This is a genomic window from Streptomyces sp. NPDC031121 (assembly GCF_055570615.1).
In genome coordinates this window covers 1-42,020 of the sequence record NZ_JBVIGV010000016.1, presented here as the reverse complement: position 1 = coordinate 42,020, position 42,020 = coordinate 1, and the positions used below count along the sequence as shown (strand labels likewise).

37 protein-coding genes, 5 tRNA genes and 2 pseudogenes are annotated in these 42,020 nt (G+C 73.2%); 12 read left to right on the top strand and 32 right to left on the bottom strand.

Going from position 1 to position 42,020, the window contains the following annotated elements; translation table 11 throughout:
- Positions 1-92: 92 nt before the first annotated feature.
- Positions 93-1,310 (bottom strand): signal recognition particle-docking protein FtsY, encoded by a 1,218-nt coding sequence (gene ftsY, locus ACZ462_RS27070; protein WP_467807643.1) that lies wholly within the window; start codon positions 1,308-1,310, stop codon positions 93-95.
- A 131-nt stretch (positions 1,311-1,441) separates the two neighbouring features.
- Between ftsY and ACZ462_RS27065 the strand changes: the two genes are divergently transcribed.
- On the top strand, positions 1,442-2,905 hold the full coding sequence (locus tag ACZ462_RS27065) for a cytosine permease (RefSeq protein ID WP_467807644.1): 1,464 nt from the start codon (positions 1,442-1,444) through the stop codon (positions 2,903-2,905).
- Positions 2,906-3,139: 234 nt separating this feature from the next.
- Here ACZ462_RS27065 and ACZ462_RS27060 read toward each other — a convergent pair whose 3' ends face one another.
- From ACZ462_RS27060 to ACZ462_RS27045, 4 genes are all read right to left on the bottom strand, one after another.
- Positions 3,140-4,573 carry a sugar porter family MFS transporter gene (locus ACZ462_RS27060; RefSeq protein WP_467807646.1) on the bottom strand — a complete coding sequence of 478 codons (1,434 nt, stop codon included), beginning with the start codon at positions 4,571-4,573 and terminating at the stop codon, positions 3,140-3,142.
- A 267-nt stretch (positions 4,574-4,840) separates the two neighbouring features.
- Positions 4,841-9,208: a chromosome segregation SMC family protein gene (locus tag ACZ462_RS27055; protein ID WP_467807647.1), complete on the bottom strand. Its 4,368-nt coding sequence runs from the start codon at positions 9,206-9,208 to the stop codon at positions 4,841-4,843.
- 173 nt (positions 9,209-9,381) lie between these two features.
- Positions 9,382-9,597, bottom strand: coding sequence for a hypothetical protein (locus ACZ462_RS27050; protein WP_030162422.1), 216 nt, complete (start codon positions 9,595-9,597; stop codon positions 9,382-9,384).
- Positions 9,598-9,945: 348 nt separating this feature from the next.
- Positions 9,946-10,227, bottom strand: a complete 282-nt coding sequence (locus ACZ462_RS27045) for an acylphosphatase (protein ID WP_467807649.1) — start codon at positions 10,225-10,227, stop codon at positions 9,946-9,948.
- Between the two features lie 135 nt (positions 10,228-10,362).
- Between ACZ462_RS27045 and ACZ462_RS27040 the strand changes: the two genes are divergently transcribed.
- Both ACZ462_RS27040 and ACZ462_RS27035 read left to right on the top strand, forming a co-directional pair.
- On the top strand, positions 10,363-11,253 hold the full coding sequence (locus ACZ462_RS27040) for a CAP domain-containing protein (protein ID WP_467807650.1): 891 nt from the start codon (positions 10,363-10,365) through the stop codon (positions 11,251-11,253).
- 77 nt (positions 11,254-11,330) lie between these two features.
- Entirely contained in the window at positions 11,331-11,714 is a 384-nt protein-coding gene (locus ACZ462_RS27035) for a winged helix-turn-helix transcriptional regulator (RefSeq protein WP_467807651.1), read from the top strand.
- Here the strand turns inward: ACZ462_RS27035 and mutM are convergent.
- From mutM to ACZ462_RS26990, 9 genes are all read right to left on the bottom strand, one after another.
- A complete protein-coding gene (mutM, locus tag ACZ462_RS27030; protein ID WP_467807653.1) occupies positions 11,687-12,547 on the bottom strand; it encodes a bifunctional DNA-formamidopyrimidine glycosylase/DNA-(apurinic or apyrimidinic site) lyase in 861 nt (286 codons plus the stop codon). The genes ACZ462_RS27035 and mutM overlap by 28 nt on opposite strands.
- Positions 12,548-12,697: 150 nt before the next feature.
- Positions 12,698-13,504 (bottom strand): ribonuclease III, encoded by an 807-nt coding sequence (gene rnc / locus ACZ462_RS27025; RefSeq protein WP_467807654.1) that lies wholly within the window; start codon positions 13,502-13,504, stop codon positions 12,698-12,700.
- Positions 13,505-13,523: 19 nt separating this feature from the next.
- Positions 13,524-13,697 (bottom strand): 50S ribosomal protein L32, encoded by a 174-nt coding sequence (rpmF, locus tag ACZ462_RS27020; protein WP_026165248.1) that lies wholly within the window; start codon positions 13,695-13,697, stop codon positions 13,524-13,526.
- A gap of 2 nt (positions 13,698-13,699) precedes the next feature.
- Complete coding sequence (locus ACZ462_RS27015; RefSeq protein ID WP_467807682.1) at positions 13,700-14,350, bottom strand: YceD family protein; 651 nt, start codon at positions 14,348-14,350, stop codon at positions 13,700-13,702.
- 128 nt (positions 14,351-14,478) lie between these two features.
- Positions 14,479-15,534, bottom strand: a complete 1,056-nt coding sequence (locus ACZ462_RS27010; protein WP_467807656.1) for a cell division initiation protein — start codon at positions 15,532-15,534, stop codon at positions 14,479-14,481.
- A 105-nt stretch (positions 15,535-15,639) separates the two neighbouring features.
- A complete protein-coding gene (gene coaD, locus ACZ462_RS27005; RefSeq protein ID WP_467807683.1) occupies positions 15,640-16,119 on the bottom strand; it encodes a pantetheine-phosphate adenylyltransferase in 480 nt (159 codons plus the stop codon).
- Positions 16,120-16,148: 29 nt separating this feature from the next.
- Positions 16,149-16,727, bottom strand: a complete 579-nt coding sequence (rsmD, locus tag ACZ462_RS27000) for a 16S rRNA (guanine(966)-N(2))-methyltransferase RsmD (RefSeq protein WP_467807657.1) — start codon at positions 16,725-16,727, stop codon at positions 16,149-16,151.
- Between the two features lie 152 nt (positions 16,728-16,879).
- Positions 16,880-19,090 carry an ATP-dependent DNA helicase RecG gene (gene recG / locus ACZ462_RS26995; protein ID WP_467807658.1) on the bottom strand — a complete coding sequence of 737 codons (2,211 nt, stop codon included), beginning with the start codon at positions 19,088-19,090 and terminating at the stop codon, positions 16,880-16,882.
- 16 nt (positions 19,091-19,106) lie between these two features.
- Entirely contained in the window at positions 19,107-20,744 is a 1,638-nt protein-coding gene (locus ACZ462_RS26990) for a DAK2 domain-containing protein (RefSeq protein ID WP_467807660.1), read from the bottom strand.
- Between the two features lie 239 nt (positions 20,745-20,983).
- On the opposite strand from ACZ462_RS26990, the gene rpmB reads away from it, so the two are divergent.
- Positions 20,984-21,169 (top strand): 50S ribosomal protein L28, encoded by a 186-nt coding sequence (gene rpmB, locus ACZ462_RS26985; RefSeq protein ID WP_064070327.1) that lies wholly within the window; start codon positions 20,984-20,986, stop codon positions 21,167-21,169.
- A gap of 157 nt (positions 21,170-21,326) precedes the next feature.
- On the opposite strand, the gene thiD is transcribed toward rpmB, so the two are convergent.
- Positions 21,327-22,130 (bottom strand): bifunctional hydroxymethylpyrimidine kinase/phosphomethylpyrimidine kinase, encoded by an 804-nt coding sequence (thiD, locus tag ACZ462_RS26980; protein ID WP_467807661.1) that lies wholly within the window; start codon positions 22,128-22,130, stop codon positions 21,327-21,329.
- The gene (locus ACZ462_RS26975; protein ID WP_467807662.1) at positions 22,127-23,110 is read right to left on the bottom strand and encodes a thiamine-phosphate kinase; all 984 of its coding nucleotides are present in this window, start codon (positions 23,108-23,110) and stop codon (positions 22,127-22,129) included. Before ACZ462_RS26975 ends, thiD begins: the two co-directional genes overlap by 4 nt.
- A gap of 245 nt (positions 23,111-23,355) precedes the next feature.
- Here ACZ462_RS26975 and ACZ462_RS26970 point away from each other — a divergent pair, with 245 nt between their 5' ends.
- Together ACZ462_RS26970 and ACZ462_RS26965 are read left to right on the top strand one after the other, a co-directional pair.
- A complete protein-coding gene (locus ACZ462_RS26970) occupies positions 23,356-23,589 on the top strand; it encodes an Lrp/AsnC family transcriptional regulator (protein WP_114054348.1) in 234 nt (77 codons plus the stop codon).
- A 50-nt stretch (positions 23,590-23,639) separates the two neighbouring features.
- Positions 23,640-24,098 carry a DUF3515 family protein gene (locus ACZ462_RS26965; RefSeq protein ID WP_467807664.1) on the top strand — a complete coding sequence of 153 codons (459 nt, stop codon included), beginning with the start codon at positions 23,640-23,642 and terminating at the stop codon, positions 24,096-24,098.
- Positions 24,099-24,183: 85 nt separating this feature from the next.
- On the opposite strand, the gene ACZ462_RS26960 is transcribed toward ACZ462_RS26965, so the two are convergent.
- From ACZ462_RS26960 to ACZ462_RS26950, 3 genes are read right to left on the bottom strand one after another with little or no spacing between them, the layout of a single operon-like run.
- A complete protein-coding gene (locus ACZ462_RS26960; protein WP_467807666.1) occupies positions 24,184-25,341 on the bottom strand; it encodes a D-alanine--D-alanine ligase family protein in 1,158 nt (385 codons plus the stop codon).
- Positions 25,342-25,380: 39 nt separating this feature from the next.
- Complete coding sequence (locus ACZ462_RS26955; RefSeq protein ID WP_467807667.1) at positions 25,381-26,391, bottom strand: NAD(P)H-dependent glycerol-3-phosphate dehydrogenase; 1,011 nt, start codon at positions 26,389-26,391, stop codon at positions 25,381-25,383.
- Positions 26,388-27,140, bottom strand: a complete 753-nt coding sequence (locus ACZ462_RS26950; RefSeq protein WP_467807668.1) for a lysophospholipid acyltransferase family protein — start codon at positions 27,138-27,140, stop codon at positions 26,388-26,390. The genes ACZ462_RS26955 and ACZ462_RS26950 overlap by 4 nt, the downstream gene beginning before the upstream one ends.
- A 141-nt stretch (positions 27,141-27,281) precedes the next feature.
- On the opposite strand from ACZ462_RS26950, the pseudogene cofC reads away from it, so the two are divergent.
- Positions 27,282-27,986: pseudogene (gene cofC / locus ACZ462_RS26945) on the top strand (2-phospho-L-lactate guanylyltransferase); the annotation flags it as partial.
- A gap of 348 nt (positions 27,987-28,334) precedes the next feature.
- On the opposite strand, the gene ACZ462_RS26940 reads toward cofC, so the two are convergent.
- The 4 genes from ACZ462_RS26940 to leuC form a co-directional block, all read right to left on the bottom strand.
- Positions 28,335-29,024 (bottom strand): HU family DNA-binding protein, encoded by a 690-nt coding sequence (locus ACZ462_RS26940; protein WP_467807670.1) that lies wholly within the window; start codon positions 29,022-29,024, stop codon positions 28,335-28,337.
- Positions 29,025-29,168: 144 nt separating this feature from the next.
- Entirely contained in the window at positions 29,169-29,396 is a 228-nt protein-coding gene (locus ACZ462_RS26935) for an SCO5555 family protein (protein ID WP_467807672.1), read from the bottom strand.
- Positions 29,397-29,533: 137 nt separating this feature from the next.
- Positions 29,534-30,127: a 3-isopropylmalate dehydratase small subunit gene (gene leuD, locus ACZ462_RS26930; RefSeq protein ID WP_467807673.1), complete on the bottom strand. Its 594-nt coding sequence runs from the start codon at positions 30,125-30,127 to the stop codon at positions 29,534-29,536.
- Positions 30,128-30,130: 3 nt separating this feature from the next.
- A complete protein-coding gene (gene leuC / locus ACZ462_RS26925; RefSeq protein WP_467807674.1) occupies positions 30,131-31,555 on the bottom strand; it encodes a 3-isopropylmalate dehydratase large subunit in 1,425 nt (474 codons plus the stop codon).
- Between the two features lie 185 nt (positions 31,556-31,740).
- Here leuC and ndgR point away from each other — a divergent pair, with 185 nt between their 5' ends.
- Positions 31,741-32,457 (top strand): IclR family transcriptional regulator NdgR, encoded by a 717-nt coding sequence (ndgR, locus tag ACZ462_RS26920; RefSeq protein WP_114054338.1) that lies wholly within the window; start codon positions 31,741-31,743, stop codon positions 32,455-32,457.
- A gap of 164 nt (positions 32,458-32,621) precedes the next feature.
- Here ndgR and ACZ462_RS26915 read toward each other — a convergent pair.
- The 9 genes from ACZ462_RS26915 to ACZ462_RS26875 all read right to left on the bottom strand — a co-directional run bounded on the left by ACZ462_RS26915 (position 32,622) and on the right by ACZ462_RS26875 (position 36,697).
- Positions 32,622-32,694 (bottom strand) — tRNA-Glu (locus ACZ462_RS26915).
- Positions 32,695-32,721: 27 nt separating this feature from the next.
- Positions 32,722-32,793, bottom strand: a tRNA-Gln gene (locus tag ACZ462_RS26910).
- Positions 32,794-32,816: 23 nt separating this feature from the next.
- Positions 32,817-32,889, bottom strand: a tRNA-Glu gene (locus ACZ462_RS26905).
- Positions 32,890-32,950: 61 nt separating this feature from the next.
- Positions 32,951-33,023, bottom strand: a tRNA-Glu gene (locus ACZ462_RS26900).
- A gap of 27 nt (positions 33,024-33,050) precedes the next feature.
- Positions 33,051-33,122: transfer RNA gene (locus ACZ462_RS26895), tRNA-Gln, on the bottom strand.
- Between the two features lie 87 nt (positions 33,123-33,209).
- Positions 33,210-33,938: an HAD family hydrolase gene (locus ACZ462_RS26890; protein ID WP_467807675.1), complete on the bottom strand. Its 729-nt coding sequence runs from the start codon at positions 33,936-33,938 to the stop codon at positions 33,210-33,212.
- Between the two features lie 149 nt (positions 33,939-34,087).
- Entirely contained in the window at positions 34,088-35,575 is a 1,488-nt protein-coding gene (gltX, locus tag ACZ462_RS26885; RefSeq protein ID WP_467807676.1) for a glutamate--tRNA ligase, read from the bottom strand.
- On the bottom strand, positions 35,568-36,368 hold the full coding sequence (locus ACZ462_RS26880) for a fumarylacetoacetate hydrolase family protein (protein WP_467807677.1): 801 nt from the start codon (positions 36,366-36,368) through the stop codon (positions 35,568-35,570). Before ACZ462_RS26880 ends, gltX begins: the two co-directional genes overlap by 8 nt.
- Positions 36,369-36,508: 140 nt before the next feature.
- Positions 36,509-36,697 (bottom strand): hypothetical protein, encoded by a 189-nt coding sequence (locus tag ACZ462_RS26875; RefSeq protein ID WP_125541138.1) that lies wholly within the window; start codon positions 36,695-36,697, stop codon positions 36,509-36,511.
- Positions 36,698-37,264: 567 nt separating this feature from the next.
- Between ACZ462_RS26875 and ACZ462_RS26870 the strand changes: the two genes are divergently transcribed.
- From ACZ462_RS26870 to ACZ462_RS26855, 4 genes and pseudogenes are all read left to right on the top strand, one after another.
- Complete coding sequence (locus ACZ462_RS26870; protein WP_467807679.1) at positions 37,265-40,999, top strand: sensor histidine kinase; 3,735 nt, start codon at positions 37,265-37,267, stop codon at positions 40,997-40,999.
- A gap of 9 nt (positions 41,000-41,008) precedes the next feature.
- Complete coding sequence (locus tag ACZ462_RS26865; protein WP_468144253.1) at positions 41,009-41,422, top strand: roadblock/LC7 domain-containing protein; 414 nt, start codon at positions 41,009-41,011, stop codon at positions 41,420-41,422.
- Between the two features lie 152 nt (positions 41,423-41,574).
- Entirely contained in the window at positions 41,575-41,970 is a 396-nt protein-coding gene (locus ACZ462_RS26860) for a DUF742 domain-containing protein (RefSeq protein ID WP_125541140.1), read from the top strand.
- Positions 41,951-42,020 (top strand): annotated as a pseudogene (locus ACZ462_RS26855) (ATP-binding protein); the annotation flags it as partial. The gene ACZ462_RS26860 and the pseudogene ACZ462_RS26855, both read left to right, overlap by 20 nt.

Genomic DNA, 42,020 nt, shown 5'->3' with positions numbered 1-42,020 from the left:
CCGACACCCACACCCCCCCCTCCCCCCCGTCTATCTGTTCTCCCCTCTCCTCCCCCCCCCCCCCCCCCCCACCGCCGTATGCAGGGGGCCGGTCAGTCGCCGATCAGGGCGTCGACGAAGGCCTCCGGCTCGAACGGCGCGAGGTCGTCGGGGCCCTCCCCGAGGCCGATGAGCTTGACCGGCACACCGAGTTCGCGCTGCACCGCGACGACGATGCCGCCCTTGGCGGTGCCGTCGAGCTTGGTCAGCACGATGCCCGTGATCTCGACGACCTCCGCGAAGACGCGGGCCTGCGTGAGGCCGTTCTGCCCGGTGGTGGCGTCCAGCACGAGCAGGACCTCGTCCAGCGGGCCGTGCTTCTCCACGACGCGCTTGACCTTGCCGAGCTCGTCCATGAGACCGGTCTTGGTGTGCAGGCGGCCGGCGGTGTCGATGAGCACGACGTCGGCGCCCTCGGCGATGCCCTCCTTGACCGCGTCGAAGGCGATCGAGGCGGGGTCGCCGCCCTCGGGCCCGCGCACGGTGCGGGCGCCGACGCGCTCGCCCCAGGTCTGGAGCTGGTCGGCCGCGGCGGCGCGGAAGGTGTCGGCCGCGCCCAGGACGACGCTGCGGCCGTCGGCGACGAGGACGCGGGCCAGCTTGCCGGTGGTGGTGGTCTTGCCGACGCCGTTGACGCCGACGACCATGACGACGCCGGGGGTTTCGGTGCCGCTCTCCGTCCTCACGGACCGGTCGAGGTCGGCCCCGACCAGGGCGACGAGCTCCTCCTTCAGCAGGGCGCGCAGCTCGGCGGGGGTGCGGGTGCCCAGCACCCTGACCCGCTCGCGGAGCCGGTCGACGAGCTCCTGCGTCGGCACGACGCCGACGTCGGCGATGAGGAGGGTCTCCTCGATCTCCTCCCACGTGTCCTCGTCGAGGTGCTCGCGGGACAGGAGCGTCAGCAGCCCCTTGCCGAGGGAGTTCTGCGAACGGGCGAGGCGCGCGCGCAGCCGGACCAGGCGGCCGGCGGTGGGCTCGGGCACCTCGATCTCGGGGGCGGCCGGGGCCTCGGCCTCGGCGACGGGCGCCTCGGGGGCGGCGGCCTCCGCCTCGGGGAGGACGACCTCCTCGATCGTGCGGCGCTGCTCCTCCGCCGTCGTGGCGGCGTCCTCCCCCACCTGGGGTTCGGCGGGCGGGGCGGTGATGGTCGGCGTGCTCGGCGGCGCCGGCGGCGGCAGCTGCTTCTTCTTGCGGCTGCTGACCACGAGCCCGCTGACCGCGCCGACCGCGACCAGGGCGATGAGTACTACGGCAAGGATGAGGATGTCCATAACCGCTTCAGTATGCGCGAACCTCCGCCGGCACCGGGGCCGCGCACCGGGACCTTCCCCGCCGTTCGTGCGTTTGCGGCGGAAACTACGATGAGGGGCGAATTCCCGAAAATCACCTCATCGGAGCACGTATGCCTGCCGAGACTCCCGACGGCGCGATAGAGACCCGGGGGCTGGAACCCGTCCCCGACGCGGAGCGCACCGGCCGCGTCCGCGAACTCGTCCCCACCTGGGTCGCTGCCAACATCAGCGTGCTGCTGCTGACCATGGGCGCCGGCCTGGTGATCTCCAACGGGCTGAACATCTGGCAGGTGCTCGTCGTCGCCGTGGCCGGCCCGGTCGTCTCGTACGGGCTCGTCGGGCTGATCTCGCTGGCGGGCAAGCGCGGCGGCTCGCCCGGCATGGCGCTGTCGCGGGCCGTCTTCGGTCAGCGCGGCAACCTCTTCCCCGGCGCGCTGATCTGGATCGCCCGCTGGGGCTGGGAGACCATCAACGCGGTCAGCGGCGCGTTCGCCCTGCTGACGGTGGTGGACCTGCTCTTCGGGGTGGAGAAGAACACCGCCCTGATCGTGGTCGCTCTGCTGCTCTTCGTGGGCTGCACGTTCCTGGTCTCGGGCCTCGGCATCAGCGCGCTGCGCGCCTGCTCGACCTGGTCGACGTACCTGTTCGGCGCGTTCAGCGTGCTCGTCCTCGGCTACCTGGTCGCCGAGACGGACTGGCAGGCCGTGTTCGACCGGCCGGCCGGCTCCACCGCGATGATGGTGGCCGGCATCGGCACGATCGCCGCGGGCGGCATCAGCTGGGTGCCGTCGGGCCCGGACTTCACCCGCTACCTGCCGCGCACGGCCTCGGCCCGGAGCGTGGTCGGCGCGACGGTCGGCGGCGCGGCCGTCGTCGTGATCCCGATGGTGCTGATGGGCGCCGTCATGGCCGTGGGCACGCCGGACCTGGCGTCGGCGCAGGACCCGGTCTCCTTCATCGGGGAGCTGCTGCCCGCCTGGATCGCGGTCCCCTACCTGCTGACCGCCCTCGTCGGCATGCTGCTGATCAACTCGATGTCCATGTACTCGGCCGGGTTCACCGCGCAGACCCTGGGCATCAACGTGCCGCGCGCGGCCGCGGTCTCCGTCAACGCCGCCATCAGCCTGGTCTTCGGCTTCCTGCTGATGGTCGTCGCGACGAGCTTCTTCGGCTCTTTCATCTCCTTCCTGACGCTGCTGGCCGTGGCCTTCTCCGCGTGGATCGGCGTGTTCGGCGCCGACATGCTGCGCCGCACCTCGTACGACGGGCGGGCGCTGATGGACACGACGCGGACCAGCGCCTACTGGTACCGCGGCGGCTACGCCTGGCAGGCGATGGCGGCGTGGGGCGCGGCACTCGCCGCGGGCCTGCTGTTCACCCGGGTCGACTGGTTCGCCGGCCCCCTCGCCGACACCTGGATCGGGGCCAACGGGCTGGGCTGGGCCGTCGGCATCGTCACCTCGGGCGTGCTGTACGCCGTCCTCCCGCGCCCGGCGGCGCGGCCGGGCGGGCCGCCGGGCGGGGCCGGCGCCCCGCGGGCGGAGGCGAAGCCCGCCGCGCCCCTGTCCATCTGACACCCCCTCAACTACCGTCCCCCTTCGCCCGCGCACCGCATCCGGCGAAGGGGGACTTCGGCCTGCCCGTCACCGTGGCCCGGTTCGACCTGGTCGACCCGCACGGCACCGGGATGCCGGCGGACGAGGGCTGGCGGAGCCTGCGCCTGCTGGGCGAACGGGTGCTGCCCCGGCTCGGGAAGTGAGCCGGGGCAGCACCGCTTGCGTGAGGAGTGGGGTGGTGGCGGGGGATGGTTACCCCATCTCCTCCAACGCCTTGCCCTTGGTCTCCGGCACCCACTTGAGGATGAACGGGATCGAGAGCACGGCGAAGACGGTGTAGATCACGTAGGCGCCGGACAGGTTCCAGTCCGCGAGCGACGGGAACGTGACGGTGATGAGCCAGTTGGCGACCCACTGGGCCGCGGCGGCGACGCCGAGTGCGGCGGCGCGGATGCGGTTGGGGAACATCTCGCCGAGGAGGACCCACACCACGACGCCCCAGGAGAGCGCGAAGAAGAGCACGAAGGAGTGGGCGGCGACGAGCGCGACGCCGGCCTGGAGGTCGGGCATGGTGATGTCGTCGCCCGTGCCGGTCGTGTACGAGAACGCCCAGGCGGCGGTGGCGAGCGAGAGGGCCATGCCCGTGGACCCGATGAGGGCGAGCGGCTTGCGGCCCAGCCGGTCCACGAAGATCATCGCGATCACGGTGCCGACGATGTTGATGATCGACGTGGTGAACGAGTAGAGGAAGGAGCTCGTCGGGTCGATGCCGACGGACTGCCACAGCGAGGAGCTGTAGTAGAAGATCACGTTGATGCCGACGAGCTGCTGGAAGAGCGACAGGCCGATGCCGACCCAGACGATCGGCAGCAGGCCGAAGCGGCCGCCGAGGAGGTCCTTGAAGGTGGACTTGTGCTCGGAGCGCATCGCGTGCTCGATCTCGGCGACGCGGGCGTCGAGGTCGGTGCCGGAGCCCTCGACCTCGGCGAGGACCTTGCGGGCCTGCTCGGTGCGGCCGGCCGAGATCAGGAAGCGGGGGGACTCGGGGATGACGAAGGACAGCAGGCCGTAGAGCACGGCCGGGACGACCATGACGCCGAGCATCCACTGCCAGGCCTCCAGGCCGGCGAGTTCGCCCCGCTGGTTGCCGTCGGCGAGGTTGAGGATGGCCCAGTTGACCAGCTGGGAGACGGCGATGCCGATGACGATCGCGGCCTGCTGGAAGGAGGCCAGGCGGCCGCGGTAGGCGGGCGGGGAGACCTCCGCGATGTAGGCGGGGCCGATGACGGAGGCCATGCCGATGCCGAAGCCGCCGACGACGCGCCAGGCGGCCAGGTCCCACAGGGCGAACGGCAGGGCGGAGCCGATGGCGCTCGCGGTGAAGAGGACGGAGGCGATCTGCATGCAGCGGATTCGGCCGATCCGGTCGGCGATGCGGCCGGCGGTGGCGGCGCCGAGCGCGCAGCCGATCAGAGCGGCCGCGATGACCTGGGCGAGGGTCTCGGGCCCGACGTCGAAGCGGTCGCGGATGGCGACGACGGCGCCGTTGATGACCGAGCTGTCGTAGCCGAAGAGGAAGCCGCCCATCGCGGCCGCGGCGGTGATGAAGATGACGTGCCCGAGGTGGTCGGACCGGGCGGCGCGCCCTCCGTCCGGAGCCGGCGCCTTCTCTGTGCTGCTGCTCAAGGTGTGCTCCTGTGCCCTGCTGCGTCGGCGGGCGGGTGGGGTGTTTTTTCCTTCCAGTGGGGCACAGGTCGAAAACCGGCACCACTCGAAGGGAAGAGGCGGCGCAGCGAGCTTATGTGTTCATTTCTTGAAGTCAATAGCCGAGGGTGAACTCGGGCGGCGAGAGGTGTGCCCGGAACGCTGCGACCTGCCCGGACTGCTCCGTGGCAGGGGCTTCACTTATTGAAGGGCCGGGGCGGGGAGCGGACTCTCGAAGCCCCGGACGGCTCAGCGGAGTCGCTGGCTGATGACCTTCGAGACGCCGTCGCCCTGCATGGAGACGCCGTAGAGCGCGTCCGCGACCTCCATCGTGCGCTTCTGGTGCGTGATGACGATCAGCTGCGAGCTCTCCTGGAGCTCCTCCATGATCCGGATGAGCCGCTGGAGGTTGGTGTCGTCCAGCGCCGCCTCGACCTCGTCCATCACGTAGAACGGACTCGGCCGGGCCTTGAAGATCGACACCAGGAGTGCGACGGCGGTCAGCGACCGCTCCCCGCCCGACAGCAGCGACAGCCGCTTGACCTTCTTGCCCGGCGGGCGGGCCTCGACGTCGACCCCGGTGGCGAGCATGTCGTCCGGGTCGGTGAGGACCAGCCGGCCCTCGCCGCCGGGGAAGAGCCGCGAGAAGACTCCCTCGAACTCGCGCGCCGTGTCGCGGTAGGCCTCGGTGAAGACCTCCTCGACCCGCCGGTCGACCTCCTTGACGACCTGGAGGAGGTCGGTGCGGGTCCGGCGGAGGTCCTCCAGCTGCTCGCTGAGGAACTGGTGCCGCTCCTCCAGCGCCGCGAACTCCTCCAGCGCCAGCGGGTTGACCTTGCCGAGCTGCTGGTAAGCGCGTTCGGCGGCCTTCAGCCGCTTCTCCTGCTCGGCGCGCACGAAGCGGCCCGGCCGGTTGCGGGGGTGCTCCGGGTCCTCGGGGAGCACCTCCCCCTCGGCGGGCGGCCTCGGCGGGACCGGCTGGTCCGGCCCGTACTCGGCGACGAGGGAGCCGGCGTCCATGCCGAACTCCTCCAGGGCCCGGCCCTCCACCTGCTCGATCCGCAGCCGCTTCTCGGCCCCGAGCACCTCCCCGCGGTGCACGGAGTCGGTGAGCTTGTCCAGCTCGGCCTTCAGGTCGCGGCCGCGGCTGCGGGCCTCGCCGAGTTCGCGCTCGCGCAGGGCCTTGGCCGCCTCGGCGGCCGTACGCTCCTCCCGGGCGCGGCCCAGCGAGACCTCGATGTGGGCGAGCAGCTGGCGGGCGCCGTCCGCGACGGCGCGGGCGACCCCCGCCTCCCGGCGCAGCCGCTCGCGGCGGGCCGCGGCCCGGGCCCGCGCCTCGCGTTCGGCGCGGGCGCCCCGGTCGAGGGCGTCGGCCCGCCCGGCCAGGGCCTTGACCCGCTCCTCGTGCGTACGCAGCTGCAGGCGCGCCTCCATCTCGGTCTGGCGGGCGTTGGCCCCGTCGGCGGCGAGCCGGTCGCGTACGGCGGTGTCGGGCTCCTCCTCGCCCTCGCCGAACGGGTGGCTCTCCTCGGCGGCGGCCAGCCGTTCCGCGCACTCCTCCGCCTCGGCCAACGCCTCCTCCAGCGCGGCGCGCGCCTTCTCCGCGGCGGCGGCGCTGCGCTCGGCCTCGCCGGCGGCGCCCTTCGCCTGGCCGGCGAGGCGGCCGAGCTGCTGGGCCGTGCCGGCACGGGCCTGCTCGGCGGCCCGGCGCCGCTCCCCCAGCTCCTCGACGCGGGCGGCGCAGACCCGGCGGTGCTCGCGCGCGGCGTCCTGGGCGGCGGCCAGCTCCCGGCACTGCCCGTCCAGGCGGTCGAGCTCCGCCGCGGCCTCGTCGACGGCGGCCTGCACCTCGATCAGGCTGGGCGCACCGGCGGACCCGCCGTGGGCGAGGTGCGCCGCGAGCACGTCGCCGTCCCGGGTGACGGCCACCGCGTCGGGCCGCGCGGCGACGAGCGCCTCGGCCTCACCGAGGTCCGCGACGACGTAGTGCTCCCGCACCACCCGCGCAACGGCCCGCACCAGCTCGGCGTCCCCGCGCACGAGCCCCCCGACGGGCGTCCCGAACAGCCCGCCCTCCCGCCCGGGCTCGCCTTCGGCGGCATCCAGGCCGGCAGGAACACCCGGCGAGACCACAGGGCGGGGATCGGCAGAGGCCTCGGCGAGAGGGCCGTCGGGGACGGCAGCGCTGACGTGACGGCCGCCCGCAGCGGCTGTGGCCGCCAGTGCACCCGCGGCTTCGTGGACGGCCGGGGCGGGACCGCCCTCGGGGAACGCAGGGTCGCCGGCTGCTTGGCGGCCGGTAGCGTCCGCGGGGATGGCCAGTGACTCCGAGGCGGCTGGTGCGGCAGCTGCGTTCGAGGCGTTTGCGCAGGTGGCAGTGGCGTCGGCGGGGCCACCGCCCGAGACGGTCGGGCTCGGCGGGCGGGCCGAAGATCCGGGGGTGCCCGGCACGGCCGCGGTGCCCTCGGAGGCGGCACAGGCGCCGGCCTGAGGGCCGGCCGGCACCATCGGGGCCGCCCCGGCGGCCGGAGATCCGGGCACGACCCGTGCGGCCGGGGCGCCCTCGAAGGCGGCGGGGGCGCCGGCCTCGCGGTCGAGCGGCACCGTCGGATCTGCCCCGGCGGCCGGAGATCCGGGCACGACCCGTGCGGCCGGGGCGCCCTCGAAGGCGGCACAGGCGTCGGCCTCGCGGTCGAGCGGCACCGTCGGATCTGCCCCGGCGGCCGGAGATCCGGGGGCGGCAGGGGCGGCCGGGGCGCCCTCGGAGGCGGCACACGCGTCGGACTCCCGGCTGGTCGGCACGGTGGGAGTGGCCGCGGCTACGGCTGCGGCCGGGGGGTTGTGAGGCGGGAGCCGGTCGCCGGTGGGGGACGGGAGCACGAGTCGGCGGGGTGCGGGCGGGGTCGTGATCAGGAAGGCGGCGCGGCCCGCGTCAGCGGCGCGCAGGTGGCGGATGGCGCGGGCGGCCGCTGCCGGGGAGTCCGCCGCCAGGGCGTCGGCCGCGGCTCCGAGCGCTGCGGCCACCGCGGCCTCGCAGCCCGGGACGACGGTCAGCCGTTCCGCCGCCGGGCCGAGCAGTCCGGCCAGCCGGTCCCGGGCGGCGAGGGCCGCACCCGTGCCGTCCTTGCGGCGCAGCCCGAGCGCGAGGGCGTCCCGCCGCGCCGTGACAGCGGCCCGGGAGCGCTCCGCGGCCGTCGCCGCGTCCCGGGCCGCGGCGAGCGCCGCCCCGGCCTCCGCGAGTTCCGCCTTGGCGGCCTCGTACTCCGCGTCGGCCGCAGGCTCCTCCAGCCCGCCGACCTCCTCGGCCAGCGCCTCGTACTCCCGCCGCGCGGCCTCCGCCCGCTCGCCTGCCGCCTCGCGCGCGGCTGCCAGCCGGTCGGCCTCCGCCTGGGCGGCCCCGGCGCGCGAGCGGGCCGCGCCCAGCCGCCCGGCCAGCCGGGCCAGGCCCTCGCGCCGGTCCGCGATGGCCCGCGCCGCGTCGCGCAGCCGCCGCTCCTCCACGGCGAGGGCCCGCTCCAGCTCGGCGCGGTGCGCGGAGGTGTCCTCCAGGGCGCGGGAGGCCGCCTCCAGTGCCGTCGCCAGCTCCGCCTCCTGCTCTCGGATCCGCGCGGCCTCCCGCTCCAGGTCCTCCGGGTCGCGGCCCCGCCGCTCCTCCTCCTCCTCCTGCGGCGCGGAGGCGGACCGGACGCGGGCGTCGGCCAGGGAGGCGGTCCCGCGGACCCGCTCGGCCAGCTGCGACAGCTCGTACCAGGTCTGCTGGGCCAGCTGCAGCCGCGGGGCGAGTCCGCGCACGGCCTCCTCCAGCTCCGCCTCCCGGCGGACGGCCTCTGCGAGCTGTGCCTCGGCGGCGTCCTTGCGCTCCTTCAGCGCGGCCTCATCTGCGAGCTCGGCCTCCAGCGCGGCCCGCAGGGCCACCAGGTCGTCGGCGAGGAGCCGGAGCCGGGCGTCGCGCAGGTCGGCCTGGATGACGGCGGCGCGGCGGGCGACGGCGGCCTGCCGCCCCAGCGGCTTGAGCTGCCGGCGCAGCTCCTCGGTGAGGTCCTGGACGCGTGAGAGGTTGGCCTGCATCGCGTCGAGCTTCCGCAGCGCCTTCTCCTTGCGCTTGCGGTGCTTGAGGACGCCGGCCGCCTCCTCGATGAACGCGCGGCGCCCCGTCGGGTCGGCGTGCAGGACGGAGTCGAGCTGGCCCTGGCCGACGATGACGTGCATCTCGCGGCCGATGCCGGAGTCGGAGAGCAGTTCCTGGATGTCGAGCAGCCGGCAGGTGTCGCCGTTGATCTGGTACTCGCTGCTGCCGCCGCGGAACATGATCCGCGTGATGGTGACCTCGGCGTACTCGATGGGCAGGGCGCCGTCGGAGTTGTCGATGGTCAGCGAGACCTCGGCCCGCCCGAGCGGCGGGCGGCCGGTGGTCCCGGCGAAGATGACGTCCTCCATCTTGCCGCCGCGCAGCGACTTGGCGCCCTGCTCTCCCATGACCCAGGACAGCGCGTCCACCACGTTCGACTTCCCGGACCCGTTGGGCCCCACCACGCAGGTGATGCCGGGCTCGAAGCGCAGGGTGGTGGCGGACGCGAACGACTTGAAGCCGCGCAGGGTCAGGGACTTGAGGTGCACGCCGCCGGACTCTACCTTTCGGGTTCGGTTTCACCCGTGAAGGTGCAGGGCAGAAGTCTGGCCAAGCCCCGGCAGGCTCCTCGGCGAGGAGAGGGCGGGGAAAGGAAAGAAGGGACGCCGGAGCGTCCCTTGCAGTTTCGTGCAGGCTGGAATCGAGCGACGATGAGCGCGGATCAGGTGAGCGCAGGCTCCGCCTGGGGTACGTCGATGTCGATGCGGTCCAGAAGCGAGTCTCCGTGCTGAGCGGCGGCCGCGTTCAGCGCGTCGTTTTCGGACTGAATCCGTACGAGCTCGGACTCGAGGTCCTGGACGCGCTGCTGAAGCCGTCGCATCTCGGCGAGGAGTCGCGGGTCGGAGCCGCCGACGTAACCGAGAAGCGCCTTTGCCATGATGGATGGTCCTCCACACTGAGTGACCGACCGAAGCGGTGTGGGTCGTGAGGGTTTGCACCCGCGGATGTCCGACAGCAACTGTCAGTCACTGCGCTTAACTCTGCCAGCACTGCCAAACAGCTAGGGTGCGCGGGGCTTCCAGCGTCTCACCAAAAAGTTTGACGGTCAACACGATCACGCCCCGTATCGGCGGGCAGGCCCGTCCGCGCAGAGGACGCGGAGATCGTCCGCTCTTCCGAGCCTTCCACGCCTGCGCGCCCGCGGCAACGCATGGGGGGCGAACGCGCAGATCCGGAGCCGTGCGCGCCGCTTCCGCATGCGATCAGTACATGGTCATCCGGTATGTCAGCGGATCGCGAAGCCTTCGTAGCCGCCGCGCGGCGCCCCCCAGATTTCCGTCACCCCGTCGACCCTCCCGGGCGTGTCGCCGGAGCGGAGCCAGTCCAGCAGCCGGTGGCAATTCTCACGTTGACCTTCGGCCACGACCTGCACCCGCCCGTCGTCCAGGTTGAGGGCGAACCCGGTGACCCCGCCGATCTCCAGCGCATTGGCCCTGGTGAACCAGCGGAAGCCCACTCCCTGTACACGGCCGCGCACCCAGGCGGTCAGGCGGACATCTTCGCTCATGCGCGAACGCTATCCGCCCGGGCCCCTTCCGACCGCACCGGCCCCGGGACGCCTTGGCGTACAGTCACGCCTCAATGAACTCACCCATTTGGGCGAGTTAAGGACGATCTTCGAACCGCGAGGAAGGTACGCCGGATGGGACGCCACCGACTCCACGCCGCGCCGCGCCGCGGCGGCGCGCGCCGCACCGCCGTCCGCACCGGCCTGCTCGGCGCCTCGGCGGCCGTCGTCCTCGGCACCGCCGCCGTGACCACCGGCACCGTGCCCGTCGGCGACTCCTTCCCGTACGTCGGCGTCTCCTCCGACCGCGACGGCCGCGGCGGGCAGGCGAAGCCGGCGGCCGCGCCGCGCCCCGCGCCCGCCGAGCAGCAGGGCGGCCTGGCCAACCTGTCGGGCCGCGCCTCCAGCGCCCCGGAGACCGCCTCCCCCTCCCCGTCGGCCACACCTTCCCCCTCCGCCTCGCCGACCCCTTCCGCCTCCCCCTCGTCCACGGCCTCCCCCAGCCCGACCGCCCAGGCCCCGGAGCCGGAGCCGGAGCCGGAGCCCAAGCCGGAGAAGAGCACGCCCAAGCCGCCCGCGCCCAAGCCGCCCGCTCCGAAGCCGCCCGCGCCGAAGCCGCCCGTCCCGCCGGCCGAGCCGTCCGACGGCCACTCCGCCGAGGAGGCGGCCGTGCTGGCCCTGGTCAACCAGGAGCGCGCGCAGGCGGGCTGCGGCCCGGTCCGCGCCAACCCGCCGCTCGCCGCACTGGCCGGGGCGTTCAGCAAGGACATGGCCGCCCGCGGCTTCTTCTCCCACACCGACCCCGACGGCCGGAGCCCCTGGGACCGCGCCGCGGCCGCCGGCATATCCGGCCTCGGCGGCGAGAACATCGCCCGCGGGCAGGGTGACGCCGAGGCCGTCATGAAGGCGTGGATGAACAGCCCCGGCCACCGCGCCAACATCGTGAACTGCGAGTTCCGCACCCTCGGCGTGGGCGCTCACTTCGCGGCCGGCGGCCCGTGGTGGACGCAGAACTTCGGCTTCTGACCCAGCGCCCGGACGGAGCGCTGCCCGCCGGAAAGCGCACCCCGCGGGGCAGCGCTGTGCGGCGTTAAGCTGGCCGCATGGAGACGACGACAGGACTCCCGTTCGACGCGTTCGCCCGCGCCTGCCCCTCGCGGGAGACGCTGGAGCACGTCACCGGCCGCTGGGGCAGCCTCACCGTCGGCGCCCTGCGCGACGGCTCCTGCCGCTTCAACGAGCTGCGCCGCAAGGTGGACGGCGTCAGCGAGAAGATGCTCTCCCAGACCCTCCAGGCCCTGGAGCGCGACGGCATCGTCCGCCGCGAGGCGCAGCCGGTGAACCCGCCGCGCGTCGACTACGAGCTCACGCCGCTCGGCATCGAGGTCGCGGACAGGCTGCTCGCCCTCATCCACTTCCTGGAGGGCAGCATGCCGCAGGTGCTGTCCGCCCGGGAGGCCTACGACGCCGGGCGCGGCGGCCGCTGACAGCGCGGGCAGAAGTAGCTCGACCGGTTCATCCACGGGCGGCGGCGCATCGGCGTGCCGCACCGCCGGCACGGCTGGTCCTCGCGCCCGTAGGCGTCCAGCGAGCGGTCGAAGTAGCCGGACTCCCCGTTGACGTTGACGTAGAGGCTGTCGAAGCTGGTGCCGCCGACCGCGAGGGCCGCGTTCATCACGTCCCGGACATGGCCGAGGAGTTCCGTGCTCCGGGGGCGCGTGAGGGTGGCGGTGGGGCGCTCGTAGTGCAGCCGGGACCGCCACAGCGCCTCGTCCGCGTAGATGTTGCCGACCCCGCTGATCAGCGACTGGTCGAGCAGCGCCCGCTTCAGGGTGGTCCGCCTGGCCCGCAGCGCGCGGTGGTAGACGGTTTCGTCGAACAGCGGGTCCAGGGGGTCGCGGGCGATGTGCGCGATGACGTCCGGCAGGCCGTCGGCGGTGGTCGCGTGCAGGGAGAGCCCGCCGAAGGTGCGCTGGTCGACGAAGCGGAGCTCGGTGCCGGCGCCGTCCGCGAACCGCACCCGGATCCGCAGGTGCTTCTCGTCGGGGGCGTCCTCGGGCTGGACCAGCAGCTGTCCGCTCATGCCGAGGTGGCCGAGGACAGACAGCTCCCGGCCCTCCAGGGGCAGCCACAGGTACTTGCCGCGCCGCTGCGGCACCCCTACGGTCTCGCCGCGCAGCCGGTCCGCGAAGTCCGCGCCGCCGGCGGTGTGGCGGCGGACGGCGCGCGGGTGAAGCACCTCCACGGAGGCGATGGTCCGGCCGGCGACCCAGCGCGCGAGGCCCCGCCGCACCACTTCGACCTCGGGCAGCTCGGGCAAGGTGTTCCTCCTGGCGGGCGCGTTCTCCGGTGCTCTGCCCGCGAGCCTACCGGCCCGCCCCGCGCGGCTGCCGGGCTCCCCCGGGAACGGCTCCGCCCGCCCCTGCGCGGCAGGAGCGGGCGGGCCCGAAGGAGGAGGAACCGGCCGGCGTCAGAGTTGCGGCGCCGGATCGGCGGGGGTCGGCGACCCGCCGTCCGCGGCGGCCGCCGCAGCGGCCTTCCGCTCGTCCGCGGCGGCGCGGATGCCGCGCCACGCGGACTCCGCCGCCTGCTGTTCCGCTTCCTTCTTGCTGCGGCCGGTGCCGGTGCCGTACGAGACACCACCGACGCGGGCGGCAGCAGTGAACGTCTTCTCGTGGTCCGGACCGGTCTCGGTGACGAGGTACTCGGGCACGCCGAGCCCCTCGGCCGCCGTCAGCTCCTGGAGGCTGGTCTTCCAGTCCAGGCCGGCCCCGAGGTTCGAGGACTTCTCGATCAGCGGGTCGAAGAGCCGGTGCACCAGCTCCGAGGCCGCGTCGAGGCCCTTGTCGAGGTAGACCGCGCCGATCACCGCTTCGAGGGTGTCGGCGAGGATGGAGGCCTTGTCCCGGCCGCCCGTGCCCTCTTCGCCCCGGCCGAGCCGGATGAACGAGCCGAGGTCGAGGCCGCGCCCCACTTCCGCCAGCGCACGCGAGTTGACCACCGCGGCCCGCAGTTTGGCCAGCTGGCCCTCGGGCAGGTCGGGGTGGGTGTTGTACAGCGTGTCCGTGACCACCAGGCCGAGGACGGAGTCCCCCAGGAACTCCAGGCGCTCGTTGGTGGGCAGGCCGCCGTTCTCGTAGGCGTAGGAGCGGTGGGTCAGTGCACGCACCAGAAGGGCGGACTCGAGTCGATACCCGAGCCGCCCTTCCAGAAGCGTGTGGGACGAGGCCGCGTTGTTACTGTCTGCCTGCTTTTCAGCGTTGGACAGTTCAGACATTGCGCCTCTCACCAGCCGCTCAGACCTCGAGGACCTGGCGCTTGTTGTAGGTGCCGCAGCTCGGGCACGCGATGTGCTGCTGCTTCGGCTCCTGGCAGCGCTCGCACGAAACCAGGGTGGGGACCGCAGCCTTCCACTGCGACCGGCGGTGGCGCGTGTTGCTGCGCGACATCTTCCGCTTCGGAACAGCCACGGCTACTTCTCCTGCTTCTCGGCGGCGCTCTGAACGTCGTCAGATGCAGTGCCGCTCATGTTGTCCTTCTCGCCGCCCTGATCGGTCACGACGAGTTCCTGCAAAGCCGCCCAACGGATGTCGACGGCGTCGTGGTGGTGCTCCGGGTCCTCGTTCAGGCTGGTCCCGCAGTCGGGGCACAGTCCGAGACAGTCCTCCCGGCACACCGGCTGCAGCGGCAGTGCGAGCACCACCGCGTCCCGCAGCACGGGTTCGAGGTCGAACAAGCCGTCCTCAAGGTAGAGCGTGTCCTCGTCGTCCTCGGCGTCGTCGGCCGGCTCCGCCTTGGGGCGGCCCCGGTCGTCGGCGTCAGGGTACGAGAACATCTCCTGGAAGTCCGCCTTGAGCTCGCGCCCCACGGACTCCAGACACCTTACGCACTCCCCCTCGGCCGATGCACGGACGGTGCCTGTGACAAGCACCCCTTCCATCACCGACTCCAGGCGGAGGTCGATCTTCAGCGGCGCACCCTCCGGCACACCGATGACTCCGGCCAGACCGAGGTCCGCCGGAGCCGGGATCTCGCGGGACAGCCGCTGCATGGCACCAGGACGCCGACCCAGCTCGTGCGTGTCGAACACGAGGGGGTTGCGGTGGTCGAGGCGGGTGTTCAGGGCCGTTCCTGCTTTCGGGGTTCACTGAAGATCGAGAGCGCCGCCGCTCAAGGGCAGCGCGGATCGCGACGGATACGCGCGACCGAACAGTCAGGATACCCGCAGCCCCGCCCTGAGCCCAATCCGGGTCAGCGCCCCTGCTCGTACTGGCGCAGCTGGTCCAGGTTGATCATGCTCGTGTCGAAGAAGCTCGTCTCGTCCAGGGCCGCCTGCTGCTGCGCGTACGGGTACCCGGCCGCCGCGCCCGGCGCCCCGTACGCGGCGTAGGGGTCGGGCTGGCCGCCGTACGCCGCGGCGTAGGGGTCGGGCTGCGCGGCGGCCTGCTGCCCGTACGCGTACGGGTCCTGGTAGGCGTAGCCGTCCTGCCCGCCCGGCTGCGGGTGGCCGTACCCGCCGTACACCGGCTCGGCGGCCGCCTGCGCGGGGATCACCGGGGCCGGCGCCGCCGCGGGCTCCGGCTCGGCGAGGCCCGCGAGGAAGTCGGCGTCGCTCGCGGCGCGGGAGGGCTGCGCCCCCTCGGCGTCCCGGGCGGCCACGTGCGCGCCCAGGTCGTCCGCGGGGACCCGGCCCAGCAGCTTCTGGCGGCCGCGGCCGACCGCCTCCAGGGTCTTCGCCAGCACCGCCTCGATGGTGGCCAGCTTCGCGTCCGCGTACGCATCCGCCTGCCGGCGCAGGGTCTCCGGGTCGCCGCCGGGCTCCGGCGCGTCCGGGTCCGGGAGGCCCTCCTCGTCCAGGCCGGGGCCGCGGCCCAGCAGCTTCTCCCGGCCGCGGTCGACGGAGCCGAGGGTCTTGGTCAGCACGGCCTCGAAGTTGGCGAGCTTGGCGTCGACGTAGTCGTCGGCCTGCGCGCGGATCTCCGCGGCCTCCCGGCCGGCCTCCGCCAGGATCCGGTCCGCCTCGTCCCGGGACAGGCGGGCCACCTCCGAGTCGGAGACCAGCACGGCGCGCTGGGCGTGCGCTGCCCCGACGATCCGCTCCGCCTCCCGGCGGGCCTCCTCGACGACCTGCTCCCGGCCGCCGAGCACCTCCTCGGCGCGGGCGAGGGAGCCGGGCAGCGCCTCGCGCAGCTCCTCCAAGCGGGCGAGCAGCTCGGCGCGGTTGACGACGCAGGAGGCCGACATGGGCATGGACCGGGCGCCGCCGACGGCCGCGACGATCTCGTCGAGCTTCTTGTGGACGTCCATGGCGGCTCGCACTCTCTCGGCCTCGGGGCGGTTCCTGAGACGGACGGGACGACTGTAAGGCCACGGGGGCGGCGCCCGACAGCGAACGGCGGCGGCTTCGCCCGGTCAGCGTTCGGCGAGCCGGGCGGTGAGCGCCGCGTGCACGTGCGGCGGGAGGAGGTGGGAGACGTCGCCGCCCCAGGCCGCGACCTCCTTGACCAGGGAGGAGGACAGGAAGCTGTACGTCGGGTTGGTGGGCACGAACAGCGTCTCCACGCCGCTCAGCCCGATGTTCATCTGGGCCATCTGGAGTTCGTAGTCGAAATCGCTGACGGCGCGCAGGCCCTTGACGATCGCCGGGATGTCGCGCTGCTTGCAGAAGTCGACGAGGAGCCCGTGGAAGGACTCGACCTCGACGTTGCCGTACTCGGCGGTCGCCTCGCGGATCATCTCGATCCGCTCGTCGATGGTGAACAGGCCCTTCTTGGACTGGTTGATCATCACGGCGACGTGGACGACGTCGTAGAGCCGGGAGGCCCGGCCGATGATGTCCAGGTGCCCGTTGGTGACGGGGTCGAAGGACCCCGGACAGACGGCGCGGCGCAACTTGGTCCCCTTGCTCTCCGGTGCGGGCATCATGACTCTTCGCTGGTGAAGGCGGCGCGGCCGTACCAGAGGGTGCCTTCGCCGTACTTGCGGGAGCGCAGCGGCTCGAACCCCTCGGGCCACGGGAACGCTCCGCTCCTGGTGCCGCGCTCCACGGTGACGAGCGCACCGTCCGCGATCCAGCGGTTGGCGCGGAGTGTGAGGAGGATCTCGCCAAGATCGCCGTGGGTGACGGCGTAGGGCGGGTCGAGGAAGACCACGTCGTACGGCTCCCCCGCGGCGGGGACGGCCACGACCTGCTCGGCGCGGCCGGCCCGGAACTCGGCGCCGGGCAGGCCGAGCGCCTTGATGTTGTCGCGGATGGCCTTGGCGGCCTTGGCGTCGGTCTCGACGAGCAGGGCGTGCGCCGCGCCGCGCGAGAGGGCCTCCAGGCCGACGGCGCCGGAGCCGGCGTAGAGGTCGAGGACGCGGGCCCCCTCGACGCCGTGCAGCGACTCCCAGGTGGAGAACAGGCCTTCGCGCATCCGGTCCGAGGTCGGCCGGGTGCCCGTGCCCGGGGGCACGGCCAGCCGTCGCCCGCCGGCGCTGCCGGCGATCACGCGCGTCATCTGGGTCCTTCGGTACGGCGGTCAGGGGTGGGGCGGCGGGGCCGCGGCCCGATGCCGCGTTCCCTGCGGCGGCTGCCGGGCACCGGCCGCCGCGGGGTCCACGATAGGTCCAGGGGGCCGGACGGTGCCGCCCGGCCCGCTCCGGCCGGTGCTCAGCCCTTCTCCAGGTACTGCTCGCGCTCCTCGTCCAGCAGGGCGTCGAGAGCCGTGCGCAGCGCGGGCAGGTGCTCCAGCTCGGGGTCGGCGGCAACCGTCCGGGCGGCCTCGTCGCGGGCCTGGGCGATGATCTCCTCGTCCTCGATGACGGCGAGCATGCGCAGCGAGGAGCGGACACCGGACTGGGCCTGGCCGAGCACGTCGCCCTCGCGGCGCTGCTCCAGGTCGATCCGGGACAGTTCGAACCCGTCGAGGGTCGCGGCCACCGCGGCCAGCCGGGCACGGGCCGGGCTTGCCTCGGGCATCTCGCTGACCAGCAGGCACAGGCCCGGGGCGGAGCCGCGGCCGACGCGGCCGCGCAACTGGTGGAGCTGGGATACGCCGAACCGGTCCGCGTCCATGATCACCATGACGGTGGAGTTGGGGACGTTCACGCCGACCTCGATGACGGTGGTGGCGACCAGCACCTGGACCTCGCCGGCGGCGAACCGCCGCATGGCGTCGTCCTTGTCGGCCGGGTCCATCCTGCCGTGCAGCACCTCCACCGCGAGCCCGGCCAGCGGCCCGGTGCGCAGCTTCTCGGCGGTCTCCAGGACGGCGAGCGGGGGCCGCTTCTCGGCCTCGTCCTCAGGGGACCCCGCCGCCTTGGCGGCCTTCTTCTCGTCCTCCTCGTCGCCGATGCGGGGGCACACCACGTACGCCTGGTGGCCCTTCTCCACCTCCTCGCGGACCCGCTCCCAGGCGCGGGTGAGGAAGTGCGGCTTGTCCTTCGCGGGCACCACGTGGGTGGCGATCGGGGAGCGCCCGGCGGGCAGCTGGTCGAGGACGGAGGTCTCCAGGTCGCCGAAGACGGTCATCGCGACGGTGCGCGGGATCGGGGTGGCGGTCATCACCAGCAGGTGCGGCGGCTGCCTGCCCTTGGAGCGCAGGGCGTCGCGCTGCTCGACCCCGAAGCGGTGCTGCTCGTCCACGACGACCAGGCCGAGGTCGTGGAACTGCACCTTGTCCTCGATCAGCGCGTGGGTGCCGATGACGATGCCGGCCTCGCCGGTGACGAGGTCGAGCAGGGCCTGCCGGCGGGCGGGCGCGCCCATGGAGCCGGTGAGCAGGACGACCTTGGTGCCGAGGTCGGAGCCGCCCAGCATGCCGCCCTCGGCGAGTTCGCCCATCATCTCGGTGATCGAGCGGTGGTGCTGCTGCGCGAGGACCTCGGTGGGCGCGAGCATCGCGGCCTGTCCGCCGGCGTCCACCACGGTGAGCATCGCGCGCAGGGCCACCAGTGTCTTGCCCGAGCCGACCTCGCCCTGGAGGAGGCGGTGCATGGGGTGCTCGGTGGCCAGGTCGTCGAGGATCTCCCGGGAGACGGCCTGCTGGCCCTCGGTGAGGGTGAACGGCAGCCGGGCGTCGAAGGCGTCGAGCAGGCCGCCGGGCGCGGGGCGGCGCGGGACGGCGGGCAGCTGGGAGTCGGCGTGCCTGCGGCGGGCCAGGGCGACCTGGAGGACGAAGGCCTCGTCCCACTTGAGGCGGTCGCGGGCCTGCGCGACGTCGGCCTTGGTGCGCGGGCGGTGGACCTTGAGGAGCGCCTCGGGGAGGGTGAGCAGCCCGCGGCCCTCGCGCAGCGCGGGCGGCAGCGGGTCCGCGGCCTCCTGCGCGCTCGGCAGCACCGCGTCCACGGCCTTGGCGATCTTCCAGCTCTCCAGCTTGGCGCAGGCCGGGTAGATCGGGATGAGCTGGTTGGCGAACGCGTCGACCGCAGAGGCCCCGGCGTCGGCGCCCAGCAGTTCGTACGCGGGGTGCGAGAGCTGGAGGCGGTGGTTGAACCTGCCCACCTTGCCCGCGAACATCGCCCGGCTGCCCGGCAGCAGGTCCTTGTGCGGCTTGTGCACGCCGGAGCCGAAGAAGACCAGCTGGAGGCGGCCGTACCCGTCCGTGATGGTCACCTCCAGGCGTCTGCCCCGCCCTCCGTTGAAGGTGTGGACGCGGGCGTCGGCGACCTGCGCGACCACCGTCACGTGCTCGTCGAGCTGGTCGCCCAGGTCGGCGAGCGACGTCAGCTCGCCGCGCTCGGCGTACCGGCGCGGGTAGTGGTGCAGCAGGTCGCCGACCGTGTGCAGGCCGAGCTGTTCGGCCAGCACCTTGGCGGTGGCGGGGCCGAGCGTCTTCTTGAGGTCTTCGTCGAGCGCGGGCACCCGTTCATTGCACACCATGTCGCCGACACCGCGGCTATTCGACCCCGATCAGCAGCGGGGCGGAGTGCCGGCCGCCCTGGTAGGTGACGGTGTCCACCGCGAGGTGCCCGTGCTGGACGTACGCCTCCAGCCGCTCGGCGAGGGCGTCGGGCGCGTCCGGTCCGAGGACGAGGGTGACGAGTTCTCCGCCGGATCCCAGCATGCGGGCGAGGACGGCCTCCGCGGTCTCGGCGAGTCCGGAGCCGATGACGGCGACGTCCCCGTCGATGAGGCCGAGCACGTCCCCGGCCTGGCAGATGCCGGCGGAGGTGAACGACTGCCGTTCGGCGACGGCGAGTTCGGCGTAGCGGGTGGCTCCGGCCGCGGAGGTCATGGCGACGACGTCCTCGTCGAAGGTGCCCTCCGGGTCGTGGACGGCGAGGGCCGCGAGGCCCTGGACGGCGGACCGGGTGGGGATCACCGCGACGCGCACGCCGTCGGCGCGGGCCCGCTCGGCGGCGGCGTGCGCGGCGGCGCGCTGGTCGGGCCCGCCGGGCAGCAGGACGACCTCGCGGGCGTGGGCGCGCCGGATGGCGGCGGTGAGCCCGTCGGCGTCGGGGGCCGCTCCGGGCGGGGCGAGGACGGTGGTGGCGCCGGCCTCTCCGCACAGGGCGGCCAGGCCCTCGCCGGGGACGACCGCGACGACGGCGCGCTGGGCGCGCTCGGCGGGGGTGCGGCGGCGGCGCTCGTCGCCGAAGTGGGTGATGCGGATCCGGTACGGCCGTCCGGCCTCGACGCCGGCCTCGACGGCGGCCCCGGGGTCGTCGACATGGACGTGGACGTTCCACAGGCCGTCGCCGCCGACCACCACGAGGGAGTCGCCGAGGCCGTCCAGCCGCTCGCGCAGCCGCCCGACAGCCGGTTCGGCGGCCTCCAGCAGGTACAGCACCTCGTACGCCGGCCCGTCGGGCTCCTCCCCGGCGCCGCACGGCCCAGGCTGCGGCAGCAGCGCGGCGGCCGGCCCGCCGGCGGCCCCGGCCTCGGGCTCCTGCCCGGACAGCGCCTGCCGCAGCGCCCCGAGGACGGCGACGAGCCCGCAGCCCCCGGCGTCGACGACGCCCGCCCGGCCCAGCTCGGCCAGCTGCCCCGGGGTCTCGGCGAGGGCCGCGCGGGCCCCGTCGTAGGCGGCGCGGGCGACGTCCGCAGCCGTCCCGGCGGCGGCCCCGGCCGCCTCGGCGGCCCGCGCGGCGGCCGCGGCGACGGTGAGCATGGTGCCCTCCACCGGGTGCGCGACGGCCTGGTAGGCCTCCTGCGCGGCCCGGGTCAGGGCGTGCGCCAGGCGGGGGCCGGGGCCGCTGTCGCCGGGGGTGTCGCCGAGGCCGTCGGCCACGCCGCGCAGCAGCTGGGCGAGAATGGTGCCGGAGTTGCCGCGGGCGCCTATGAGCGCCCCGCGGGCCCAGGCCTGCACGGCGGGTACGAGGCCGGCGGCGCCGGCGGCGCCCAGGGCGCGGTCGGCGGACTCGGCGGTGAGGTAGAGGTTGGTGCCGGTGTCGGCGTCCGCGACGGGGTAGACGTTGATCGCGTCGATGTCGGCGCGGGCCCGGCCCAGCGCGGCCACGGCCAGCGAGCTCCAGGTGCGCACCGCTTCGGCGTCGAACTCGTCGAAGGGCTGCGGCTGCTGCTCGTGCGGCACCGGGCGTTCCTCCTTGTGCGGGCCAGGGTTCACCGCAGGGTAACGGGGCGGTGCCGGGACGTCGGGACCGCGGGGCGGGCGGGACGGCGGCCATGGTAGTTTTTTGGGACGGGAGCAGTCGTTGTATGCTGCTCCGGTTGCCCGACGACCGTCGGGTCTTCCCCGGCAAACCACTTCAGATCTCTGATCCGGTGCGCCGGATTTCACTGTAAGTGCATCTGAAGTCTTTGGAGTGACCTGTGGCTGCCAACTGCGACGTTTGCGGCAAGGGGCCGGGCTTCGGCAACAACATCTCGCACTCGCACCGCCGTACGTCCCGTCGCTGGAACCCGAACATCCAGCGCGTGCGTGCCGTGGTCAGTGGGACGCCGAAGCGCCTCAACGCCTGCACCTCGTGCATCAAGGCCGGCAAGGTCTCGCGCTGACGCTCCCACGTCGTAGCGCAGCCCTTCCCGGTTGCCAAGAAGGCCGGTCCACCCCGTGGACCGGCCTTTTGCCTTGCCCGGTGGCGGTCCGGGTCCCGCGGCCGGGAGCCCGCCCCTCGGGTTGAGGGGCGGTCCGGGGGCCGCGGGACGTGACGGATCAGCGGTGCCACTGCCAGGCGTGGTCGACGGGCCCGATGCCGCCGCCGAGCGCGAAGCCGGCGGCGATGGCGCCGGTCACGTACTCCTTGGCCTCCATGACGGCCTGCGGGACGTCCTGCCCCTTGGCGAGTCCGGCCGCGACGGCGCTGGCGAGGGTGCAGCCGGTGCCGTGCGTGTGCCGGTTGTCGTGCCGGGGCGCCCGCAGCCACAGCGCGGTCTCGCCGTCGGTGAGCAGGTCGGCGGCCTCGTCGCCGTGGGCGGCGAGGTGTCCGCCCTTGACCAGCGCCCACTCGGGGCCGAGGGCGAGGACCGCGTCGGCGGCCCGCCGCATGCCGTCCTCGTCCTCCACGACCACGCCGGTAAGCTGCGCCACCTCGTCCAGGTTGGGCGTGGCCACCGTCGCGCGCGGCAGCAGCTCGCGGCGTACGGCCTCCAGCGCCGAGGCGGCGAGCAGCGCGTCTCCGTGCTTGGAGACACCGACGGGGTCCACGACGGCCGGGGCGCCGGTGTCGGCGAGCAGCGCGGCCACCGTCTCGACGAGGGCCGCGGAGGCCAGCATGCCCGTCTTCACGGCCTGGACCCCGATGTCGTCCGCGACGGCCCGGTACTGGGCGGTGACGGCCTCGGGGGGCAGCTCCCAGACGCCGCGGACGCCGAGGGAGTTCTGGGCGGTGACCGCGGTGACCACGCTCATCCCGTGCACGCCGAGGGCGAGCATGGTCTTGAGGTCGGCCTGGATGCCGGCGCCGCCGCCGGAGTCCGATCCGGCCACGGTCAGGCACAGCGGCGGCGCATCGCTCATCTCGGGGTCTCCTCGGTGGACGGGTCGGAGCCGAAGTGGTCCCATCCGCCCGTGCTGGTCCAGGGCGCGCCGTCCACGGTCACCTGCGGCAGCGCGGACCGGTTCAGCACCTCCCCGATGACCTTCCAGCGGGCGGGCAGCTTCACGTCGGGCGGGAAGGTCGCCACGATGGCGTGATCCTCTCCCCCGGTGAGCACCCACTGCAAGGGGTCGACGCCGACGGCCTGGCCGATGTCGTGCATCTGCGTCGGGATGTCCACGGCCGCCGAGCGCAGGTCGATCCGCACGGCGCTGGCCTCCGCGATGTGCCCGAGGTCGGCGATCAGGCCGTCGCTGACGTCGGTCATGGCGGTGGCGCCGAGCCCGGCCGCGGCGGGGCCCGCGTGGTAGGGCGGCTCGGGGCGGCGGTGCGCCTCGACGAACGCCCGCGGGGACCGGAAGCCGCGCGAGAGGACCGCGAAGCCGGCGGCGGACCAGCCGAGCCAGCCGGTGACGGCCACGACGTCGCCGGGCTGGGCGCCGGAGCGCAGCACGGGCTCGTGGTTGCGGAGGTCGCCGAGGGCGGTGATGGAGACGGTGATCGTCTCGCCGCGGACGACGTCCCCGCCGACGACGGCGGCCCCGGCGACCTGGCACTCGTCGCGCAGCCCGTCCATCAGCTCGGTGGGCCAGGTGACCGGCAGTTCGGCCGGGACGACGAGGCCGAGCAGCAGCGCCGTGGGCACCGCACCCATGGCGGCGATGTCGGCGAGGTTCTGCGCGGCCGCCTTGCGGCCGACGTCGTAGGCCGTGGACCAGTCGCGCCGGAAGTGCCGGCCCTCCAGCAGGATGTCCGTGCTCGCCACGACCCTGCGGTCGGGGGCGGACACCACGGCCGCGTCGTCGCCGGGTCCGAGCCGGACCGCGGGGGTGGTGGTGAGCCGTGAGGTGAGCTCCCGAATGAGCCCGAACTCCCCCAGCTCGCCCACAGTGCCCTTCATCGCTGTGCCCCTTCTTGCCCAGTCCGCTTGCGGTCGCGATCCGTCACAGCTCTGGGTACCGTCAACTGATACGTCAACTTCTGCTCTCCGTACGCCCCGCTGTGCGTGGCGCCGTCCACCCGGGTCTCCCCGCGGTGCGCGGCGACGCGGTACCGTGGCGTCCCTTCTTCCCCGGGCCCGCCCGCTGTCCACGGGCCCGCCCTGAGGTTAGGGGAATCGATCCTCGTGGCCGCCCTGGAGGTTTTGTGGTACAGGCGTACATCCTCATCCAGACCGAGGTGGGCAAGGCGTCGTTCGTCGCCGAGTCCATCGGCAAGATCCCGGGGGTGATCCAGGCGGAGGACGTGACCGGCCCGTACGACGTGATCGTCCGCGCCCAGGCCGACACCGTGGACGAGCTCGGCCGCATGGTCGTGGCCAAGGTCCAGCAGGTGGAGGGCATCACCCGCACCCTGACCTGCCCGGTGGTCCATCTGTAGCCCCCGTCTACTCTTGGCCGGTGATGTCCGTACACCGCCGGCCTTTCCGTGTGACCGCCCTGACCGCCGTGGCCGCGGCGGCCGCCCTGGCGGGCTGCTCCCCCGGCGGCGGGGCCCGTGTGGACCCGCCGCCCGCTCCGCCCGCCGACGTCGCGGGCCACTGTGCGGCGCTGCACGAGAGGCTTCCGGAGACGGTGGCCGGCCTCGCTCGGACCCCGACCGAGCCGGAGTCCGAGCTGACCGCCGCGTGGGGCGGCTCGGCGATCGTACTGCGGTGCGGCGTCCCCAAGCCCGCGAAGATGCTCGATCCGAACCAGGAGGGCATCCACGTCAACGGGGTGGCCTGGCTGCTGGAGAAGCAGGACGACGGGTCGTTCCGGTTCACCACCGGGATGCGGCTGGCGTACACGGAGGTCGTGGTCGCCAGGGAGCACGCCGCCGACGCGGGGATGCTGGTCGGGCTGTCCGCCGCGGTGGCCGCCGCCGTTCCCGAGGGGATCGCCTCCTGACCCGCGCCCCGCGCGCACACCGACCGCCCGCCGGGAACCCCCGGCGGGCGGTCTGCGTCGTGCGGGCCGCGGCCCGGGGCGCCGTCTAGCGCAGCCCCGTGGGCCGGCGCAGGGCCGCCTGGATCAGGCGGTCCACCAGCTCCGGGTAGGAGACGCCCGACTCCTGCCACATCCGCGGGTACATGGAGATCGGCGTGAACCCCGGCATGGTGTTGATCTCGTTGATGACGAACGTGCCGTCCTCGGTGAGGAAGAAGTCGGCGCGCACCAGGCCCTCGCAGGAGGCGGCCTCGAAGGCCTCGACCGCGAGCCGCTGCACCTCGGCGGTCTGCTCCGGGGTGAGCGGGGCCGGCACGATGCCCGCCGCCGAGTCGATGTACTTGGCCTCGAAGTCGTAGAAGTCGTGGCTGGAGACCGGCGGGATCTCGGCGGGCGCGCTCGCGCGCGGGCCGTCCTCGAACTCCAGGACGCCGCACTCGATCTCGCGGCCGCGCAGCAGCGCCTCGACGATGACCTTCGGGTCGTGGCGCTGCGCCTCGCGGATCGCCGCGTCGAGGCCGGAGACGTCGTCGACCTTGGTGATGCCGATGGACGAGCCGGCCCGGGCGGGCTTCACGAACAGCGGCCAGCCGTGCTCGGCGGCGAAGTCCAGGATGCGGGCCTTCGCCGCCTCCGGGTCGGCCTGCCACTCGCGGGGGCGGACGGTCAGGTAGGGGCCGACGGCCAGGCCGAAGGAGGTGAAGACCCGCTTCATGTACTCCTTGTCCTGGCCGACGGCGGAGGCGAGGACGCCCGAGCCGACGTAGGGGACGCCGGAGAGCTCCAGCAGGCCCTGCAGGGTGCCGTCCTCGCCGTAGGGGCCGTGCAGCATCGGGAAGACGACGTCGACCTCGCCCAGGGCCTTGGGGACGGCGCCCGGCTCCGTGTAGACGACCTCGCGGCTGGCCGGGTCGACGGAGAGCACGACGCCGCCCTCGTCCGACTCGGCGAGTTCGGCGACGCTCGGCAGCCGGCGGTCGGCGATGGCCATCCGCTCGGGCTCGTCGGCGGTCAGCGCCCACCGCCCGTCCGCGGTGATGCCGATGGGCAGCACCTCGTACTTGGAGCGGTCGATGGCGCGCAGCACGGCGCCCGCGGTGACGACCGAGATGGCGTGTTCCGAGCTGCGGCCGCCGAACACGACCGCCACGCGGGGCTTGCGGCCCTGCTGCTCAGGGGACTGGGGGAGGTTCTCGCTGCTCATATCGCCACGAGGGTACCCGCTCATACGTCCGGAAAGGAGTCAGCGCCGCTCCGGTTTGGCGCTGCGCGCCATCAGCTCCTTCAGCGCGACCAGCGGCGGCTTGCCGTGGTGGACGATCTCGACGACGGTCTCGGTGATCGGCATGTCGACGCCGTGGCGGCGGGCCAGATCGGCCACGGACTCGCAGGACTTGACTCCCTCGGCGGTCTGCTTGGTGACCGCGATGGTCTCCTCCAGGGTCATGCCGCGGCCGAGGTTGGTGCCGAAGGTGTGGTTCCGGGAGAGCGGCGAGGAGCAGGTGGCGACCAGGTCGCCGAGGCCGGCGAGGCCGGAGAAGGTGAGCGGGTCGGCGCCCATGGCGAGGCCCAGGCGGGTCGCCTCGGCGAGACCGCGGGTGATCAGGGAGCCCTTGGTGTTGTCGCCCAGGCCCATGCCGTCGGCGATGCCGACGGCGAGGCCGATGACGTTCTTCACCGCTCCGCCGAGCTCGCAGCCGATGACGTCGGTGCTGGTGTAGGGGCGGAAGTAGGGGGTGTGGCAGGCCGCCTGGAGGCGCTGGGCGACGGCCTCGTCGGAGCAGGCGACGACGGCGGCAGCGGGCTGCCGGGCGACGATCTCGCGGGCCAGGTTGGGGCCGGTGACGACGGCGACGCGGGCCGGCGGGACCTTGGCGACCTCCTCGATGACCTCGCTCATCCGCTTGGCGGTGCCCAGTTCGATGCCCTTCATCAGGGAGACGAGGACGGCGTCGGGCGGCAGCAGCGGGGCCCACTCGGCGAGGTTGCCGCGCAGGGTCTGGGAGGGGATGGCGAGGACGGCGAAGTCGGCGCCGCGCGCGGCCTCGGCCGCGTCGGTGGTGGCGCGGATGCCCGCGGGGAGCTCCACGCCGGGGAAGTAGTCGGGGTTGGTCCGGGTGGTGTTGACGGCGTCGGCGAGCTCCCGGCGGCGGCCCCACAGGACCACCTCGCAGCCGGCGTCGGCGAGCACCATGCCGAAGGCGGTTCCCCAGGAGCCGGTTCCGAAGACGGCGGCCTTCACGGGAGCGGTCACTTGTGGTCCTGTTCCGCGGCCTTGCGCCGCTGTTCCGCCCTGGCCTTGCGGTGGTCGTAGGGCTGGTCGGGCGCCTTCTCGCCGCGCAGTTCCTCCAGCAGCCGGGTGATGGCCGCCATGATGGCCTCGGTGGCCTCCTTGAGGACCTCCGGCGTGGGCTCCCGGTCGTAGTACGCGGAGAGGTCCACGGGCGGCCCGGCGAGGACCTGGAGGGTCTTGCGGGGGAAGAGGCGGACCTTGTTCTCCTTGGCGTACGGCGGCATGGCCAGGTTGGCGCCCCACTGGGCCACCGGGATGACGGGCGCCCTGGTCATGAGGGCGACGCGGGCGGCGCCGGTCTTGCCGGCCATCGGCCACATGTCGGGGTCGCGGGTGAGGGTGCCCTCGGGGTAGAAGGCGACGCACTCGCCGCGCTGGATCGCCTCGACGGCGGCCCGGAAGGCGTCCAGGGCGTTGGTGGTCTCCCGGTAGACCGGGATCTGGCCGGAGCCGCGGAGGATGGCGCCGACGAAGGGGACCTTGAAGAGCGCGGCCTTGGCGAGGAGGCGGGGCACCCGGCCGCTGTTGTACTGGAAGTGCGCGTACGACAGCGGGTCCAGGTACGAGTTGTGGTTGACGACGGTGATGAACCCGCCGTCGGCCGGAATGTGTTCCATTCCCCGCCAGTCCCGCTTGAAGAACACGACCAGCGGCGGTTTTGCGATGACCGCGGCCAGGCGGTACCAGAAGCCGATTCTGCGGCGGGACACTCGGACACCTTCCTCTACGACCGGTGCGCGGCTGGGGCACCTGTGCGGGCCGGACAAGTGTGGCGCCCGGCCCGGTCTCTGTCGAGAACACCGTACGCCCCGCTCCGGCGGGCCGGGGCCCGGGTCGGGGCTCGGGCGACAATGGGCGCCTGCACGGCGGGCGGACCGCGGCCGGCCCCGGTGGGCGGCCGCGCCGCCGCCCACGGAGGGAAGGAGTCCGCCACGGACGCCGTCTGGAGCCTGGTGATCCCGCTCAAGCCCCTCGCGGTGGCCAAGAGCCGCCTCGCGGCGGCCGTGGGCGCTGCCCGGCCGGGGCTGGCGCTGGCGTTCGCGCAGGACACCGTGGCCGGCGCGCTGGCCTGCCCGGCGGTGCGCGACGTGGTGGTGGTGACGGACGACGCGGCGGCCGGCGGGGAACTGGCCCGGCTCGGGGCGCGCATCGTCGCGGACGCGCCCGGCGCGGGCCTCAATGCGGCGCTGGCGCACGGGGCGCGCCGGGCCCGGGCGGGCCGTCCGCGGGCGGCGGTGGCCGCGATGAACGCGGATCTGCCCGCGCTGCGCCCGGGGGAATTGCTACGCGTGCTCGAAACCGCATCCGTATTTCCCCGGGCATTTCTCGCGGATGCCGCGGGATTCGGTACGACGCTGCTTTCCGCGGGTCCGGAGTCGGAATTGGCACCCGCGTTCGGCGGCCCGTCGCGGGCGCGGCATTCCGCGTCGGGCGCGGTGGAAATCCCCCTGTCCGGGGTGGACAGCGTCCGGCGGGACGTGGACACGGGGGCGGACCTGCGGGCGGCGCTCGCGCTGGGGGTGGGCCGGCACACCGCCCGATACAGTGCCCGTATGCAGGCGACCGCGTACACGTACGACCCGACGACCCGCAGCGGCAGCGTGCTGCTCGACGACGGCACTCCGGTGCCGTTCGACGCCCCCGCGTTCGAGGCGGGCGGCCTGCGGCTGCTGCGGCCGGGGCAGCGGGTGCGGATCGAGACGGAGGGGCGCGGGGCGTCCCTGCGGATCACCCTGGTCACCCTGCAGACCTTCTAGCACTGAGGCCGCTTCCCGGCCACAGCACCAGCCGGGCCGTCCGGGCGGGTGTCCGGGGCTCGCCCTACCGGCTCCGGCCTGCGCGGACGCACCGCGGGCCGGCTCCCCGAGGGGAGTCGGCCCGACGTGTGTGCGACGCGCCCGGAGCTACTTCTTGCGGGCGGTCGTCTTCTTCGCGGTGGTGGTCTTGCGCGCCGTCGCCTTCTTGGCGGGCGCCTTCTTCGCGGCGGCCTTCTTCGCCGGCGCGGTGGTCTTCGCGGTGGTCTTCTTCGCGGCGGCGGTGCTCTTCGACGCGGTGGTCTTCTTGGCCGCGGCGGTGGTCTTCTTCGCCGCCGGCGCGGACTTCTTGGCCGTCGCCGCCGTCTTCTTCGCGGTGGTCTTCTTCGCCGTCGCGGTCTTCGCGGCGGTGGTCGCCTTCTTGGCCGGGGCGGCCTTCTTCGCGGTGGTCTTCTTCGCCGCGGCCTTCTTGACCGTGCTGCGGCTGCCCCCGGCGGCGGCCGCCGCCATCAGGCTGCCCTTGGGGGCCTTCTTCACGGCCACCTCGTCGCCCTTGGGGAGCTTCTTGGTGCCGCTGACCAGGTCCTTGAAGCCCTGGCCCGCGCGGAAGCGGGGAACCGAGGTCTTCTTGACCCGGACGCGCTCACCCGTCTGCGGGTTCCGGGCGTAGCGGGCCGGCCGGTCGACCTTCTCGAACGAGCCGAAGCCGGTGACCGAGACCCGGTCGCCCGCCACGACCGCGCGGACCATGGCGTCCAGTACCGCGTCGACGGCGTCGGCGGCCTGCTGGCGGCCGCCCAGCTTGTCGGCAATCGCTTCTACGAGCTGCGCCTTGTTCACGTCTTCCCCTTCGGAGACCTCGCCAGAACGAATGTGTTCAAGCTTATTTCGCACGTTAGGCGGATATATACCGCAAATCAAACACGAAACGGGCTAATCACCCTAGTGCCGCAACGGGAGTGCCCGTTGCGGAGTTCCTTCGCATCAGTCGCCTTCAGGGAATCGACCCTCGTCGAGGTCCTTCATCAACCTGTCCAGGCGCCTTGCCGCATCGGCGAGATCATGCTTCGCCGCGGCCGTGACGACCAGCAGCTTCCGGGACAGCGCCATCCTTACGCCCTCCGGGACTTGCAGCGTGCGCACCCGTGTGTGTGCTTCTTTCAATCGGTCCGCGACGAGGTGGCAGAGCTCCAGTTGACTGTCGCGTTCCATGCACAGATTGTGCCATCTGGGGCGAGTTGTCGCCTCACGGGGCCTCAACACACGGCTGTGCCCCCCGCCCTGGGGCGGGGGGCACAGAGTTCTCGCCGTGATCACCCGGCGGTGAATAAGCGCTGCTCAGACTGTAATCAGGCGCGAATCGTACGCGGCTTGTGGCTCGGCCTGGTGCTTTCGTACGCGGCGATGTCGGCTTCGTTCTGAAGGGTGAGGGAGATGTCGTCCAGCCCCTCCAGCAGGCGCCAGCGGGCGTTGTCGTCGAGCTCGAACTCGGCCTCGATGCCCGCCGCGCGGACCTGCCGGGCGACCAGGTCGACGGTCACCTCGGCGGCCGGGTCGGCCTCGGTCAGCTCCCACAGCCGCTCGACGGTCTCCTGCGGCAGGACCACCGTCAGCAGCCCGTTCTTCAGGGAGTTGCCCCGGAAGATGTCGGCGAAGCGGGAGGAGATCACCGCCTTGAACCCGAAGTTCTGCAGCGCCCAGACGGCGTGCTCGCGGGAGGAGCCGGTGCCGAAGTCGGGGCCGGCGACCAGCACGGTGGCCCCGGCGCGCTCGGGGCGGTTGGTGATGAAGCCGGGGTCCTTGCGCCAGGCCTCGAAGAGCCCGTCCTCGAACCCGTCGCGGGTGATCTTCTTGAGCCAGTGGGCCGGGATGATCTGGTCGGTGTCGACGTTGCTGCGGCGCAGCGGCACGGCCCGGCCGGTGTGGGTGGTGAAGGCTTCCATGGTTCAGACTCCGGCGGTGGCGTGGGCGTCGGACAGGTCGGCGGGCGAGGCCAGGTGGCCCAGGACCGCGGTGGCCGCGGCGACCTGGGGGGAGACCAGGTGGGTGCGGCCGCCCTTGCCCTGCCGGCCCTCGAAGTTGCGGTTCGAGGTGGAGGCGGAGCGCTCGCCGGGGGCCAGTTGGTCGGGGTTCATGCCCAGGCACATGGAGCAGCCGGCGTGCCGCCATTCGGCGCCCGCGTCCTTGAAGACCTGGTCCAGGCCCTCCTCCACCGCCTGCAGGGCGACGCGGACGGAGCCGGGGACGACCAGCATCCGTACGCCGTCGGCGACTTTGCGGCCCTTGATGACGCCGGCGACGGCGCGGAGGTCCTCGATCCGGCCGTTGGTGCAGGAGCCTACGAAGACGGTGTCCACACGGATGTCGCGCAGCGGCTGCCCGGCGGTCAACCCCATGTACTCCAGGGCCTTTTCGGCCGCCAGGCGCTCCGAGGCGTCCTCGTACGAAGCCGGGTCGGGGACGTTCGCCGACAGCGGTGCGCCCTGGCCCGGGTTGGTGCCCCAGGTGACGAACGGGGACAGGGAGGCGCCGTCGATGACGACCTCCGCGTCGAAGACGGCGTCGTCGTCGGTGCGCAGCGTCTTCCAGTAGGCGACCGCGGCGTCCCAGTCCTCGCCGGTCGGGGCGTGGTCGCGGCCCTTCAGGTAGTCGAAGGTCGTCTGGTCGGGGGCGATCATGCCGGCGCGGGCGCCGGCCTCGATCGACATGTTGCAGATGGTCATGCGGGCTTCCATCGACAGCTTCTCGACGGCCTCGCCGCGGTACTCGATGACGTAGCCCTGGCCGCCGCCGGTGCCGATCCTGGCGATGATCGCCAGGATCAGGTCCTTGGCGGTGACGCCCTCGGCCAGCTCGCCGGTGACGGTGATCGCCATCGTCTTGGGGCGGGCCATGGGCAGCGTCTGGGTGGCCAGGACGTGCTCGACCTGGCTGGTGCCGATGCCGAAGGCGAGGGCGCCGAAGGCGCCGTGCGTCGAGGTGTGGGAGTCGCCGCAGACCACGGTGGTGCCGGGCTGGGTCAGGCCCAGCTGCGGTCCCACGACGTGGACGACGCCCTGCTCGACGTCGCCCAGCGGGTGCAGGCGCACCCCGAACTCGGCGCAGTTCTTGCGCAGCGTCTCCAGCTGGGCCCGGGAGACCGGGTCGGCGATCGGCTTGTCGATGTCGAGGGTGGGGGTGTTGTGGTCCTCGGTCGCGATGGTGAGGTCGAGACGGCGGACCTTGCGGCCGGCCTGCCGCAGGCCGTCGAAGGCCTGGGGGCTGGTCACCTCGTGCAGCAGGTGCAGATCGATGAAGAGGAGGTCGGGCTCGCCTTCGGCGCGCCGGACGACGTGGTCGTCCCAGACCTTCTCCGCGAGTGTCCTACCCATCGCTTTCCCTCCGGCCGGCCGGTACGGCCGGCGCTTCATAGAGATGTGGTGCGCCTGATCGCCGGTACCCCACGTGCCGGACGACGGCCTCGGACCCAGTGGTTCGTGGACCCGCACATACAGACTCGCTGGTTCTTGGAAAATTTGAACTTGCGTTTCACAGTGTGAGACGTGAATATCGTTTCATGGACAACTCTAGCGGCGTCGGCGTTCTCGACAAGGCAGCTCTGGTTTTGAGCGCACTGGAGTCCGGTCCGGCCACCCTCGCCGGGCTGGTCGCGGCGACAGGGCTCGCACGACCCACGGCACATCGCCTGGCCGTGGCACTGGAACACCACCGGATGGTGGCGAGGGACATGCAGGGCCGGTTCATCCTCGGACCGCGGCTGGCGGAGCTCGCCGCCGCGGCCGGCGAGGACCGGCTGCTGGCCACGGCGGGACCGGTACTGACCCACCTTCGCGATGTGACGGGCGAGAGCGCGCAGCTTTACCGCCGGCAGGGCGACATGCGCATCTGCGTGGCGGCCGCGGAGCGGCTGTCGGGCCTGCGGGACACCGTCCCGGTGGGCTCCACGCTCCCGATGAAGGCGGGCTCCGCCGCGCAGATCCTGATGGCCTGGGAGGAGCCGGAGCGGCTGCACCGCGGCCTCCAGGGCGCGCGCTTCACGGCGACGGCGCTGTCGGGCGTGCGGCGCCGCGGCTGGGCGCAGTCGATCGGCGAGCGGGAGCCGGGTGTGGCGTCCGTCTCGGCGCCGGTGCGCGGGCCGTCGAACCGCGTGGTGGCGGCCGTGTCGGTGTCCGGGCCGATCGAGCGCCTGACGCGCCACCCGGGCCGGATGCACGCCCAGGCCGTCATCGACGCCGCGGCGCGCCTCACGGAAGCCCTGCGCCGCGCGGGCTGACCGCCCGCCCCTCCCCCTCCCACTCCCCCGGGCCCGGGGGCGCGTACGACGCCGCACACGTCCGAACACGCGCCTCCGGGCCCGTACTTCTGCAACGGGGCGGCGGGCGGCCGGACAACACGAAGAGGCCCTCCGCGATGAACGCGGAGGGCCTCTCCTCTGTGTACCCCCGACCGGATTCGAACCGGCGCTACCGCCTTGAGAGGGCGGCGTGCTAGGCCGCTACACAACGGGGGCGTGCCTTGCAGCTGCTGCTGCACTGCGCTGGGCTACCAGGACTCGAACCTAGAACAAAGGAACCAGAAACCTTCGTGTTGCCAATTACACCATAGCCCAAGGTGGTCTGAACCAGACCTCAGTACCCCCGACCGGATTCGAACCGGCGCTACCGCCTTGAGAGGGCGGCGTGCTAGGCCGCTACACAACGGGGGCCCTGGCGATCCTGCATCAAGATGTCCGGGAGCTACCCAGGACCCCTCGCGGGAAGGATCTGTACCCCCGACCGGATTCGAACCGGCGCTACCGCCTTGAGAGGGCGGCGTGCTAGGCCGCTACACAACGGGGGCAAAGCACTGCGTTACTGCTGCACTGCGCTGGGGTACCAGGACTCGAACCTAGAATAAGGGAACCAGAAACCCTCGTGTTGCCAATTACACCATACCCCACCAGAAGTCAATCCCCTGTGGGGATTTTCTTCGGGCTGCGTCTCCGTCTCCGGCCTTTCGGCCCGCTCCGGCGGCGCAGAAAGAACATTACCGGATGGCTGACCGTGCTCCAAAACGGGTATCCAGCGCCAGCACCTCCGCGAGCTGGGCGAGCCCCGCGATCCGGTGCACTCCGGCCGGCCCGGGGCCGCGTAGACCGTCGCGATCCAGCCACACCGCGGTCAGCCCGGCGTCCCGGGCGCCCCGTGCGTCGATCTCCGGCTGGTCGCCGACGTACGCGACCTCGGCCGGAGGCAGCCCGAGCGCCTCGCAGGCCGCGAGGAAGGCGGCGGCCTCCGGCTTGCTGACGCCCAGCTCGGCGGCGCACACGAGCACCTCGAAGTGCTCGCGCAGCCCGAGGTGGCGGAGCTTGGGGTCCTGGTTGGCGCTGGAGGAGTTGGAGAGCACGCCGTGCCGGTAGCGGCCCGCCAGCGCGTCCAGGGCGGGCACGACGTCGGGGAAGACCGCCCAGGCGGCCTTGTAGTGCTCGACGTAGCGGTCGAACCAGGCGTCGGCCTCGGCGTCGGCCATCGCCGGCTCCCCGAGGAAGTCCCGCACCCTGTCGCGCCGCTGCCCCTGGAAGGTGGTCTTCCCGGCCGCGAAGCGGTCCCACTGGCGGACTGTGGCCTCCCGCCACAGCGCGAGCGCCTCGGCGGGCGAGCCGTAGCGCTCCCCCAGGCCGACCTCGGCGAGCCGGCGCGCGAGCCCGGCGGTGTCGGCCCCGGTGTAGTCGAACAGGGTGTCGTCGATGTCCCAGAGCACGGCGCGGATCGGCATACCGCCGAGGCTACGCCCCGGCGCGCGCCGCCGCGGGCGTACGGCGAAGTCCGGCCCGGTACCCGTGGCCGAGGCGGCCGGAGGACGCCGCAGGGGGCGGCCTCCGGAGGGTCCGGAGGCCGCCCCCTGCGGGACGGCGGCGCCGCGGGTCAGGCGGCGGTGGCGGCCAGCTTGGCCAGGGCGGCGTCGATGCGCGCCAGCGAGCGGTCCCTGCCCAGGATCTGGAGGGACTCGAAGAGCGGCAGGCCGACGGTGCGGCCGGTGACGGCGACGCGGACCGGCGCCTGCGCCTTGCCGAGCTTGAGGCCGTGGGCCTCGCCCGCGGCGAGGACGGCCTGCTTGAGCGACTCGGGGTCGTTCCAGTCGGCCGTCTCCAGGCGGGCGCGGGCCGAGGTCAGCAGGGCCGCGGGGTCGCCCTTCATGGCCTTGTCCCAGGAGGCCTGGTCGTCGACCGGCTCCTTGCGGAAGAGGAAGTCGACGTTCGCGGTGATGTCCGACAGGACGGTGACGCGGGTCTGGGCGTACGGTGCGATGGCCGCCCAGGCGTCTGCGTCGAAGTCCCCGGGCTCCCAGTTGGCGAAGGGGGCCTGCAGCCACGGGGCGCACGCGTCGGCGAAGGCCTTCTCGTCCAGCCGGCGGATGTGGTCGGCGTTGATCGCCTCGGCCTTCTTCAGGTCGAAGCGGGCCGGGTTGGCGTTGACGCCGTCGATGTCGAACTTCGCCACCATCTCCTCGATCGAGAAGACGTCCTGGTCCTTGGAGAAGGACCAGCCGAGCAGCGAGAGGTAGTTCAGCAGGCCCTCGGGGAGGAAGCCGCGCTCGCGGTAGAGGTTCAGCGAGGACTCGGGGTCGCGCTTGGAGAGCTTCTTGTTGCCCTCGCCCATCACGTACGGCAGGTGGCCGAACTGCGGGACGGCCTTGGCGACGCCGAGCTCGATCAGCGCCTTGTACAGGGCGATCTGGCGCGGGGTGGAGGAGAGCAGGTCCTCGCCGCGCAGGACGTGGGTGATCTCCATCAGCGCGTCGTCGACCGGGTTGACGAGCGTGTAGAGCGGGGCGCCGTTGGCGCGCAGGATGCCGAAGTCCGGCACGTTCTCCGGGGTGAAGGTCAGCTCGCCGCGGACCAGGTCGGTGAAGGTGATCGGCTCGTCGGGCATCCGGAAGCGGACGATCGGCGTGCGGTGCTCGCCCTGGTACGCCTCCAGCTGGACGGCGGTCAGCTCGCGGCAGTGGCCGTCGTAGCCGGAGGGCTTGCCGGCGGCGCGGGCGGCCGCGCGGCGGGCGTCGAGCTCCTCGGTGGTGCAGTAGCAGTCGTAGGCGTAGCCGCCGTCCCTGAGCTTCTTCGCGATGTCCGCGTAGATCTCCATGCGCTGAGACTGGCGGTACGGGGCGTGCGGGCCGCCGACCTCGGGGCCCTCGTCCCAGGTGAAGCCGAGCCAGCGCAGCGAGTCCAGCAGCTGGACGTACGACTCCTCGGAGTCGCGGGCCGCGTCGGTGTCCTCGATGCGGAAGACGAACGTGCCGCCGTGGTGGCGGGCGAACGCCCAGTTGAACAGGGCGGTGCGGACCAGGCCCACGTGGGGGTTGCCGGTCGGCGAGGGACAGAAACGTACGCGGACGGGGGTCGCGTTAGCCACGCTTGATCACCTTGTTGGTGAGAGTGCCGATGCCTTCGATGGTGACGGCGACCTCGTCGCCGACGCTGAGGGGGCCGACTCCGGCCGGGGTGCCCGTGAGGATGACGTCGCCGGGGAGCAGCGTCATCGCCTCGCTGATGTGGACGACGAGGTCCTCGACGGAGCGGACCATGTCGGCGGTGCTGCCGAGCTGGCGCTGCTCGCCGTTGACGGTGCACTGGACGGCGAGGCCCGCGGCGACGGCCGCCGGGTCGATGCCGGTCTCGATCCAGGGGCCGAGCGGGCAGGCGCCGTCGAACCCCTTGGCCCGGGCCCACTGCTGCTCGCGCTTCTGCACGTCGCGGGCGGTGACGTCGTTGGCACAGGTGAAGCCGAGGACGACCTCGGCCACCCGCTCGCGCGGGACCTCGCGGCACATCCGGCCGATCACCACGGCCAGCTCCGCCTCGTGGTGGACGTCCTGGGAGAAGGAGGGGTACGGGATCGGGTCGCCGGGGCCGATCACCGAGGTGGACGGCTTGAAGAAGGTGATCGGCGCGTCGGGCACGGTGTTGCCGAGCTCCGCCGCGTGCTCCGCGTAGTTGCGGCCGACGGCCACGACCTTGTTCGGGAGCACGGGCGGCAGCAGCCGGACCTTGCTCAGCGGGACCTTCGTGCCGGACAGCTCGAAGTCCGCGAACGGGATGCCCTTGATGATGTCGAGGACGGCCTCGCCCCCGGCGCCGGGGGCCGAGTCGCCCTCGACCGCGCCGAACGCGACATTGCCGTCGATCGAGAACCTGGCGATGCGCACGCTTTGCGTCTGCCCCTCTGTCATTTCCGCTGGCTGGAGTCTGCGGACTCCAGGCTAACGCGGCGGGAGGCGGCGCCCGGCGCTCTTCTCGCCGGCGGCCCGTCGCGGGGCGCCGGCGGCTGCGCGTCCGCTGCCTGCCGCTACGGGGCGGCGGGGGCGGCGGCCGGAGCGTCCATCAGGACGGTGCGGCGCGGGTTGGCGGTCTGGGTGGGCAGCTCGACGGCGTGCTCCGGAGCCTGCGGCGCCTGCAGTTCCTCGGCGTCCTTGAGGTGCGCGAGGGTGGTGCGGCGCGGGTTGGCTATGTTGCGGAACATCATCGTCGTCTTCATCGGAGTCTCGGGCCTCGGCTCGGTCGTCGGGTGGGGTTGTCGGTTCCTTCAACCCTGTAAAGGGCAAGGCTAAACATCGGAATCCCCGCCTGAACCGGCAAGTATTGGCCACGAACATGTGAGTTTGCTCACCAGCGACCGGGCAATGCAGGCATAACGGACAGTCAACTGCGGGTGCCGAAACGGACATTGCGCCACTGAATAAGCCATTCCGCTGCTGATCATTACGACTGGGACACCGTGCCAACCGGGGCGTTTGACCAGCGTAAGTCCGATTCACCCCGAAAGGTCCCACACCGTACGTAGCTCTGCGAACACGTCGTGTGGCCGACTCCGGGGGCCGACACGCGCACCTTGTTGGAGATCCGCCACTGTGCTGGAATTCGCGGGACCGCCGCGGGAGACACCCGGCGCGCAGGTGGCGCGAGACTGCGCCGCGCGGCGGGAACGGAAGGATGACGCGCCGGTCACCGACGACCACCATGGGGCCGCAAGCAAGCGCCCCACGACTCGACACCGTCCCAGCCGTCGCCCGGCGGGACGCCTGGTCCAGAGGTTGCGACGCTAGTGCAGGGACGATTCAAGCGGGATGGCAAGGGGTCTCCCCAGGCCCTTCAGGGCCGAGGGGACGCTGCGGCGGAGCAGGAGCCTCGCGGCGGGACCGACCGAGGCTCCTCGCCCCAGCACGCCCAAGGCCGCGGGCCGGCCCTCGAAGGCGCAGGCCCCGACGCCGCCGGTGCGAAGGGCGGCGTGAAGAGCAAGGCCACCCGCATCAAGGGCCGGAGCAGGAACAAGGGCAAGGCCTCGGCCGAGTCCCCGGCCGAGAAGGACACCGCGATACCCGCGGCGCCTCCCGGGCCCGGCTCCCGCCTGCACATGCAGAACTGGCGCATCAGCACGCGCCTGGTCTCGCTGCTGACCCTCCCCGTCGTCGCCGCCACCAGCCTCGGCGGCTTCCGCATCAACGACTCGCTCAACGACATCGAGCAGCTGGAGCACATGCAGCTGCTGACGACGATGACCCGGCAGGCCACCAACCTGGCCGCCGCGCTCCAGGAGGAGCGCGACCGCTCCGCGGGTCCGCTGTCGACCGACAAGTCCGGCAAGATGGACACCCTCGTCACGGGCGTCCGCGCGCAGACCGACGCCGCCGCGAAGTCCTTCGCCAACGCGACCGAGCGCGTCGACACCGCCGAGGACAAGGACGAGACCCTCAAGTCGATCCGCAACAACATCCTGCAGATCGGCCGCCAGCTCGCCAGCCTGGAGACGGTCCGCAGGAACGCGTACCAGAACGGCGCGCAGCAGACCGTCACCGAGTACAACCAGCTGATCGTCTCGCTGCTCTCGCTCTCCCAGGACATGGCGCAGGCCACCTCCAGCCCGGAGATGATCAAGCGTACCCGCGCCCTGGCGGCGTTCTCCTCCGCCAAGGAGTACGCCTCGATCCAGCGCGCCATCATCGCCGCCTCGCTGCCCGACGGCGGCGAGAAGACCGGCAACCTCACGGAGAACGACCGCCTGTACGCCCTCTCCGCGCAGCGCGGCGAGGGCCAGGCGAAGAAGACCTTCGAACTCGTCTACCAGGGCAACTCCGAGGACCTCCTCGCAGCGCTGGGCGACGGCAACCCCGAGATCGGCAAGGCGGACCACTACACCCGCCGCGTCCTGTCGAACCCCAACCAGTTCGCGAAGGAGACGCAGTACCGCTCCTGGATGGACTGGTACGACGCGGACGACACCAAGCTCCAGGCCATGAAGGTCATCGAGCTGACCCTGCTCGAGGACATGGAGCAGAAGGCCCGCGAGCTGAAGAACGAGTCGCAGCGCGATGCCATCATCAACGGTGCGCTGATCCTCCTCGTCCTCGGCGTGTCCCTCGTCGGCGCGTTCGTCATGGCCCGGTCCATGATCGGCTCGCTGCGCCGCCTGCAGGACACCGCGACCCGGGTCGCCCAGGACCGCCTGCCCGAGCTCGTCAAGCAGCTGTCCGAGTCCGACCCGCAGGACGTCGACACGTCCGTGGAGTCCGTCGGCCTGCACACCCGGGACGAGATCGGCCAGGTGGCCGCGGCGTTCGACGACGTGCACCGCGAGGCGGTCCGCCTCGCCGCCGAGCAGGCCCTCCTGCGGGGCAACGTCAACGCGATGTTCACCAACCTCTCGCGCCGCTCCCAGGGCCTCATCCAGCGCCAGCTCTCGCTCATCTCCGAGCTGGAGTCCCGCGAGGCCGACCCGGACCAGCTGTCCTCCCTCTTCAAGCTCGACCACCTCGCCACCCGCATGCGCCGCAACGGCGAAAACCTCCTCGTCCTCGCGGGCGAGGAGCCGGGCCGCCGGTGGACCCGCCCCGTCCCGCTCGTCGACGTGCTCCGCGCCGCGGCGTCCGAGGTGGAGCAGTACGAGCGCATCGAGCTGGCGTCGGTGCCCGGCACCGACGTCGCCGGCCGCGTCGTCAACGACCTCGTGCACCTGCTCGCCGAGCTGCTGGAGAACGCCACGTCGTTCTCCTCCCCGCAGACCAAGGTCAAGGTCACCGGCCACGCGCTGCCCGACGGCCGCGTGCTGGTCGAGATCCACGACACCGGCATCGGCCTCTCCCCCGAGGACCTCGCCGCGATCAACGAGCGGCTCGCCGCTCCGCCGACCGTGGACGTCTCCGTCTCCCGCCGCATGGGCCTCTTCGTGGTCGGCCGCCTGTCCCTGCGACACGGCATCCGCATCCAGCTGCGCCCGTCCGACTCGGGCGGCACCACGGCCCTCGTCATGCTGCCGGTGGACGTCGCCCAGGGCGGCAAGAAGCCGGGCGGCCCCGGTGCTCCCGGCGGCCAGGGTGCCGCGGGCGCCCAGGGCGGTCCCGGCGCCCCCGCGGGCCAGGGCTCCGGCCCGGCCGGCGGTGCCCGCCAGGGCGTCGGCGCCGGCCCGCAGCGCAGCGGTGTGGCCGCGGCCATGGGCCAGCGCGCGGCGCTGGCCGGCCAGCGCGGCGCGGGCGGCCCGCAGGGCGGCCGTCCGCAGCAGGGCGCCCCGGGCGGACGTCCGCAGGGCGGTCCGGGCATGCCCGCCACTCCGGCGGGACAGGACCAGGGCGGCTTCGGCGGCGGTGCCCCGACGCCGAACCGCGCTCCGGCCGGCGGCCCCGGCCAGGGCCCCGGCGGCCCGGGTGCTCCCGGCGGCCTCCAGCAGCGCCCCGCGGCGGCTCCCCCGGCTTCCGCCCCCGCCGGCTTCCCGCAGGGCAGCGGCTTCGAGCGGCCGCAGCCGCCGCAGCCCGCCGCCCCCTCGGCTCCGGCCTCCGCTCCCGCGGCGCCCCCGGCCGCCCCGGCGCAGCGCGGCCCGCGGCCGCAGCTGCCGCCGCGCGGCGGCGCCGCCCGCCCGGAGCTGCCGGGCTCGGGTGGCCCGCAGTCCACCAGCTGGGGCGCCGACCCGGCGCGCCAGGGCGGGCAGGGCGGCCAGGACTTCCCGCGGGGCCACGACGAGCTCTCGGGCCCCGGCTCGACGGCGGAGTTCCCGCGTCCGGACTTCAACGCCCCGCCCCCGCAGGGCATGGGCGGCGGCAACAGCACGACGGGGCAGTTCGAGCGTCCCGACGTGCGCGGCGCGGCGGACCAGTCCGCCACCGGCCAGTTCGCCCGCCAGGACTTCCAGGCCCCGCGGCCCGGCGGCCCCGGCGCCGGCGGCTTCGCCCCGCAGCAGCCCCAGCAGCCGCAGTACCCCCAGGCTCCGCAGCTGCCGCAGGCGCAGCAGCCCGAGGCGCTGCCGCCTGCCTCCGGCCGCGGCCCCGAGCGCAGCCCGATCTTCGAGTCGCTGGAGTCGAACTGGTACCCGTCGGAGGGCTCCCGCCCCACCGGCCCGGTGCCGGCGGTGCCCCAGCAGCCGCAGGCCGCCGCCCCGGCCGCCCCGGCCCCCGCTCCCGCCCGGCGCCCGCAGCAGCCGCTGCCGCAGCGCGGCCAGGAGCCGCCGGCCGAGCCGGCCGCGGCGACGACCGGCAGCACGCCGACCGTCAGCTGGCGGTCCTCGCCGAACGACGAGCTGATGCGCCAGGCCGAGCGCGTGCGCCAGCCCGCCGCCGGCGGCATCACGACTTCGGGGCTGCCCCGCCGGGTACCGCGGGCGAACCTCGTGGCCGGCACCGCGCAGCAGCAGGCCGACACTCAGGCCGGTCCCCAGGTCTCGCGCGCCCCGGACGACGTCCGCGGCCGTCTGACCAACCTCCGACGCGGTATCCAGCAGGGCCGCCAGGCCGGGAACAACGGCCCGGCGACCGGCAGTTACCACATCGACCCCACTTACCAGCAGGAGCGATAGTTGAGTTCGATGAGCCAGGCGGCACAGAACCTGAACTGGTTGATCACCAACTTCGTGGACAACACCCCCGGGGTGTCCCACACGGTGGTGGTCTCCGCCGACGGCCTCCTTCTGGCGATGTCCGACGGATTCCCGCGCGACCGCGCCGACCAGCTGGCGGCCGTGGCCTCCGGACTGACCTCGCTGACCGCCGGAGCCTCCCGCATCTTCGAGGGCGGCTCCGTCAACCAGACCGTGGTCGAGATGGACCGGGGATTCCTCTTCCTCATGTCCATCTCCGACGGGTCCTCGCTCGCGGTGCTCGCGCACCCCGAGTGCGACATCGGCCTCGTCGGCTACGAGATGGCCCTCCTCGTCGACCGCGCAGGCACGGTCCTCACCCCGGACCTGCGCGCCGAGCTGCAGGGAAGCCTGCTCATCTGACCCACCCCTCTCCCGGCCGGACGGTACTTCCGGCCGGGGGACCGGGGCCCCCGCCCCGGGATCCAGTACCACCGCCAGGCCGTCATACCGTCCCCCCACCGGCCGCCCCGTCAGACGGCACGCTGACCACTGCTGTCCAGCCCGGAGGATCAATGACCCCGCCCCCCGCCTACTCCGATGCGTACGACGACTCGTCGTACTCGGAGGGCGACCAGCCGCTTGTGCGCCCGTATGCGATGACGGGCGGCCGGACCCGGCCCCGCTACCAGCTCGCCATCGAGGCGCTGGTCAGCACCACCGCCGATCCGATGCACCTGTCCGGCCTGCTGCCCGAGCACCAGCGCATCTGCACGCTGTGCCGCGAGGTCAAGTCGGTCGCGGAGGTCTCCGCCCTGCTGTCGATGCCGCTCGGCGTCGCGCGCATCCTCGTGGCCGACCTGGCAGAGGCCGGCATGGTGGCCATCCACCAGCCGGGCAACGGAGAGGCCGGCGGTACGCCGGACGTGACACTGCTCGAAAGGGTGCTCAGTGGACTTCGCAAGCTCTAACGGCGGGGCGGCTCGCTCCACCACCTCCGCGAAGATCGTGGTGGCGGGCG

Coding starts and splice junctions, on each gene's coding strand:
- ftsY (WP_467807643.1), bottom strand. CDS start 1,310: ATGGACATCCTCATCCTTGCCGTAGTACTCATCGCCCTGGTCGCGGTC.
- ACZ462_RS27065 (WP_467807644.1), top strand. CDS start 1,442: ATGCCTGCCGAGACTCCCGACGGCGCGATAGAGACCCGGGGGCTGGAA.
- ACZ462_RS27050 (WP_030162422.1), bottom strand. CDS start 9,597: ATGGCAAAGGCGCTTCTCGGTTACGTCGGCGGCTCCGACCCGCGACTC.
- ACZ462_RS27045 (WP_467807649.1), bottom strand. CDS start 10,227: ATGAGCGAAGATGTCCGCCTGACCGCCTGGGTGCGCGGCCGTGTACAG.
- ACZ462_RS27040 (WP_467807650.1), top strand. CDS start 10,363: ATGGGACGCCACCGACTCCACGCCGCGCCGCGCCGCGGCGGCGCGCGC.
- ACZ462_RS27035 (WP_467807651.1), top strand. CDS start 11,331: ATGGAGACGACGACAGGACTCCCGTTCGACGCGTTCGCCCGCGCCTGC.
- rnc (WP_467807654.1), bottom strand. CDS start 13,504: ATGTCTGAACTGTCCAACGCTGAAAAGCAGGCAGACAGTAACAACGCG.
- ACZ462_RS27010 (WP_467807656.1), bottom strand. CDS start 15,534: ATGGACGTCCACAAGAAGCTCGACGAGATCGTCGCGGCCGTCGGCGGC.
- rsmD (WP_467807657.1), bottom strand. CDS start 16,727: ATGACGCGCGTGATCGCCGGCAGCGCCGGCGGGCGACGGCTGGCCGTG.
- recG (WP_467807658.1), bottom strand. CDS start 19,090: ATGGTGTGCAATGAACGGGTGCCCGCGCTCGACGAAGACCTCAAGAAG.
- thiD (WP_467807661.1), bottom strand. CDS start 22,130: ATGAGCGATGCGCCGCCGCTGTGCCTGACCGTGGCCGGATCGGACTCC.
- ACZ462_RS26975 (WP_467807662.1), bottom strand. CDS start 23,110: ATGAAGGGCACTGTGGGCGAGCTGGGGGAGTTCGGGCTCATTCGGGAG.
- ACZ462_RS26960 (WP_467807666.1), bottom strand. CDS start 25,341: ATGAGCAGCGAGAACCTCCCCCAGTCCCCTGAGCAGCAGGGCCGCAAG.
- ACZ462_RS26935 (WP_467807672.1), bottom strand. CDS start 29,396: ATGGAACGCGACAGTCAACTGGAGCTCTGCCACCTCGTCGCGGACCGA.
- leuD (WP_467807673.1), bottom strand. CDS start 30,127: ATGGAAGCCTTCACCACCCACACCGGCCGGGCCGTGCCGCTGCGCCGC.
- leuC (WP_467807674.1), bottom strand. CDS start 31,555: ATGGGTAGGACACTCGCGGAGAAGGTCTGGGACGACCACGTCGTCCGG.
- ndgR (WP_114054338.1), top strand. CDS start 31,741: ATGGACAACTCTAGCGGCGTCGGCGTTCTCGACAAGGCAGCTCTGGTT.
- ACZ462_RS26890 (WP_467807675.1), bottom strand. CDS start 33,938: ATGCCGATCCGCGCCGTGCTCTGGGACATCGACGACACCCTGTTCGAC.
- ACZ462_RS26875 (WP_125541138.1), bottom strand. CDS start 36,697: ATGAAGACGACGATGATGTTCCGCAACATAGCCAACCCGCGCCGCACC.
- ACZ462_RS26865 (WP_468144253.1), top strand. CDS start 41,009: ATGAGCCAGGCGGCACAGAACCTGAACTGGTTGATCACCAACTTCGTG.
- ACZ462_RS26860 (WP_125541140.1), top strand. CDS start 41,575: ATGACCCCGCCCCCCGCCTACTCCGATGCGTACGACGACTCGTCGTAC.